Here is a 57172-nt window from a genome sequence, read left to right as displayed (position 1 = left end):
TGCTCTATGCGGTCATTCCGGCAGGTGGCAGTGGCACGAGGTTGTGGCCGTTGTCCCGCGCTGGCCATCCCAAGTTCCTCCACCCGCTGACCGGCACCAGCGCCTCGCTGCTTCAGGCGACAGTCGAACGGCTCGCGCCGCTGACCACACCGGATCGGACCCTTGTGGTCACCGGTGCCGCGCACGTCGCGGCGGTGGCACGGCAGCTGACAGTGCTGCCGGAGGAGAACATCCTGGTCGAGCCCTCCCCCCGGGATTCCTGCGCAGCGATCGCGTTGGCCGCCGCGGTGATCTCGGCGCGGGACCCGGACGCGGTGATGGGCAGCTTCGCGGCCGACCACCTGATCCGCGACACGGACAGCTGGGTCTGCACGGTTCAGGAGGCGGTCCGCGGGGCCGAGCAGGGCATGCTGATGACCGTCGGGATCACTCCGACCCGCGCCGAGACCGGCTACGGCTACCTGGAGACCGGCGATCCGACCGAGGGTGTGCCGTGGCGGCCGGTGGCCGAATTCAAGGAGAAGCCGGCCGCCGAGGTCGCCGAGGCGTACGTCCGTTCGGGCCGGCACCTGTGGAACGCGAGCATGTTCGTGTGGCGGGTGGACGTCTTCCTCGCCGAACTGGCCCGCCAGCAGCCGGCGCTGCACGCCGGCGTCGCCGCGATCGCCGCCGCCTGGGGCACCCCGGAGCAGGACGACGTCCTGGGCGCGATCTGGCCGACCCTGCCGAAGATCTCCGTCGACTACGCGGTGATGGAGGGTGCGGCCACTGCGGGTCGGGTAGCGACGGTGCCGGGCGACTTCGGCTGGAACGACGTCGGTGACTTCCACACCCTGGGCGACGTGCTGGCAACCGACGACGCGGGCAACGTGGTGCTCGGCACCGAGGCCAAGCCGGGCGTGCTGCTGCGGGACAGCAGCAACCTCGTTGTCGTCCCGCAGTCGGGTCGGTTGGTGGCCGTGCTCGGCCTGCGCGACCTGATCGTTGTGGACACCCCGGACGCGGTGCTGGTCTGCCCGCGCGACCGGGCGCAGGACGTCAAGGCCCTGGTCGACGAGCTCAAGGAGCGAGGCGAAGAGGGCTACGTCTGAGGGCGGCGAGGCCCGGTGCGATCAGGTGGGCGGTCCCGCCGGCCAGCGGCTCGGGCAGCTGGTCCGGTGGGAACCAGCCCAGCTCCTCGGCCTCGTCGCTGACCTGCTCCACAGCCGAGGGCGGGGCGATAACCGCGAACCGGACGTCGTGGTGCGCCGAGCCGCCCTGACACTGCACCTGGTGCACGTCCACGTCGATCGGCACCGGGTCGATGCGCAGGCCGGCGATCCCGGACTCCTCGGTGGCCTCGCGGAGCGCCGCGGCGACGAGGGTCTGGTCGATCGGCTCGCAGTGCCCGCCGAGCTGCACCCAACGCCCGAACTTGACGTGCAGGCAGAGCAGCACCCGGGAGCCGGTGGAGTCCAGCACCAACGCGCTGGCGGTGACATGCCCGGGGCGGTGCTGCCGGCTCATCGCGACCGGGCCGACGGCGAGCAGCGCGAGGGTTCGGTCCCGCGCGCCGGCCGCGTCCGGGCTGGTCGGCTGCCAACCCTCCAGCAACGCGGTGGCGTCGGCGTGCAGCGCCTTGTACGCCTCGGGGTCGGTCGTCTGGGCGGTCGGGCCGGTAATCACTGTGTCGGGCACCCCGTCACTGTACGAGCGTGTGCTCCGTACGCTGGCCCGGTGACAGTGCGACTCGTCGAATTCGTGGTGGCCGGTAACGAGGCCAGCGATCTGTTGCCGGTGCGGTCGGCGGCGCTGCTGCGGGCGTACGGTGCCCGGCGGGGCTTCTGGACCGTGCTGGACGAGGGGCCGGTGGAGCGCTGCCTCGCGCTGCTGCTGGAGGGCGACGACGGGGAGTGGACGGCCCTGCACGTGCGGGCGGATGCCGGTGTGGAGAACGGGCGGACCGAGGACGGTGAGGCGCTCGCCCACCACGACGGCTGGGTGTACGTCTTCGGCTCCCACTTCGGCTCGAAGGCTGGCCCGCTGCGACCTCGGCGCGCCTTCGTGGCCCGGTTCCGTGAGGACGACGCGGCGGCCGGGCCGGTGCCGGTGCACGTGGTACGCAACTCGTTTCGGCTGCACCGGGCGGTGAACGATGCTCTCGCCGCGTCGCCGCTGACCCTCCTGCCGGCGGGGGAGCGGGTGCGGGAACGGTTCATCGTGGAGACGCTGGCCCGGGGAACCGTCCGGGAGAAGAGCTGGGTGAGCCGGTTGGCCAGGGACGACCTGCCGTTGAACGTGGAGGCTGCGGCGTTCACCCCGGCCGGGACGGTGCTGCTCGGGCTGCGTTTTCCGGTCACCGACGCCGGTGAGCCTATCCTGGTCGAGGTGGCCGGTGTGCCGGGCATGTTCACTGCCGAGCGGGAGTGGCCGCGGGCGTTGGGCGCGTACGCGTTGACTGGCGTCACTCCGCCGGGGGAGCTGACCGGCTTCCGCGCGATCACCCCGACGTCGGACGGCGGGTACGCGGCCGTGATCGGCTCGATCGACGCGCTGGGCAAGGGGTCGGTACTGCTCGACGACCATCCGGGTGGGGGTGAGGTCACCTCCCGACACGTCCGCTTCCGGCTGACCGGTGGCGAGGCGGGCGACGGGCGGCGGCTCGTCGGGGAGCAGGTGGCGGACCTGGCCCCGTTTCACCACGTCGAGGGCGTGGCGGAGCTGGACGGACTGTCGTTCTACGTCACGGACGAGGACCATCGGGTCGCGCTCTGGGTCGGCTGAGCCGGCGCGGGGGGCGGGATGACCGGACGGCACCTCTGCGGAACAAGGGCCGCAGACCCTCGTGGTGCCGTCCGATCACCGGGGCCTCCCCGGTCCCGGTGCCCCCGGCAGCACGGGCGTCAAGGACGCGCGGCGCCGTGTTCGGGCATGGGAAGCATGCCGAACCCGCCCCGGAGGCGTCGAGGTTTTTCAGTCCAGGCTTAAAGATGGAGATTAGTGCCGGCCAGGTAGAGTCGAACGGTCATCCGGCACCCCCCTGCCGGCGACACAGGAGCGCTCCATGCTGAAGATCCACTTTTCTGGGGAGGACATCCTCCGAACCCGGGTGGCACCGGCGGCGGACCCGGTCTGGGAGCTGGTCCTCAGCCTGCACGTGCTGCGCGGCCGCACCCGCGATCCGCTGACCGCCAACTGGCGGCGCAGCGTGGCCCGGGATCTGCGCCAGGACTCCGCCTCCGAGCAGCTCCGCCTGCTCTTCGCGTTGAACCCGCCGCGTGGCTACTTCCCCGACTTCCTCACCCCGTACGCCAGCGTCGAGGGCTTCGAGGCCGGGCTGGACGCGCTCCGCCGTACCCCCGCCCAGTTGTTGCAGCGGGACCTGAGCGTGCTGGCCGCCGAGAACCAACTGCCCTCCTCGGCGGCCGCGCTCGCCCGGGGTGAGGTGTCGGCGCTGCACCACCTGGCCGAGTCGATGGAGCAGTACCGGTCGCTGGCGATCAGCCCGTACTGGAGCCGGATCCAGGCCGCGGTCGCGGCGGACCGCACCCGGCGGGCGCGGGCGCTGCTCGACGGCGGCGTCGAGGGCCTGCTCACCAGCCTCCGGCCAACGATGCGCTGGGAGAGCGGGGTGCTGGAGGTCCGCAGCTACCCGCACAGCCGGGAACTGCACCTGGACGGCCGTGGGCTGCTGCTGGTTCCGTCGTTCTTCTGCGCGGCCACCCCTGTCGCACTGCTCGACCCGGCGCTGCCACCGGTGCTGGTCTACCCGGTGGACCGGCTGGGCGCGCTGGTCTCCGCCGACCCCAGCGCCGCCTCCGGTGCTGCCCGCGAATCACTCGCCGCGCTGCTGGGCCGCACCAGGGCGGCGGTGTTGCAGGCCAGCGACGAGGGCTGCACCACCGGGGAGGTCGCCCGCCAGCTCAACATCTCACCGGCGGCGGCGAGCCAGCACGCCACCGTGCTGCGCAACGCTGGTCTGCTGGTCAGCCACCGCGAACGCAACAGCGTGCTGCACACGTTGACCCCGCTGGGCCGGGCCATGCTGGACGCGTGACCCGGGCCTTCCGCGCCGGCCGAGGGTGGTCCTACAGGGCGAGCGCAGCACTCGCCGGGCTGCCGGGCGGTGGCGGCAACAGTGTCGACCCGACGCCCTGGGCGGCCAGGGCGACGCGCAGCCGGTGCAGGTCGGCGCCGAAGCGGACCAGACCCATCGGCTCGACGGGCGTCGGGGCCGAGCCGAGCACCAGGTCGGCGCCGTCCGGCCACCCGGGCATCTCGGCGACCAGACCGGCGCGTACCTCGGCCTCGTCGACCAGCGTGAAGACCGTGCCGGGGGCGACCACCCCGGCGACCGCGTCGATCGCCCGTCGCACAGCGCTCAGGTCGGCCGGTGTCGGGCCGGGACCGTCGGCCAGGGTGGCGGCGTCGGAGAGCCCCGCGGCGTGGGCCTCAGCGGTACCCAGCGAGAACAGGTCCTGTGCCGCGTCGCGGATCAGCGCCCGCGCGCCACCGGCGTCGTCCGGGATGGCGGCCGGCAGGTAGCCCCGCACCACCGCCACGGGGACCTGATCGCACTTGCCCTTGATCAGTTCGCCGGCACCCGCCAGCTCGTCCACCACCGCCATCTGGGTCAACTGCAACTCGTTCCCGTACGGGTCGACCTCGCCCCGGTGGTCGCGGATGGCCGGCATTCCGGCCACCCCGAGCGCCACGTCGGTGAGCCCGTTGCGCCAGGGCCGGCCCATCGTGTCGCTGATGATCACGGCGAGTTCCAGGTCGTAGCGCTCCCGCAGCGCGTCCCGCAGAGCCCGCGCCGAGGCGTCCGGGTCGACCGGCAGCAGCACCAGTTGGGTCTTGTCCACGTTCGACGCGTCGATCCCCGCCGACGCCATGACGAAGCCGTGGTGGGTCTGCACGATCCGGGTCGCCCCCCGACTGGCGACCACCCGGGCGGTCTCACCGGCCAGGACGTCGTCCCGTGCGGCAAGCCGCTCCGGCCCGTCCGCCGGCACGTCGACGAGCCGCCCCTCCGCCTTGGAAACGATCTTGCTGGTCACCACCAGCACATCGCCGTTGCGCAACCACGGCGCAGCGGTCGCGATCACCGCAGCCAGATCGTCACCCTCGGTCACGTGACCGATGCCGAGCACCGGCAGAATTTCCAGCCTCACGTCAACTCCACCGCGGCGCGGACCATTGCCGCCGTCGCCGCCTCGTCCGTCATCCGCAGCGGCACCGCGCGGACCGTCACCTCGGGCACCACAGTGCCCGCGTCCTCCTCGGCCACCAGCCAACCGTCGAGCAGGCCGCCGCTCGCCCGGCCGCCGTAGAGCCGACCCACCCCCGCCGCGCTGCACTCCGTACCGAGCACCGCCAGGCAACGGTCGGCCATCCCCCGCACCGGCGCGCCGCCGATGATCGGGGAGACACCCACCACCGGCGCCGGGCCGTCCGCCACCGCCGCACGCAGCCCCGGCACAGCCAGCACCGGCGCGACGCTCACCACCGGATTGCTCGGCGCGACCAGCACCAGATCGGCCGACGCGATCGCGTCCAGCACCCCTGGGGCCGGCTTCGCCGTCTCCGCGCCCACGAACACGAAACGGTGCGTGCGGATGTCGGCCCGGTACCGCACCCACCACTCCTGGAAATGGATCGCCCGCTGACCCTGGTCGTCCTTCACCACGGCATGGGTCTCCAGGCGGTCGTCCGTCGCCGGCAACAGGCGTACGCCCGGCTCCCAGCGGCTGGCCAGCGCCTCGGTGACCGCGCTCAACGGGTAACCGCCGTTGAGCATGGTGCTGCGGACCAGATGGGTGGCGATGTCCTTGTCGCCGAGGCCGAACCAGGTCGGCTCCGCCCCGTACGCGGCCAACTCCTGTTTGACAGTCCAGCTCTCGCCGACCCGACCCCAGCCCCGCTCCGGGTCGGCACCCCCACCGAGCGTGTACATGACGCTGTCCAGGTCGGGGCAGATCTTCAACCCGTGTAACCACAGGTCGTCGCCGACGTTGACAACGGCGGTCACCTCCGCGCCGACGTCACGGGCGTACGCCCGGACGCCGAGCAGGAACCGGGCGCCGCCGATGCCGCCAGCCAGAACCACGATGCGCATGTCGACCATCCTCGCGCACGTGACGCCTCCGATCCGTGGGTGGCCCGGGAGACTAGGCTCACGTGCGCCCTGTCCGTTGATGCCCCGAGGGGGAGCTCGTGACCAGCCCCGCCGAGCCCGCGTCCGCCGACGCGACGCAGGCCCGCCAGCTGACCAAGCCACTGCGGGAGCTCGCCGCGCTCGTGCTGCTTGGCGCCAACGCCGTGTTCCTCTTCGTGGGCCTGCTCCGGCTCATCGCCCCGAACGACTACAGCTCCTTCACCGACCGCGCGGGCAGCGCCTTCTACGCGTTCGTCGGAGTGGAGGCGGTGGGCCTCCCGCTGCTGGTGGTGCTGTTGGCCACGCACATCTCGCCGGTGTTGGCGAAGGCGAAGCTGATCACACAGGCAGCTGTCGTCGAGTACGCGGTCAGCGCCCTGTTCGGCACGCTGACAATGCTGATCTGGACGGTGGGCCGGCTGGCCGAGGCAGAGGTGCTCGACGCGCTGCTCGGTGTGCTCACCCGGTTCGCCTGGATGGTGATCTTCGCGATCGCCGCCTGGGTCGTCTACACCATCTGGCGTGCCCACTACTACGTGCCGCGAGCCAAGCCGCAGCCGGGCGTCTACGGTCAGCCCCAGCCCGGCTGGCCGCAGCAGCAGGGCGGTTGGCCGGCCCCGGGGCAGCCCGGCGGCCAGCCGCAGGGCGGATGGCCCGCTCCCGGTCAGCCCGGCGGTTACCCGCAGGCCGGTCAGCCCGGCGGTTACCCGCAGGCCGGTCAGCCTGGTGGTTACCCGCAGGCCGGTCAGCCCGGCGGTTACCCGCAGGCCGGCCAGTACGGCCAGCAGTCGCCCCCGTTCCAGGCCCCGCAGTCGGCCCCGCCGTTCCCGCAGTCCGCGCCGCCGCACCCGCAGTCCGCGCCGCCGTTCCAGGCTCCGCAGTCCGCGCCGCCGGCGAACCCCGCCCCCCAGTCGGCGCCGCCGTCCCCGGCCGCGCCGCCGCCGTTCGGGCAGCCGCCGTCGGCCGACCCCACTCAGGCGATCCCGCGCCAGTCCGCCGACCCGACCGAGGTCATCTCCCATCCGGCCGACCCGGACACGGACCGCACCCAACACATCAAGCCCAACGACCACCCCGACCAGCCCCGCTGACCCGAAGAGCGCGCCGATCTTGCACTTTCGGTAGTCGAAACGAGCGAGATGTCCCCTAAGTCGGGACACAAACTGCAAGATCGCGAGCCGCAGGCGCCCCACGTCGCGTCGATCATGGAGTTGTGGCGCCAGATTTGCGCCCTACAACACGCTTTGTCACCCACCACAACTCCTTGATCGACGCGGGGTGGGGTGGGGACCCTGCGCCCAGGGCGGGTTGACGGCGCGGGGGCGTGGCACGGGGCAGGGCGCGTCGCGGCAGGGGGCGCGGCACGGTGCGGGCACGGCACGGCATGGCGCGGGCGCGGGCGCGCGGCACGGGGCGCGCGGCACGGGGCGCGCGGTGCGGGCTCGGTGCGGGCGTGGTGGCGGGGCGGGGCGGGGCACACTCGGGGCGGGCGTGGTGGGGACTGGTTGGGTGGCGTGGGGCTGCGCATAGGGTGAGTGGATGGTTGATCGCACCCACTCCGGCCCGAGCGATGCGAGCGTGCGGCGGGCCCTGGGCCGGGCTACGAACGGGCGGGCGCTGGATGTCGATGAGGCGACCGCGCTGCTGTCCGCTCGTGGCGACGCGCTCGACGAGCTGCTCCGGCTCGCCGGGGGGATCCGCGACGCCGGGCTGCGGGACGCCGGGCGGCCGGGTGTGGTCACGTACTCGAAGAAGGTTTTCATTCCGCTGACCCGGCTCTGCCGGGACCGCTGCCACTACTGCACCTTCGCGACGGTGCCGCACCGGCTGCCGGCGCCGTTCCTGGACCGCGACGAGGTCCTCGCGATCGCCCGGGCCGGGGCCGCGCAGGGCTGCAAGGAGGCGCTGTTCACCCTGGGTGACCGGCCGGAGGAACGCTGGCCGGCGGCTCGGACCTGGTTGGACGAACGCGGTTACGACTCGACACTGGACTACCTGCGCGCCTGTGCGGTGGCGGTGCTGGAGGAGACCGGCCTGTTGCCGCACCTCAACCCTGGGGTGCTGTCCTGGTCGGAGCTGCAACGGCTGAAGCCGGTCGCGCCGAGCATGGGCATGATGCTGGAGACGACAGCGACCCGACTCTGGTCGGAGCCGGGTGGTCCGCACTTCGGCTCACCGGACAAGGAGCCGGCGGTCCGGTTGCGGGTGCTTGAGGACGCGGGCCGGGTCGGGGTGCCGTTCACCACCGGCATCCTGATCGGCATCGGGGAGACTCCGGCGGAGCGGGTGGAGGCGCTGTTCGCGATCCGCCGCGTCCACCGGGAGTACGGCCACCTCCAGGAGGTGATCGTGCAGAACTTCCGCGCGAAGCCGGACACGGCGATGCGCGGCATGCCGGACGCGGAGCTGCACGATCTGGCCGCCACTGTGGCGGTGGCCCGGTTGCTGCTGGGCCCGAAGGCCCGGATCCAGGCCCCGCCGAATCTCATCGCCGGCGAGTACGACCTGTTGCTGCGCGCCGGCATCGACGACTGGGGCGGCGTTTCTCCGCTCACCCCCGACCACGTCAACCCGGAGCGCCCCTGGCCGCAGATCGACGAGCTGGCCCGGCACAGCGAGTTGGCCGGGTTCACGTTGCGGGAGCGGTTGACGATCTACCCCGAGTACGTGCGCGCGGGTGACCCGTGGCTCGACCCACGGTTGCTGCCGCACGTCGGTGCCCTGGCCGACCCGGCGACGGGCATGGCTGTCGAGTCGGCGATGCCGCAGGGACGGCCGTGGCAGGAGCCGGAGGAGGTGTTCGGCGGGCGGGTCGACCTGCACGCCACGATCGACACCACCGGCCGCACCGACGACCGGCGCGGCGACTTCGACAGCGTGTACGGCGACTGGTCCGAGGTCGCTGGCAAGGTCACGCCGGAGGCGACAGCCCGCCGGGCGGGCGTACCAGTGGCACCGGCCGGGAGCGGCGCGGACCGTGACCTGGCGGCCGGGCTGCGGCTCGCCGCCGACGACCCGGCGGCGCTGCTCGACCCCGGGCACACCGATGCCGCGCTGGCGCTGTTCGGTGCGGACGGGCCGGCGCTGGACGAGTTGTGCCGCCTCGCCGACGACGTGCGCCGTGCGGCGGTCGGCGACGACGTCACCTACGTGGTCAACCGCAACATCAACTTCAGCAACGTCTGTTACGTGGGCTGCCGGTTCTGTGCGTTCGCGCAGCGTGAGCGGGACGCCGACGCGTACCGGCTCTCCGTCGAGCAGGTCGCCGACCGGGCCGAGCAGGCGTGGGCCCTCGGCGCCAGCGAGGTGTGCCTCCAGGGGGGCATCGACCCGAAGATGCCGGTCACCGGCTACGCCGACATCGTGCGCGCGATCAAGGCCCGGGTGCCCGAGATGCACGTGCACGCGTTCTCTCCCATGGAGATCGTCACCGCCGCCGCGAAGGCCGGGGTGCCGGTCCGTGAGTGGCTGCTCCAGCTACGCGAGGCCGGGCTGGACACCATCCCGGGCACCGCCGCCGAGATCCTCGACGACGACGTGCGCTGGGTGCTGACCAAGGGCAAACTCCCGGCCGCCGCCTGGGTCGAGGTGGTCAGCACCGCCCACGAGCTGGGCATCCGGTCCAGCTCCACCATGATGTACGGCCACGTCGACCACCCCGGGCAGTGGCTGGCGCACTTCCGGGTGCTGGCCGGGGTGCAGGACCGCACCGGCGGGTTCACCGAGTTCGTGGCGCTGCCGTTCGTGCACACGAATGCTCCGATCTATCTGGCGGGTATCGCCCGACCCGGGCCGACCTGGCGGGAGAACCGGGTGGTGCACGCCATGTCCCGGCTGCTGCTGCACGGTCGGATCGACAACATCCAGTGCTCCTGGGTGAAGCTCGGCGACGAGGGCACCGTCGCGATGCTCCAGGGCGGCTGCAACGACCTCGGCGGCACGCTGATGGAGGAGACCATCTCCCGGATGGCCGGTTCCGACAACGGTTCGGCGCGTACCGAGGAGCAGTTGCGGGCCATCGCGAAGGCCGCCGGACGTCCGGCGCGCAAGCGGTCGACTGCGTACGGTCACGCCCGGCCCTGACGTCGAACCTTTCCCCGCCACCGGCCGTACCACGCGATGCCGGTGGCGGTCGCGGCGAGGACCGCCGCCGGTGTCCCCTCAGGGGCCCGGCGGCGTCGCGTGACGGCACCGGACCCGTCCGTCTCCGCGGGCGCGCTCGCGCCACCGCCGGAAAGGTTGCCCATGACCAGTGATCAGCGGAAGCGGCAGTGGCCGCGACTGACCCGCCGGCAGACGTTGACCGCCGCGGCCAGCGCCACCCTCGGCGCCGCCGCGCTCACAGTGCCGGGCCTGTCGGCCGCGCAGAACGCCCCGGGGGCGGCCGGTCGAGCCGACGAGCCGATCGTCGTTCATCTGCGGGACGCCGACTCGGGAACGATGGACGTCTTCGTCGGTGAGACGCGCATCGAGGTACGCGACCGCGGCCTGGCGGACCGGCTGCGGCGCGCCGCCCGGCGCTGACCCGGCCCCTCCGCCCCGCCATCCTGTCCCCGCCCAGTGAGGTTGGTCCGTCATGTCTTCCCACCGCGAGGCCCCGGAGATAGCCAAGGATCCGGTCGCCGACAGCTCCGACCTGTACGCGTTCGTCAGCCCCGACAAACGCGACACGGTCACGTTGATCGCCAACTACGTGCCGTTGCAACTCCCCTCCGGGGGGCCGAACTTCTTCGAGTTCGGCGACGACGTGCGCTACGAGATCCATATCGACAACGACGGTGACGGTCGTCCGGACGTCACCTACCGGTTCGAATTCACCACCGAGATCACGAACCCGAACAGTTTTCTCTACAACACCGGCCCGATCGATTCGCTCGACAGCAGGACCTGGAACCGGCGGCAGTTCTACAGCCTGACCCGGGTGGCCGACGGCCGCGAGCACCGGCTGGCGCACAAGCTGCAGTGTCCGCCGTGCAACGTCGGCCCGTTGTCCACGCCGAAGTACGCCGACCTGGTGCGGCAGGCCACCTACTCGCTCTCCACGGGGGAGCGGGTCTTCGCCGGGCAGCGCGCCGACGGGTTCTTCGTCGACCTCGGGGCGATCTTCGACCTCGGCACGCTGCGGCCGTTCCAGCAACTGCACGTCGCCGGGAAGAAGATCTTCAAGGCCGAGGGCGAGCCGGTGAACGCCACCGACCGGATGAACGTGCACAGCATCGCGGTGCAGGTGCCGCTGGAGCGGGTGCGTCGGCGCGCCAACCGGTACGGTGCCGCGGATCGGGCGTCGGTGATCGGGGTGTGGACGTCGGCGTCGCGTCGGCAGGTGCGGGTGCTCGGCGACCGGGGCGGGGCGGACACCAGCACCGGCCCGTTCACCCAGGTATCGCGGTTGGGCAATCCACTGTTCAACGAGGTCATCGTGCCGATGTCCAAGAAGGACCTGTGGAATTCGCTGCCACCGTCGGAGGACAAACGGTTCGCCCAGTTTGTCGAGCAGCCGGAGCTGGCCGCGTTGCTGCCGGCGCTCTACCCGGACGTCTTTCCCAACCTGGACAAGCTCACCAAGGCGAAGAAGGCGCGGGCCGACCTGGTGGCGATCCTGCTCACCGGCGTGCCGGCCGGGCTGATCGACGGCTTCACCAACAGCACCGGTGAAGTGCAGGCCGACATGCTGCGACTGAACACGGCGATCCCGCCCACCAGGCGTCCGGACCGGTTCGGGGTGCTCGGTGGCGACCTGGCCGGGTTCCCGAACGGGCGTCGGGTCGGCGACGACGTGGTCAGCATCGCGTTGCGGGCCATCGCCGGGGTCACCGTCCCGCTGGTGGACAAGACGTTCCAACCGGACGCGGCGGCCGCCGCCGTCACCCCGGGGCTGAGCGCCGCCGACGTGACAGCGCCGTTCCTCGGAAACTTCCCCTACCTGGGTACGCCGTACGACGGGTTCAACAACCCGTCGGCGGCGTCCTGATCGGGCGAAGGGCGAACTGGATGCACGAGCACGCGTACGGGCCGTCGGAGACCGGGACCGTCATCCTCGATCTGGGCGGCGACACCGGCGCCCTGATCGTCTACACGGGTCGGGATCTGCACGGCCGGGAGATCGAGATCAGTCGCGACGACGACCGTCGGGTCCACTCGGCGGTGCGTGAGCGTCGGGTGCGGGACGGTTCGTTCCACAGTGCGGTCTATCCCGATCTGCCGAGCGGAATTTATACCGTCTGGTGGGACGATCGTACGCCCGCCGGCACAATCTCTGTCCATGGTGGAGAGATAGCCGAGTTTGCCTGGCCCAGCAGCGGTTTCGGGGCCGCCGGCTGACCCCGGAACCTCGGTTTCACCACCGCGCCCCGTCCACATTGTGGACGGGGCGCGAGTGCTGTTCGCAGCTCGACGGGCGGTCTGCGCCGCACCGCGTTAACCTGTCCCCCACCAAGATCAGCTTAGGGGTGGAGGTCCCTGGTGCCGTCCGGTCGGCGACTCGTCGGAGAAGCGCCACGGCAGAAAAGTCGGGCAACTCGCCGGAGAGGGCGTTACTCGGCCGGGGTCTGAATCGATAGGGCAGGTTGCGAGGCTGGACGGCCCGAGTGGCCGGCCGGGGGTGTCGGGAGGGCGACTCCATTATCAAGTTTGGCTTGACGGCGCACGCATTACACGCGTGTAATTTGAATGGGGTTGTTCGCACGGAACGCAACAAAACGGGACCGGACGGACAAGCACGCCTTTCGCGTGGGGGGTTGCAGCGGCGATGACGCCGGTGCGCGACAAGGAGGCATTTGATGGACGGCCAGCTTGAGGTGGCCGACCTGCTCGGAAACGCGCCGGAGTGGCAGGAGCGGGCGTTGTGCTCGCAGACCGACCCCGAGGCGTTCTTTCCCGAGAAGGGCGGCTCGACCCGCGAGGCGAAGCGGATCTGCTCGCGTTGCGAGGTCAAGACCGAGTGCCTCGAATACGCACTGGGTCACGACGAGCGGTTCGGCATCTGGGGTGGGCTCTCCGAGCGGGAGCGGCGCAAGTTGAAGCGGCGGGCTGCCTGAGCGGTTCAGGTCTGGGCGGTGCAGGTCTGCGCGGGGGGCGGCCTGAACGGTTCGAGGTCTGTGCGGTGCAGGTCCGCGCGGGGGGCGGCCTGAGTGGTGTGAGGTCGAGGCGGTGGGGGCCGCCCGACTCTCCGCCCGGAGGTTGGCTCAGGCGAGCTCGTCCGGGTCCACCCCGAGAAGGTTCGCCACCTGTTCGATGATCACGTCATGGACGAGATCGGCGAGGTCCTCACGGTCCATCGCCCGGAACTCCAGGGGCCGCCGGTACAGCACGATCCGCGGCGGCACCTCCTGCCGGCCCGGGCGGCCGGGCAGCAGCCGGGCCAGCGGGACCTCGCCATCCTCCAGTACGTCCGAGTCGTAGACGTTCAGGTCCGGCGGGACATCCTCAACCGCGAACTCGACCCCGGCCAGCTCCTTGGCGAACCGACGCTCCAGCGTCTCGACGGTGTCCAGGACCAGGTCATCGAAGACCTCGGCCTTGGTCCGCGCCAGCGGCACGGTGGCCGGAACCAGCCGTCCGCGCAGGCCGCGCCCGTGCCGGTCACGATGCGCACGCCGGCCGGGGCCGGTGCGGCGGTGTTCCGGGCTCGTCATGAGGCAAAGGGTAGCGCCCGTCCCGGGCTGGTCAGCGGCAGCGCCGCTCCAGTGGCGCGGCGCGCCCAGGACGGTCGACTGTGATCACCATGACGGGCGTGTCGCAACGCGAAGCGATGCGCCGGACCCGGTAATGGAGATACCCTGCCGCACGTGAGGTCACCACGGCGCTGCTCCCGTAACGGCTGCCCCCGGCAAGCGGTCGCCACATTGACCTATGTCTACAACGAGTCGACAGCGGTGGTGGGGCCGCTGGCGGCGTTCGCCGAGCCGCACACGTACGACCTCTGCGAGCCGCACGCCCGCAGCCTGACCGCGCCGCGGGGCTGGGACGTCGTCCGACACGAGGGCGAGTTCGAGCCGCCGCCGCCCACCACGGACGACCTGGTCGCGCTGGCCGAAGCGGTCCGCGAAGCCGCCCGCCCGGCCCCCCGCCCCCCGGAGCCGGACCAGAACCGTCCCGAGAACCCCCACCAGACCGGCCGCCGAGGCCACCTCCGAGTGATCCCCCCCAACCACTGACCCGCCAGGGTGCCCCACACGGCACCCCCTGGCCCCAAGATCGCACTCGATCCTGGTTGTAGTGGCCTCACGCCGTTCGGACCCCACTCTTTCCATGTTCGAGCGCGATCTTGCGGGTCGTTCGCAGTGCGGTGGGGCATTCCCGCGTTGATCAAGAGGTTTCGGTCACCATTCGGCGCGTTCCTGACGCAAACCTCTTGATCAACAGGAGGTGCGGCCGGGTTAGAGGCGGGTCCAGGCTTGGGTGAGGACGGTGCGGAGGATCTGCTCGATCTCGTCGAAGTGCTGCTGCTCGGCGATCAGGGGTGGGGCCAGCTGGATGACCGGGTCGCCCCGGTCGTCGGCCCGGCAGTAGAGGCCCGCCTGGAACAGGGCTGTCGAGAGGAAGCCGCGCAGCAGGCGCTCCGACTCGGCCTCGGTGAAGGTCTCCCGGGTGGTCTTGTCCTTGACCAGTTCAATGCCGTAGAAGTAGCCGTCGCCGCGGACGTCGCCGACGATCGGCAGGTCGTGCAGCTTCTCCAGGGTGGCCCGGAAGGCGTCCTCGTTGGCGCGTACGTGCCCGACCAGGTCCTCTCGGGCGAACACCTCCAGGTTGGCCAGGGCCACCGCGCAGGAGACCGGGTGCCCACCGAAGGTCACGCCGTGGGCGAACATGCCGGTCTCGGTGAGGAAGGGTTCCATCAGCCGGTCGCTGGCGATCATCGCGCCGAGCGGGGCGTAGCCGGAAGTGATGCCCTTGGCGGTGGTGATGATGTCCGGCTGGTATCCGTAGCGCACCGCGCCGAAGTACTCGCCCAACCGCCCCCACGAGCAGATCACCTCGTCCGAGACGAGCAGCACGTCGTACGCGTCGCAGATCTCCCGTACCCGCTGGAAGTAGCCGGGTGGCGGTGGGAAGCACCCGCCGGAGTTCTGCACCGGCTCAAGGAAGACCGCGGCGACCGTGTCCGGCCCTTCCCGCTCGATGGCCCGACCGATCTCGTCGGCGGCCCACCGGCCGAACGCCTCGGGGTCGTCGCCGTGCTCGGGCGCCCGGTAGAAGTTCGTGTTCGGCACCTTGATCGCGCCCGGCACCAGTGGCTCGAAGTCGCTCTTGATACCGGGCAGGCCGGTGATCGACAGGGCACCCATGGAGGTGCCGTGGTAGGCGATGTAGCGGCTGATCACCTTGTACTTGTTGGGCTGCCCGGTGCGCTTGAAGTACGCGCGGGCCAGCTTCCACGCCGCCTCGACGGCCTCCGAGCCGCCCGTGGTAAAGAAGATCCGGTTGAGGTCGCCGGGGGTGAGCGCGGCGATCCTCTCGGCAAGCTCGATGGCCTTCGGGTGCGCGTATGACCAGAGCGGGAAGTACGCCAGCTCGCCGGCCTGCTTGGCGGCGGCCTCGGCCAGCTCGGTGCGGCCGTGGCCGGCGTTGACCACGAAGAGCCCGGCGAGCCCGTCCAGGTAGCGGCGACCCTGCGCGTCCCACACGTACGCTCCCTCGCCGCGCACGATGGTCGGCACCTCACCGGCGGAGTAGCTCGCCATCCGGGTGAAGTGCATCCAGAGGTGGTCGGTGGCGTTGGCCATGTCAGCCCCATCGGTCGTCGGGCCGGTCAAAGGGGTGAAGCCGGCCGCTCTGCCAACGGTTATCGCACAGCCCCGACCTCCGAGGCAAGTGTTATCGGCGGTATCACGGCCGGTTGGCGACGGATTTAGCGCACAGGCGTAGTGTATGCAACGGAATCCGCACCGCTGTTGCTGGGTTGATCGGCGGTCGGCAGGAGCCCGATGTGCGCTGGTCGCTGCCTTTGGAGCTGAATCGTTTGCGACATCAGGGCTGCCCTGGCGCGGCTGCCTTGTCACGGCTGCCTTGTCACGGCTGCCTTGTCACGGCTGCCTTGTCACGGCTGCCTTGTCACGGCTGCCTTGTCACGGCTGCCTTGTCACGGCCGCTCCACGAGCCCTTCCGGGCTTCGCGGCGTCGACCAGGCTGGCCGGTCGTCGCGCGGGGGTCTGCCGGTCTGTGCGTGGACGTCGGCGGGTTGGTCGCGTCGGGGGGTCTGCCGGTCTGTGCGCGGGGGCCGGTCGGTTGGTCGCGCCGGGGTGTGCCGGTCTGTGCGTGGACGTCGGCGGGTTGGTCGCGTCGGGGGGTCTGCCGGTCTGTGCGCGGGGGCCGGTCGGTTGGTCGCGCCGGGGTCTGCCGGTCTGTGCGCGGGGGCCGGCCGGTTCGTCGCGCGGAGATCGGCCGGGTCGTCGCGCGGGGGTCTGCCGGTCTGCGCGTGGACGTCGGCCGGTCCGCCGATTCGTTTGCGACATCAGCTCCAAAGGGCCCGGCTGGTGGTAGCGCCTCCCTCCGGCCGCCGGCTCGATTCACTCCGGATCGCCGAGATCGCGGTGTTCGGGCGTGGTTGACACCGCGATATTGGTGAACTCGAGTGGATCAAGCGCGAGGGCAGGGCTGGGAGGCGGGGGTCGGCCGCCGGGGTGACGCGGTCGGGGTGACGTGAGTCGGGGTCGGGGTCGGGGCGGCGCGGTCAGCGTTACGGGTCTGGTGAGGCGGTCGGGGGCGCGGGGTCGGGGTGGCGTGGGTCAGGTGGCGCGGGTGACGCGGTGGGCGCGGTGGGCGCGGTCGCCGCGACCGACCACTGATCCACTCGGGTTCATGGAAACCGGGGCGTCAGGGCGGCCCCGACACCCCGACTTCCTGAAGACCGAGTGGATCAAGCGCGGCGTGAATCGAGCGCGGCGTGGATCAAGCGCGGCGTGGATCGAGCGCGGCGTGGATCGAGGGCCGCGTGGAGCACAGCGGTGGCGGCGTCAGGCCGTACCCCAGGTGTAGGTCTGTTTGCGGAGTTTGAGATAGACGAACGCCTCGGTGGAGAGCACCCCGGGCACCGCGCGCAGCCGTTGCAGGATCTCCAGCAGGTGGTCGTCGTTGCGGCAGACCACCTCGGTGAGCAGGTCGAACGACCCGGCGGTGATCACCACGTAGTCGACCTCGTCCAGCTCGGCCAGCCGGTCCGCGACCGCTTCCAGGTCGCCGTCGGTACGTAGGCCGATCATCGCCTGCCTGTTGAAGCCCAGCTGGAGCGGGTCGGTCACCGCCACGATCTGCATCACGCCGGAGTCGAGCAGCCGCTGCACCCGCTGGCGGACCGCCGCCTCGGACAGCCCCACAGCCTTGCCGATCGTCGCGTACGGGCGGCGGCCGTCCTCCTGAAGCTGCTCGATGATCTGCTTGGCCACGTCATCCAGCAGAGCGTGATTGGCACCGTCACGGACAGCGACGCGTCGACCGCCGTTGCTGTTCTCGTGCTGCCGGTTTGTCATTGCCCGCTCCCCATGTCCCGAATCGTGATGTCGCGCGTGTATCCCCGCGTAGTCTGGCGTATTTCGTCGTGTATCGCTATTCCCGCAACGGAATCCCTTGTAAGGGAGGTCACCTCATGTCAGGATCAGTCGTCCATGGCACTTGACCCTCCCGACATTCCCGCCGGCGTGCCTCCCCGTCCCGCCCGCCGACGATGACCCCCTAGGAGTCGTCATGCGTACTCCCCTCCGGCCCCTCTCCCGGCGTGGACTGCTCACCGGCACTCTCGGTTCGGCCGCCCTGCTCACCCTGGGCGGCAGCCTCGCGGGCTGCGGCACCAAGGGCGCGCAACAGACCGAAGCTGGCTGCGTCAGCGAGGACCTCTCCGGCACCGAGAAGAAACTCGCCTTCGCCAACTGGCCGCAGTACATGGACGTGGACGACACTGACGAGTCCAAGCGACCGAGCCTCGACGAGTTCATCACGAAGACCGGCATTCAGGTGACCTACACCGAGGACATCAACGACAACAACGAATTCTTCGGCAAGGTGCAGAACCAGCTCGCCGCCTGCCAGAGCACCGACCGGGACATCATCGTGCTGACCGACTGGATGGCGGCCCGGATGATCCGGCTCGGCTGGATCCAGAAGTTGGACCCGGCGAAGATCCCGAACGTGCAGGCCAATCTCCTTCCGTCGCTGCTCAACCGCCCCTTCGACGCCGAGAACCGGATCTCCATTCCGTGGCAGTCCGGCCTCGCTGGCCTTGCCTACAACGGCAACGTCACGAAGGAACTGCGGACTGTCGACGAACTGCTCACCCGCCCCGACCTCAAGGGCAAGGTGACAGCGCTCAGCGAGATGCGCGACACCATGGGCCTGCTGCTCGGGTCGAACGGGCACGACCCGGCGAACTTCACCGCCGCCCAGTTCGACGACGCCCTCAACAAGCTCAAGAAGGCAGTCGACTCCGGGCAGATCCGCAAGTTCACCGGTAACGACTACGCGCCGGACCTGGCCAAGGGCGACATCGCCGCGTGCATCGGCTGGTCCGGCGACGTCATCCAACTGTCCGGCGAGGACGAGAAGGTGCGGTTCGTCGCGCCGGATTCAGGCGTGATGCTCTACAGCGACAACATGATGGTCCCCAACAAGGCCACCCACAAAGGCAACGCCGAAGCGCTGATCAACTACTACTACGAGCCGGCGGTCGCGGCGAAGCTGGCCGCGTACGTCAACTACATCTGCCCGGTCACTGGCGCTCAGGCCGAGATGGAGAAGATCGACCACGAGCTGGCCGCCAACCCGCTGATCTTCCCGGACGAGGCGCTGCTGTCGAAGTCCAAGGTGTTCATGGCCCTGGACGAGAAGCAGGAGAAGGAGTACGAGGGCAAGTTCCAACAGGTCATCGGGGCGTGACGAGGATGGCGCGCGAGACACCCGCCGGCGACCTGCGCCTGGCCGACCTCACCAAACGGTTCGGCGTCTTCACAGCTGTCGACGACCTGAGCCTCACCATCGAGCAGGGTTCGTTCTTCGCGCTGCTCGGCGCGTCCGGCTGCGGCAAGACCACCACGCTGCGGATGATCGCCGGCCTGGAGGAGCCGACCAGCGGCCAGGTGCTGCTCGGTGACCGGGACATCGCCCGGCTGCGGCCCTACAAGCGGCCGGTCAACACCGTCTTCCAGAGCTACGCGCTCTTCCCGCACCTCGACATCTTCGAGAACGTGGCCTTCGGACTGCGCCGACGCGGCATCCGCTCGGTCGACGACGAGGTCACCCGGATGCTGTCGCTGGTGCAACTCGACGGCTACGGCAACCGGCGCCCCGCGCAGCTCTCCGGGGGGCAGCAGCAGCGGGTCGCGCTGGCCCGCGCCCTGATCAACCGGCCGCAGGTGCTGCTGCTCGACGAGCCGCTGGGCGCACTCGACCTCAAGCTGCGCCGACAGATGCAGATCGAGCTGAAGCGCATCCAGACCGAGGTCGGCATCACCTTCGTGCACGTCACCCACGACCAGGAGGAGGCCATGACGATGGCCGACACCGTCGCGGTGATGAACGCCGGCCGGATCGAGCAGTTGGGTGCCCCGGCCGACATCTACGAGTTTCCCGCCACTGCCTTCGTGGCCAACTTCCTCGGCCAGTCCAACCTGCTCGCCGGCGAGGCCACCAGCGCCAGCGGCGGCGACGTAGCGGTGACGGCGCACGGCACGCGCTTTTCGGTGCCCGCCGGCCGGTCGCGGGCCGAGCACGGCCCGGTTCACCTGGGGGTACGCCCAGAGAAGCTGATTCTGGTCGGCTCCGCCGACCAGGTGCCCGCCGGGCATCAGCAGGTCACCGGAGTGGTCACCGACGCCTCCTACGTGGGAGTCAGCACGCAGTACCTGCTGCGGACCGGCTGGGGCACCGAGTTGTCGGTCTTCGCCGCCAACAGCGGGACGTCGACGCCGGTGGCGGTCGGCAGCGAGGCGGTGGCGTACTGGGATCCGCAGCACGCGTTCCTGCTGCCCCGCGACGCAGCAGACACCGACCGGACGTCGCCGGTGCTGGACGAGCCGGTAGGTGCGTCGTCGTGACCCTGCTGGCCCCCACCAGAGCGGGTCACCCGCCGCCCGCGCCACCGGCAGCCCGGTCCGGGCGACGCCGACTCCTGCCGTACCTCCTGTTGCTGCCCGGTGCGGCCTGGCTGCTCATCTTCTTCGGTGTGCCGCTGGTGCAGTTGGCGGCGGCCAGCCTGTACGACCCCAGCGGCTCGCTCTCCACCGGGTACGCGATGACCTGGGCGGTCGGCAACTACCCGGACGTGCTGCAGGCGTACTGGCCGCAGTTCCTGCGCTCGTTCGGTTACGCCGGGCTGGCCCTGGTGTTGGCGTTGCTGCTGGGCTACCCACTGGCGTACGCCATCGCGCAGAAGGCCGGCCGCTGGAAGAACCTGCTGCTGGTGTGCGTCGTCGCGCCGATGTTCACCAGCTTCCTGGTCCGCACGCTGGCCTGGAAGACGATCCTGTCGGACAACGGCGCGCTCGTCGGTCTGCTGCGGGACGTGCACCTGCTCGCCCCGGACGGTCGGCTGCTGGCCACGCCGTTCGCTGTGGTGCTCGGCCTGACGTACAACTTTCTGCCGTTCCTGGTGCTGCCGCTGTACGCGAGCCTGGAGCGGCTGGACCCCCGGTTGCTGGAGGCGGCCACCGACCTGTACGCGAGCCCGGTGCAGGCGTTCCGTCGGGTGACGCTGCCGCTGTCCATGCCCGGTCTGGTCGCCGGCACGCTGCTGTTCTTCATCCCGGCGAGCGGCGACTACATCAACGCCGAACTGCTCGGCACCCCGAACGAATACATGATCGGCAACGTCATCGATTCGGCGTTCCTGGTCCGACTGGACTACCCGCAGGGCGCCGCGCTGTCGTTCCTGCTGATGGCGGCGATCCTCGCGGTGGTCTTCGGCTATCTGCGCAGGGCCGGCACGGAGGAGGTCCTCTGATGAGCGCGAGGAGTGCAGCGCAGCGGAGCCCCGCAGTCGCGAATGAAAGGCGGCTCCGATGAGGCTCTCGCGCTGGTTGGCCGACCGGTGGGTGATGATCGTGGCGTTACTGGTGCTCGGCTACCTGGCGCTGCCGATCCTGGTGGTGGCCGCGTTGTCGTTCAACCGGCCGTCGAGCCGGCTGTCGTACGACTTCAACGAGTTCACTCTGGACAACTGGCGGCAGCCGTGCGCCACCTCGGACATGTGCGACGCGGTGGTCCGCAGCGTGCAGATCGGCTTTCTCGCCACAGTCGTCGCCACAGTGCTCGGCACCCTGATGGCGTTCGCGCTGGTCCGGCACCGCTTCCGGGGCCGGTCCGGGATCAACGTGCTGATCTTCCTGCCGATGGCCACCCCGGAGCTGGTGATGGGCACGTCGTTGCTGGCCCTGTTCGTGTCGGCGGGCGTACCGCAGGGCTTCTGGACCATCGTGATCGCACACGTGATGTTCTGCGTGTCGTTCGTGGTGGTCACCGTGAAGGCGCGGCTCGCCGGGATGGACCGGCGGCTGGAGGAGGCCGCCATGGACCTCTACGCCAACGAGTGGCAGACGTTCCGCCGGATCACCCTGCCGCTGGTGCTGCCCGGCATCGTGGCCGCCGCGTTGCTGGCCTTCTCGCTGAGCTTCGACGACTTCATCATCACGAACTTCAACGCCGGCACCACTGTCACGTTCCCGATGTACGTCTGGGGCGCTGCCCAGCGTGGCATCCCCCCACAGGTCAACGTCATCGGCACGGCGATGTTCGCGGTCGCGCTGCTGCTGGTGGGGCTCAGCTCGCTGCGCGGTCGACGGGCCCGCCGCGCCAACCTGCTGGTCGGGCCGGCACATCCCGCGCGCCGGTCGTCATGACGCTCCCGCATACCGACCGGGCTTTGGCCGACGCGGCACCCGTGCCGTACTGGCTCGATCGCCCGGACCGCCCCGACCCGCTACCGCCACTGGGCGGTCGGCACACCGCCGACCTGCTGGTGATCGGCGGCGGTTACAGCGGACTGTGGGCCGCGTTGTTGGCGAAACAGGCGGACCCGGACCGGGACGTGCTGCTCGTCGACGCCGGGACCTGCGGTTGGGCAGCGTCTGGGCGCAACGGCGGTTTCTGCGCCGCCTCGCTGACCCACGGCCTCGCCAACGGCGTCGACCGGTTCCCCGACGAGGTCGGCGAGTTGGAGCGCCTCGGCCGGGACAACCTGGACGCCATCGCCGCCACCGTCGCGACGTTCGACATCGACTGCGACTTCGAGCGCACCGGTGAACTGGCCGTCGCCGTCGAGCCGTACCAACTCGACGGGCTGGCCGCCGACGCGGACCTGGCCCGCCGGTACGGCCACCGGGTGCGGTTGCTCGACCGGGACGAGGTACGCGCCGAGGTGCACTCACCGACGTACCTGGGTGGGATGTTCGACGCCGACCGGGTGGCGATGGTGGACCCGGCGAAGCTTGCCTGGGGGCTGCGCCGCGCCTGCCTCGACCTCGGCGTACGCGTGCACGAGCACACCCGGGTCACCGGCCTGCGCGCCGACAGCGCGGCGGTGCACGCCAGCACCCTGGGCACCGGCCCCGCCGCCCACCCGGTCGACAGTGGCCGGGCCGACACCACCGCCGCCGGCCTGCCCGGCTCGATACGGGCGCGCCGGGTCGTGCTGGCCACCAACGCGTTCCCGCCGCTGCTGCGCCGGCTGCGGGCCTACCTGGTGCCGGTCTACGACCACGTGCTGATGACCGAGCCGCTCACCGCGGCCCAGCGTGACGCCATCGGGTGGCGCAACCGGCAGGGGCTCGCCGACACCGCCAATCAGTTCCACTACTACCGGATCACCACCGACGGGCGGATCCTCTTCGGCGGTTACGACGCGGTCTACCACTACGGCAACCGGGTCGCGCCCAAGCTGGAGCAACGCCCAGCCACCTTCACCACCCTCGCCCGCCACTTCTTCACCACGTTCCCACAGCTCGCCGACGTGCGGTTCAGCCACCGCTGGGGCGGTGTCATCGACACCTGCACCCGGTTCTGCCCGTTCTTCGGCACCGCCTACGGCGGTCGGCTGGCGTACGCGGCCGGCTACACCGGCCTCGGCGTCGGGGCCAGCCGCTTCGGGGCCCGGGTGCTGCTCGACCTGCTCGACGGCGGGAACACCCCGCTGACCGGGCTCGACCTGGTTCGCCGCAAGCCACTGCCGTTCCCGCCGGAACCCGTCCGCGCGGTTGGCATCAATCTCACCCGCTGGTCACTGGCCCGCGCCGACGCGCGCGAGGGTCGGCGCGACCTCTGGCTCCGTACTCTCGATCGTTTCGGTTTGGGGTTTGATTCCTGATGCGTGTCCTCCTCGTCGGCGCCGGTGGCGTCGGCTCCGCCGCCGTAGCCATCGCCGCCCGACGGACCTTCTTCGAGACCATTGTGGTCGCCGACCACGACCCCGTGCGGGCCCAGCGGGCGGTCGCCGGGCACAGTGACCGTTTCGTCGTCGCCCAGGTGGACGCCTCCTCGGCCGACGCGATCACCGCGCTGTGCCGGGAGCACCGGATCACGCACGTGCTGAACGCCGTCGACCCGCGGTTCGTCATGCCGATCTTCAACGGCGCGTTCGCGGCCGGCGCCGACTACCTGGACATGGCGATGTCGCTGTCGCACGTCGAGACCGGAGTGAAGCTCGGCGACGAACAGTTCGCGCTCGCCGACACCTGGTCGACGGCCGGTCGGCTGGCACTGTGCGGCATCGGGGTCGAGCCCGGCCTCTCCGACGTGTTCGCCCGCTACGCGGCCGACGAACTGTTCAGTGAGATCGACGAGATCGGTGTCCGGGACGGGGCGAACCTCACCGTCGACGGGTACGACTTCGCGCCCTCGTTCTCCATCTGGACCACCATCGAGGAGTGCCTCAACCCGCCGGTCATCTGGGAGCGGGACCGGGGCTGGTTCACCACCGAACCGTTCTCCGAGCCGGAGGTGTTCCACTTTCCGGAGGGGATCGGACCGGTCGAGTGCGTCAACGTCGAGCACGAGGAGGTGCTGCTCATCCCGCGCTGGGTCAAGGCCCGGCGGGTCACCTTCAAGTACGGCCTCGGCGACGAGTTCATCGAGGTGCTCAAGACGCTGCACAAGCTCGGCCTGGACGCGGTCTCCCCGGTGCGGGTACGCGGCGTCGACGTCTCCCCGCGTGACGTGGTGGCCGCGAGTCTGCCCGACCCGGCCACGCTCGGTGCCCGGATGCGCGGCAAGACCTGCGCCGGCACCTGGGTACGCGGCCTCGGCCCGGACGGGCAACCCCGCGAGGTCTACCTGTACCACGTGGTCGACAACGAGTGGTCGATGCGGGAGTACGGGCACCAGGCCGTGGTCTGGCAGACCGCCGTCAACCCGGTCGTCGCGTTGGAGTTGCTCGCCAGCGGCGCGTGGGCCGGTGTCGGAGTGCTCGGACCGGAAGCGCTGCCCCCGATGCCCTTCCTCGACCTGCTGAACGGTTACGGGTCACCATGGGCGGTGGAGGAGCGGTGAGCATGCGGCGCTGACGGCATCGCGACAGTTCCGTCGCCGCCGTTGGGCCTCCGATCCCTTGTCGACGCGGTGCATGGTGATCTGCGGCTTTTGGCGGTGTTGACACCCGCACGATCGGCCCTGCCCGGCCAGCCTGGAGGGTTGGCACGTCTGTCGACTCGTCGCCCACGAACGCGCCCACTGATCTTTCCTTGAGGCGAAAGGCGCAGGTGACGAGCGCGACGGTGGATATTGCAGGCTGTGTTTGCGACGACACTCATCGCCGTGACGATGCAACCACCACAGAACCCGGGGCCGCCGTACCCGCCGTCGTTCGGCCAGACGCCCCGACCGAACTGGTTCCGGCGGGCCACTCCCGCCGGCCGGGTCGCCGTGATCCTCGGCTCGGTGACGCTGTCGATCCTGCTGCTCTGCTGCACTGGCACCGCCATCGTCGGCGCGTTGACCGGCGAGCCGGAACCGACCAAGACCGGCACCGCCGCCGAGCAGGCGCAGCAGCCGATCCTGGCTGCGCCCGGCGAACCGGCCCAGGACACCCCGGCCATCGCCGCGCCCTCCACCACGCCCCCGTCGGAGCCCGCCACTGCGCCCTCGTCGGTGGCACCCTCGTCGGCGGCAGCCGCGCCGGTGGTGCAGGTGACGACAGTGACGGAACAGGCCACCATCCGGTACGGCCAGCGGACCGTCAAGGACTCGTCACTGGCCGAGGGCAGGCGGGTCGTCCGGACCAAGGGCGTGAACGGGGTCCGGACCCTGACCTACGAGGTGACCACCACCGACGGTGTGCGGACCGCCAAGAAGCTGGTCAAGTCCGCCGTGACGAAGCAGCCGGTGACCCAGGTGGTGGCCGTCGGCACCAAGAAGCCGCAGTCGTCGAAGTGCGACCCGAACTACAGCGGCTGCGTCCCGATCGCCAGCGACGTCGACTGCGCGGGTGGTAGTGGCAACGGCCCCGCCTACGTCAGCGGACCGATCAGGGTCATCGGCAACGACATCTACGACCTGGACCGAGACGGCGACGGCATAGCCTGCGACTAACCCCACCCCCACCCGTGCACCCACCCCCTGCCCCGGCGATCTTGCACTTTCTGTGCTCACTTTTCATTTCCTATCGGGCATATCGACGACAGGAAGTGCAAGATCGCGGGGGTGAGGGTTCTGGGTGGGACTCCTGCAGTGTGAGGCGCTAGCACGACAGGGGGTGGGGTTGGGGGTTGTCCACAAGGGGGATCGTTTTCCACAGGTGGTCATCGCGGGACCTCTATGGGGTCCTGGATTGGTCAGCCTGCTTCCATGGCTACTCAGTTGTGGCGTACTGACGCACTCATGCGGCAGCTCACCGTCGGTCGGATCCGTAGTCGGCTCGACCGCGAGGAGTTGCACCGCGTACGCAGAGGGGTCTACGCCGACCAACCCTGCAGCGACGATGACACGCTGCGTGCACTGATGCTCCGGCTACCCGATGGGGCGATGTTGGCGGGGCAGAGTGCCGCTCGCCGATACGGCTTCGGGGTGCTGCGCGACGATCTGATTCACATCCAGTTGCCCGCCGAGGTGCAAAAGCCGCGTCTGCCCGGGGTGATAGTCCACCGGACGGTCCTACCCGCTCGGCCCGTCTTCGTTGGAGATCTGCCCTGCGTGCCAGCGGCTCGCTGTGCAGTCGACCTGGCTCGCGCCGTTCGGCGGCTCGACGCACTCCCGGTGCTCGACGCCGCGCTCCGGTCGGGCTTGGTCACCCAGGACGACCTGCTGGCCGAGGTTGCGGCACACAACGCATTGCGTGGTGTGCGCCAGGCCCGGCAACTCATACCGCTGGCGGACGGTCGGGCGGAGTGCCGACAGGAAAGCCAGTTGCGACTGATCCTGATCGACGGAGGGCTGCCCCCGCCGGAGCCGCAACTATGGGTGGCCGACCGCCATGGCATCCCCCTGTACCGGCTCGACCTGGGTTACCGCGAACACCGAATCGGCATCGAGTACGACGGACTGTCGCACCTGGACCGCGACCGGCTCAGGCACGACCGGGAACGGGTCAACTGGCTGGATGCGGCCGGTTGGCGGATGCGCTATTTCACCGATCGTGACCTCTACCGCCGCCCCCAACACATCAAAGCCACCATCCGAGCCGCCCTCTCCTAACCCCGCCCCGCCCCCGTCGATCTTGCACTTTCTGCCTCGACGAATAACGCCATCGGGACATTTGGGCAACACAAAGTGCAAGATCGGCGGGGCGGGGCGGGGCGGGGCGGGGCGGGGCGGGGTGGACTTCAGGGCGAGGGCACGGGGTGGGGTCTCTTGTGAGGCAGCTCATCTTTGGATGGCAATCTCCGTGGTCGGTGGGGACGGACGACCCAGATGAACTGACACGGGCACGAAGTCGACCGAGACTGGCTTGCGGTGGTTTGCCCGCTGGACACCCGCGTGGAGGATGGCTGCGACGGGTGCTTACAGAACCCTTAACCCGGGCCTGCGACGGTATGCCGGGCAAGCCGAACTCGGGGGAGCGGAAAACGTGCGGGTGCTGGTGGCGGACGACGAGCGGTTGTTGGCGGACACGGTGGCCGAAGGGCTGCGACGTCTCTCGATGGCCGTCGACGTCTGCTACGACGGTGACGGTGCGCTGGAGCGGGTCGGGGTGAACCGGTACGACGTTGCGGTGCTGGACCGGGACATGCCCGGACACACCGGCGACGAGGTGTGCCGCAGCATCGCCGACTCACAGGTCGGCACCCGGGTGCTGCTGCTCACAGCGGCGGCCGGCATCCGGGACCGGGTGGAGGGTCTCGGCCTCGGCGCGGACGACTACCTGACCAAGCCGTTCGCCTTCGCCGAGCTGGTGGCCCGGGTGCAGGCCCTCGGGCGACGGTCCACGCCGGCGCTGCCACCGGTGCTCGCCCGGGACGGCCTGGCGTTGGACGTGGGCCGGCACCTGGCCACCCGGGACGGCCGTCCCCTCGCGCTGAGCCCGAAGGAGTTCGCTGTGCTGCACGTGCTGCTCCGCGCGGACGGCCAGGTGGTCAGCGCCGAGGAGTTGTTGGAGCAGGCCTGGGACGAGTTCGCGGACCCGTTCACCAACGCCGTACGGGTCACCGTGATGACCCTGCGTAAAAAGCTCGGCGATCCCGCGATCATCCACACCGTTCCGAAGGCCGGCTACCGCATCGGCGGCGCGGCGTGAGCTGGACGCCCCGACGTCGGGTGCTGCTGGTGGGGCTGCTGGCGCTGCTGGCCGGTCCGGTACTGCCGGCGATGGGGAAGTGGCTGTCGGGGTTCACCTGGACCTGGGGGCAGCAGCTCTGTGATCTGCCCGTGCCCGGGTTGGCGACGGTGTGCGGCAACGTGCGGCCGGGTGCGTTCATGCTTCCCCTGGTGGCTGTGCTGCTCGTGACGGTGGCCGTCCTGGGGGGCCTCTGGTTCGCCGCTGTGTGGTGCCTGCGTCCGGTCGCTGACCTGGCCGGGCCGATCGGGCATCTCGGCCCGCAGAACCTCGGTCACCGGATTCGGCCCCGGGGCAGCGATGAGCTGGCCCGGCTGTCCCGGGCGATCGACGAGATGATGGAACGCGTCTCCGCCGGGTACGAGGGGCAGCGGCGGTTCGCCGCTAACGCCTCGCACGAGCTGCGGACGCCCCTCGCCGTGCAGCGGACGCTCATCGAGGTCGGTATGGCCAGGGCGCTCACCGGTGAGCAGTTGGAGCTGCTGACCAGTCAGCTGTTGGAGACCAATGAGCGCAACGAACGACTGATCGAGGGCCTGCTCGCGCTCAGCGAGAGCGACCAGGGCCTCCGATCGCGGATACCGCAGCGGTTGGACACGATCGTCGAGGCGGTGCTGGCTGGATACCTGGACCGGGCCCGGGAAGCCGGGATCACAGTGGAGACCCATCTCGTACCCCGGGTCGTCGTCGGTGAGCGGGTGCTGCTGGAACGCCTGGTCACCAACCTGGTGGAGAACGGGATCAAGTACAACCGGCCGGGCGGCTCACTGACCGTCGTGGTGAGCGGCGTGCCCGCGCTGTCGGTGGTGAACACCGGTCAGCCCGTACCGGCCGAGGCGGTGGCCGGTCTGTTCGAGCCGTTCCGCCGACTCGCCCGGGACCGGACCTCGCAGGGCGGTGGGGCCGGCCTGGGCCTGGCCATCGCCCGTTCGATCACCCAGGCCCACGACGGCATCATCGCGGCCCGGCCCGCCGAGTACGGCGGCCTACGGGTCGACGTTCAGCTACCCACCTTGACCTGACACTTCCACCCTCAGTCACCGGGGTCCACGTACCGCTGGATCCCGCCTGTGGTGTGCCCGAAAAAGGAGAGACGATGACACGCACCGTTGGCCAGGTCCGGGCCGATGTCGAGGAGGCCAGCCGCTGGCTTTCCGGCCGCGTGGTCCGTACCCCCGTGCTGCGCTCCCCGGTGATCGACGAGCTTGCCCGGGCGCGGGTCCTGCTCAAGGCGGAGAACCTTCAGAACGGCGGCTCGTACAAGATGCGGGGCGCCCTGCGGGCGGTCGGCCGCCTCGCGGTGGCCGGCCACACCGGGGTGATCGCGCAGAGCACCGGCAACCACGCGGTGGCGGTGGCGTTGGCGGCGCGGCAGCACGGGCTCGCGGCGACAGTGGTGCTGCCTGTCGACGCGGCATCGACGAAGGTCGACCGGGCGCGTGCTGCGGGAGCGCGGGTGGTGTTCGCCGGCACCAGCGTCGAGGAGCGGGTGGCGGTGGCCAACGGGCTCAGCGACGAGAGCGGCCACCCGGTCGTCGACGCGTACGACCACCCGGACGTGATCGCCGGGCAGGGCACCGCGAGCCTGGAGCTGATCGAGGACGCCGAGCGCGCGGGGACGCCGTTGGACGCGCTTGTCGTACCGGTGGGTGGTGGTGGCGGGGTGGCCGGCGCGTGCCTGGCCGCCGCCGGGTCCGGCATCGATGTGTACGGCGTGGAGCCGGTGGGTTGCGACTCGCTCGCCCGCAGCCTCGCCGCAGGTGTACGCGTGCCGGTGTCGCCGGCGCCCACCATCGCGGACGGGCTGCGGCCGTCCTGCGTGGGGGAGCTGCCGTTCGCCATCGTGCGGAACACGCTGCGCGCTGTCGTCCGGGTCGACGACGACGAGATCGCGGCGGCGTTCCGGCTGATCCTGACGGAGCTCAAGGTGCTCGCCGAGCCGTCCGGGGCGGCGGGACTGGCCGGCGCTCTCCGGCTTCCGCCGGACGCCGACCGGCAGCGGACGGTGGGCGTGGTGCTGACCGGCGGGAACGTGGAGGAGGCGCTGGTGGCCCGCTTGATGGCCCCGCGATCCGCCGACCTGGCTGAGGAAGGGGCGGTGGCGTGAGCGCGCCGGTTCGGATCGGAATCCTGTTCGGTGGACCGTCGGCGGAGCACGAGGTCTCCTGTGCCTCCGCGCTCGGGGTGGCCCGGGCGCTCGCCGGTGGCGGCTACCGCACTGTCGCCATCGGCGTCACCCGCGGCGGCGGCTTCCGGCTGATGCCCGACGCGCTGCTGGCCGAGTTGCGCGACCGACCGGCCGGCGAGCGGGCCATCGACGACCAGTTGGTGGTGACCGGTCCGGCTGTCGAGTTGCGGGCCGGTCCTCGTCCGGGTGTCGTGCAGGTGTCCGCCGGTAATGCCCCCGGCGCTGTGCACGCCGAGCTGGACGTCGTCTTCCCGGTGCTGCACGGCCCGTACGGCGAGGACGGGGTGGTGCAGGGGCTGCTGGAGTCACTGAACGTGCCGTACGTCGGGTGCGGCATCCTCGCCTCGGCGGTCGGCATGAACAAGGTGGCGATGAAGCGGGCGCTGCGCGCCGAGGGCATCCCCGTCACCCCGTACGTGTCGTTCGACGCGCACACCTACCGGGCTGTCGACGACCCGGAGAAGCTGGTGACCGGGCTGAGCCGGCCACTGTTCGTCAAGCCGGCCAGCATGGGCTCGTCGATCGGCATCTCCCGCGTCGGCGAGGGTGACGACCTGGCCGCCGCCGTGGAGGAGGCGCTTCGCCACGACCAACTCGTCATGGTCGAGCAGGGCGTCGCCGGCCGGGAGTTGGAGTGCGCGGTGCTCGGTGGCTGGCGTCCCGAGGCGTCGGCGGTGGGCGAGGTGCAGGTCAGCGGCGGCTGGTTCGACTACCAGCAGAAGTACTTCGGCGACGCCGACCCGATGATCGTCCCCGCCGTGCTGCCGGACGAGGTGAGCGCTCGGGTCCGCGAGCTGTCGCTGCGCGCGTTCGCCGCGATCGGCGGTTGGGGTCTGGCCCGGGTCGACTTCTTCTACGACGAGACGACCGGTGAGCTGTACGTCAACGAGCTGAACACGATGCCCGGCTTCACCGCGCACTCGATGTACCCGAAGGTGTGGGCTGCCGTCGGGGTCAGCTATCGGGAGGTGGTGGACCGACTCGTCGAGTTGGCCCGGCTCCGGCATGCGGAACGGTCGGCGAGCACGGCGGGGAGCATCCGATGATCCTGCTCTCCGACCCCCGGGTGGCGGCGGTGCCCAGCGCCGACGACGGCGACGAGTTCGTGGACCTGCGTGAGCTGCCGGAGTTGCGGCTCGACGGCCGGGCGGCCGACCCGGCCGGGGCGTACGCAAGGTTGCGGGCCGGTGTCGTGGAGCGGCTGCTCGCCGCGCAGCGTGCCCTGCCCGGTGGGCTGCGCCTGCTGGTGGTCGAGGGCTACCGGCCGTACCAGGCGCAACTGGCCATCTTCACCGGCTACCGGGACGAGCTGCGCCGGCGGCACCCGGACTGGTCGCCGCAGCGGCTGCACCGGGAGACCACGAAGTTCGTCTCACCGGTCGAGGTGGCCCCGCACAGCACGGGCGGCGCGGTGGACCTGACGATCTGCACGGACGACGGTGTGGAACTGGACCTGGGCACTGCCATCGACGCCACCCCGGAGGACAGTGCCGACGCCTGCTTCACCGACGCGCCGGCGATCGGCGGCACCGCCCGCCGGCACCGGCAGATCATGGTGGACGCCCTCGGCGGCGCGGGGATGGTCAACTACCCGACCGAGTGGTGGCACTGGTCGTACGGCGACCGTTACTGGGCGCTGATCACCGGGGCCCCGCGCACCCGGTACGGGCCGGTGGACCTGGCCGCCGCACGATCGATACCCGTGCCGGCTGAACGGTAGGACGCTCCGGTCCGTACCGGTGAGTGAAGGACACCACCGAGGACGGGAGTGACGGCGATGAGGGTGCAGCGCAGGCACGTGCTGGCAGCGAGCGTGGCGGTGCTCGCCGCGGTGGGCGTGTCGGTGGGGACCAGCTTCGGTTTCGCCGACACGGCCCCGGCGCGGTCGTCGGTCTGCTCCGGCTCGGTCACCTTCTCCGCTGAGGGTGGGGCACCGGCGGCGACCAGCGACCGGTTCCCGGTGGGTACCCGGCTGCGGGTGACCAACCTGGACAACAACCGGGCTGCCACTGTGACGGTGACCGGCCCGTCGGGCAGTTGCGTGCTGCTCAACGCGGCGGCCATGGAGCTGGTCCGCGAGCCGGGGAAGAACGTGATCCGCCGCAACGTGGTGGAACGCGTCGACGGCGCTGCCCCGCCCGCCGGCGCTCCGGCCCCCGGCACCGTCCGTCCGGGCGCCGCGTCTCCCGGCGCGCCCGGCCCGGCGCCCCGGTCGGCGTGCTCCGGGGCGATCACCTTCTTCGAGGAGGCGGCCGGACCGGCGGCGACCAGCGGACAGTTCCCGGTCGGCACCCGGCTGCGGGTGACCAACCTTGACAACAACCGGGCGACCACTGTGACGGTGACCGGCCCGTCGGGTAGCTGCGTGCTGCTCAACTCCGCAGCGATGGAACAGATTCGCGAGCCGGGCAAGAACCTGGTGCGCCGCAACACTGTCGAAGTGCTTCGCTGACCTCGGCGGAGGGGCCCGTGCACCGGGCCCCTCAGCCACTCAGCCACTCAGCCGAAGGCGGCGTCGAGCAGGTCCGCGCCCCGGCTGAGCTGTTCGTCGGAGATCACCAGCGGGGGCAGGAAGCGCAGCACGTTGCCGTACGTGCCGCAGGTCAGGGTGAGCAGGCCGGCGGCGTGACAGGCCGCCGAGATCGCCGCCGTGGCGACCGGGTCGGGGGTGAGGGTGCCCGGCAGCACCAGTTCCACGGCGAGCATCGCGCCCCGGCCGCGTACCTCGGCGACCCGGGGATCCCGCTCGGCGACGGCCCGCAGCCGGGGGACCAGCACCGACTCGATCCGTCGGGCCGCACCGGCCAGGTCCAGCTCGTGCATTGTCTCGATGGTGGCCAGGGCGGCGGCGCAGGCGATCGGGTTGCCGCCGTACGTGCCACCGAGCCCACCGACGTGCACGGCGTCCATCAGCTCGGCCCGACCCGTCACCGCAGCGAGGGGCAGGCCACCGGCGATGCCCTTGGCCACTGCCACCAGGTCGGGTTCGACGCCCTCGTGCTGACAGGCGAACCAGTCCCCGGTGCGGCAGAAACCGGTCTGGATCTCGTCGGCGACGAAGGCCACCCCGGCCGCCGTCGCCCACTCCCGCAGCGCGGGCAGGAAACCCGGCGCGGGTACGACGAAGCCACCCTCGCCCTGGATCGGCTCGATGAGCAGCGCGGCGACGCTCTCCGCGCCGACCTGCTTCTCGATCATCTCGATCGCCCGGGCCGCCGCCTCCGCGCCGGAGAGCCCGCCATCGCGCAGCGGGTACGACATCGGCACCCGGTAGATCTCCCCGGCGAACGGCCCGAACCGGTGCTTGTACGGCATGTTCTTCGCTGTCAACGCCATGGTCAGGTTGGTCCGACCGTGGTACGCGTGGTCGAACACCACTACCGCCGGCCGCCCGGTGGCGTGCCGGGCGACCTTGACGGCGTTCTCCACCGCCTCCGCGCCGGAGTTGAACAACGCCGAGCGCTTCGCGAACCCGCCGGGCGTCAACGCGTTGAGCTGCTCGCACACCGCCACGTACGACTCGTACGGCGCGACCATGAAGCAGGTGTGGGTGAATCGTTCCACCTGCGCCCGGACCGCCTCGACCACCCTCGGTGCCGAGTTGCCCACGCTGGTGACGGCGATGCCGGCGGCGAAGTCGATCCACTCCCGGCCGTCCACGTCGGTGATCGTCGCGCCGGACGCGTGGTCCACGTAGGACGGGATCACACTGCCGACACCCCGGGCCACGGCGTCGCCGCGCCGCTTGTGCAGCTCCTCGGACGTCGGCGCGGCGCCGCTTGTCGTTCGCGACCGCGGGGCTCGCAGACCCGGCTCACTCCTCGCGCTCACGGTTCAGCCCTCGATGTTGTGCATGACGTGCTTGATCCGGGTGTAGTCCTCCAGGCTGTAGACCGAGAGGTCCTTGCCGTGCCCGGAGTGCTTGAAGCCGCCGTGCGGCATCTCGGAGACGAACGGGATGTGCGTGTTGACCCAGACGCAGCCGAAGTCGAGTCGGCGGGTCATCCGCATGGCCCGGCCGTGGTCGCGCGTCCAGACCGACGCGGACAGGCCGTAGTCGACGCCGTTGGCCCAGCGCACCGCCTCGTCCTCGTCGGAGAAGCGCTGCACGGTGATGACCGGCCCGAACACCTCGTCCTGGATGATCTCGTCGGCCTGACGCAGCCCGGAGACCACCGTCGGCGCGTAGAAGTAGCCGCGTTCGCCGTGGCGGGACCCGCCGGTCTGGATCGCCGCGTGGTCCGGCAGACGGTCCACGAAGCCGCTGACCCGGGTGAGCTGGTTGGCGTTGTTCAGCGGGCCGTAGAGCACGTCGGCGTCGTCCGGGGCGCCGGTCTTCGTGTTGCGGGCCTGCTCGGCGAGCGCCGCCACGAAGTCGTCGTGGACGCCGGGGCCGGCCAGCACCCGGGTGGCCGCCGTGCAGTCCTGCCCGGCGTTGAAGTAACCACCCAGCGCGATCGCCTCGGCCGCCGCCTCGACGTCCGCGTCGTCGAAGATCACCACCGGGGCCTTGCCGCCCAACTCCAGGTGGGTCCGCTTCAGGTCGGGGGCCGCCGCGGCGGCGACCTCCATGCCCGCGCGGGTCGAGCCGGTGATCGACACCAGCTGCGGGGTCGGGTGCGACACGAGGGTACGACCGGTGTCCCGGTCGCCGCAGACCACGTTGAACACCCCCGGCGGGAAGAACTCGGCGGCGATCTCGGCGAGCAGCAGCGTCGACACCGGCGTGGTGTCTGACGGCTTGAGCACCACGGTGTTGCCGGCGGCGAGCGCGGGGGCGATCTTCCAGACCGCCATCATCAGCGGATAGTTCCAGGGGGTGACCTGCGCGCAGACGCCGATCGGCTCACGCCGCACGTAGGAGGTGTGCCCGGCCAGGTACTCCCCGGCGGACCGCCCCTCCAACATCCGGGCGGCACCGGCGAAGAACCGGAACTGGTCCACCGCCGGGGGAAGTTCCTCCTCGGCGGTGAGCTGGCGGGGCTTGCCGGTGTTGCGGACCTCGGCGTCGACCAGCTCGGCGGCGCGTGCCTCCACGGCGTCGGCGAGCTTGAGCAGTGCCCGCTGCCGCTCGGCGGGGGTGACGTCCCGCCAGCTCTCGAACGCGGTGGCGGCGGCGTTCATCGCCGCGTCCACGTCGGCGGCGCCGGAGACCGGGGCCTGGGCGAACACCTCACCCGTGCAGGGGTCGACAAGGTCGGCGTAACCGCCATCGGACGGGTCGACGTAGGAGCCGTTGACGAAGTTGCGCAGCTGCTGCTGGTCACTCATGAGGGATCACTCCGAGGGGGCCGGGGGCGCGATTCTGCGGCGGTTATCGCAATCTCTCTGCCATCTTCGCTACTGAATTCGCGGCAGACAAGGGTTATCGCGACTGTTTCCGTCGGCTGATCGCTCGGCTACTCTGCTCGGCGTGGAGCCCGCAGCCTTCTTCGTCGCCTCCCGCCCCGCCACCGGCGAGGGTGAGTTGACAGTCCACCACCCGTACGACGGCCGCCCGGTCGGGCGTACCACATTCGCCACCCCCGACCAGGTCGACGCCGCCGTCGCCGCGGCGGCCGGGGTGGCCGCGCAGGCCGCGGCCCTGCCCGCGCACGCCCGCGCGGCGGCCCTCGACCACGTGTCCCGGCGGCTCGCCGAGCGCGCGGGCGAGATCGCGACCCTGATCACCGCGGAGAGCGGCAAGCCGCTCAAGTGGGCCCGCGCCGAGGTCGGGCGGGCCGTGTCGACCTTCCGCTGGGCCGCCGAGGAGGCCCGCCGCTTCTCCGGCGAGTTGCAACGGCTCGACACCGACCCGGCTGCCGGCGGGCGGATCGCCCTGGTCCGCAGGGCGCCGCGCGGGCCGGTGCTGGGCATCACACCGTTCAACTTTCCGCTCAACCTCGTCGCCCACAAGGTGGCGCCGGCCATCGCCGTCGGCGCCCCGATCATCGTCAAGCCCGCGCCCGCGACGCCCCTGACCGCGCTGCTGCTCGGCGAACTGCTGGCCGAGACCGACCTCCCGGCCGGGATGTTCTCGGTGCTGCCGCTGCCCAACGACCGCGCCGCCGAACTGGTCACCGAACCCCGGCTACCGGTGGTGTCGTTCACCGGCTCCGGGCCGGTCGGCGCGGCCATCCGTCGCGCCGCGCCGAACAAGCACGTGACGCTGGAGTTGGGCGGCAACGCCGCTGCGGTGCTCTGTGCGGACTGGACCGCCGACGAGGACCTGGACTTCGCCGCGCAGCGCATCGCGACGTTCGCCAACTACCAGGCCGGCCAGTCGTGCATCGCCGTCCAGCGGGTGTACGTGCACCACGCCCGGTACGCCGACTTCCTGCCCCGGCTGGTGGCGGCGGTGCGGGGGCTGCGCACCGGAGACCCCGCGTCCGAGCTGACCGACGTCGGGCCGATGGTGACCGAGGACGCGGCCCGCCGGGTCGAGACGTGGGTGGCCGAGGCCGTCGCCGCCGGCGGCACCGTCGAGGTGGGCGGCCTCCGCGACGGCGCGACCTACCCCCCGACCGTCCTCACCGGCGTGCCGGCGAACGCAAAGGTAGTGGCCGAGGAGGTGTTCGGGCCGGTGCTGGTGGTCACCCCGGTCGCCGACGACCAGGCCGCGTTCACAGCGGTGAACGACTCGGCGTACGGCTTGCAGGCCGGCGTCTTCACCCGGCGCCTGGACGTCGCCTTCGCCGCTGCCCGCGCGCTGGAGGTGGGCGGGGTGATCATCGGTGACGTGCCGTCGTACCGCGCCGACCAGATGCCCTACGGCGGGGTGAAGGGCAGCGGCGTCGGCCGGGAAGGGCTGCGCAGCGCGATGGACGACTACACCGAGCCCCGGGTCATGGTGCTCACCGGCCTCGCGCTCTAGGCCGGCAACACTGCCGGGCTAGTCGGCCTGCCAGGTGCCGTCGTCGCGAACCCGGGCGGGGGCGCGGCCGAGCAGCAGGGTGGTCAGCGCGGCGTCGATGGTGTCGCCGAGGAACCACTCGCCGGCCTGGTCGAGCGCGAAGACCCGGCCGCGCTCGTCCACCGCCAGGATGCTGTCCTGCTGCTCGGTGCCGATCGGAAAGAGGCGTACGCCGAGCACCGCGCCGAAGTCCGCGAGGGTGTCTGCGGTGTGCGCGATGGTGTGCGGGCGGATGTCGAAACGGGAGATCCACACCTGCTCGCCCCGGCCCCGCCGCGCGCCCACCAGGCTGGGGAACGCGGTGAGCGCCTCCACGGCGGCCGGAAAGACCTCGTGCCGATTGTTGCGCCCCGGCACCGAGGTGACGTCCCGTACGGCGGCGGCGGCCATGATCTGATCCCCGATGTGTGGCCGCCAACCGGCCGCTACCAGCGCGTTCGCGACCTCTGCGGGGAACCGCCCAGGATCGGGGTCCGGCACCTTCGGCGCGGTCCAGGTCTCGGTGTAGGCGCGGGCGGACTCCGGCAGGACGTTCGCCCGCACCAGGAAGGCGATGCACGAGTCGCAGGGCCGCTCGGCGGGCCCACCAGCGGGATCGCCCGGCTCGCGGATCCGGAAGATCTCGAAGCGCGCGCCCTCCAGCAGCGCCGCCGCCTCGGCCCGCCCCATCGGCGCGATGCCCTCGGCGGCGCGCCGGTGGTCGTACTCGTGCAGGACGTCGGAGACCACTATCAGCTCGGCGTGAGCCGCCCCGCCACGAACCAGCTCGCCGGGGGGCAGCTGGTCGAGATAGTCGCGGACCAGCGGGTGATGGTTGAGTGGCACGTCGGCCTTCGTGCCCTGGGCCGTCCAGATCCGTCCGTCGATGGTCAGGTGCGCGGCGGTGTTCGGGGTGGCACCCCGATGGATCTCCCGGACCAGCAGGCTCGACGGGTCGAGAGTGCGGGGAGCTGTCGGCCCGGTGGGTTGGCTACGCCGGTACAGCTCCGCCACCACGGTGCTCGGCACCCGGGGCCAGGTGGTGACCGTGCCGGTCTGCTTGTCGATGACTGTCGTCGGCAGGTCACCCGGCACCGTGCGCACCTCGGTGGGCACGACGGACGTGATGACCCACCCCAGGTCGAACTCGTCGACCATCGCTGTGCACTCGTGGCCGAGGCGCTGCGAGTCACGGCGGGCCCAGGTGGCCGCGAGCTGCTCGGCCTGTTGACGGTCGATCACGCATCGAAACTACCGGACTACATGGATCGATGGCGGCCGGTATTGTTTCGCTCTACCGACGGTGACGGGAGGGCGGCGGTGGACGAACAGGCAGATCGGGGCGTCAATCGCGAGCTACGGGCCCGATTCGACGACGTTTATGGGCAATACCAGCAGCTCAGATCCGGTTTGGACACCCTCCAGACGCGACTCGCCGCGCTGCGCGTGACCCGCCGGTCGGCCGACGGGCAGGTGACGGCGACAGTGGGCGCGCAGGGCCAGTTGATCGAGGTCGCGCTGACGCCGGCCGTCTACCGGGACCGCGACGCTGACGCGCTCGGCCGAAAGGTCACCGAAACGATCCGGACCGCCGCGACGGCCGCCGCAGACGCCACCCGCGACCTCGTCGCGGAGAGCATGCCGGCCGGCTCCGGGGCGACGGACTTCCTCAAGACCGGCGATTACGCCACTCTGCTCGGTCGGGCCGACGCCGTACTCGGCAAAGGTGAGGCGAAGCCATGACCGACGGGCAGCTCTGGCTTGATCCGTCCCGGGCCCGCCGGGGCGGTGCCGACCTGGCGCTCGCCGGCGAGGCGGTGACGGCCCGTCGGGCGGCGGAGGGCAGCGCGATCGAGGCCGCCAGCGGTGCCCGGCCCTGGGGTCGCGACGACATCGGCGCCGCCTTCGAGCGCAACTACAGCGGGTTCGAGCAGACAGTGCTGCGAGCCTGGGCCGGCGTCGGGCACCGGCTCACCGAGCTGGGCAGCGACGTGGTCGAGGCGGTCGACGCGAGCGTGCAGACCGACGGGGCCAACGCCGTCCGGGTCGGCCGGGCCGCCGACCGGCGCTGACAGCCGACGATCCCGATGAGCGTGCTGCCGAGCCCCATCCCGCACCCCCTGGACTACGCGCCGTGGGACGTGCCCGGCTGGATCTACGAGGCCCTCGACTGGGTGGTCGGCGTGCAGTGGCCGGAGGGCAACGAGCGGGCCGTCTGGGACGTCGCCGACCAGTGGTACGCGGTCGCCTCCGTGCTCGCCGGGCCGCACGCCGACGCCGCCGCGGCCGCCGTCGAGGTGCACAACGGGTACGGCGGCGTCGGGGCTGTCGACGCGGCGTTCGAGGCGGCCTGGCGGGGGATCGCCGAAGGCGCCGACGCCCCGCTGCCCGTGCTGCTCGCGGTCACGGCCGACCTGGGCCGACTGGTCGAGGAGTGCGGTTGCGACATCGAGGGCGCCAAGCTGGAAGTCTGGATCGAGCTGGGCATCCTGGTCATCGAGCTTCTCACGGTGGCGGTGGCGGCGGTGTTGACCGCCGGTGCGGCAACCCCGGCCGCCGGCGCGGCGATCACCGCGACGCGACTGCTGGTTCAACAGATCTTCAAGCGGCTGATGGGCCAACTGGCCAGCAAGTCACTCAGGCACGGGTTCAAGGAGGCCGGCGAGCGGGCCGCCAAGGAGGTCGCCCGAGGTGGCGCACGCGGGCTCGCCAAGCGGGTCGCCCGTGAAGGGCTGGAGGAGGCCACCGAGGAGGCCGGGGTCACCCTGGCCACCCAGGCGTACCAGAACTCCACCGGGCGGGCACACGGCCTGGACCTGACCGATCTCGGCGCCTCGGCGGTGGGCGGGCTGGCCGGCGGGGCGGTGGCGCCGCTGGCCGGCCTGGGCCGGCACGCGACCGGGCGAGCGGCGAAGGTCGGCGAGCACCTGGGTCGGGAGATGACCGGCGAGGTGCTCGCCGACAGCGCGGCGAGCCTGGCCACCGGTCAGGGCCTGACCTCGATGGAGGACGTGGCGCGCGCCGCCGCGTCCGGGGCCACCGGCTCGGCGACCGGGCAGACCGACCACGCGCTACGCGCCCGGCTCGACGCGCAGGCCAACGCCCTCGCCGGAGCATCGTTCACGGGCCCCTCCCTTCCGCCAGTGCTGCCTGTCGTGGCGGATGTGGCCTCGACGGGAGCACCTCCCTCGCTCGGGGTCTCGTCGACTGCTACCTCGGCGGGGGGCGGTTCTGCGGGGGCTGTCGATGGTGAGGCTTCGGGTGGTCCGGTCACGGCAGCCGGCAATCCGGTGGAGGCGACGGAAGGCGTCGCCACCACGCCGCCGAACCAGTTGGCTGCGGCGACGTCCCCGGTTGTCGAGCAGTCACGAGGAGTCGGGCCGACATCTCCGGTCGCGCCCGACGTGCACACCTCGTCACCGATACCGCTCGCTGCGGTGTCCGACGTGGACGTGGTGAACCGTTCGGTGGGCGCCTCCGAGGCGACACAGTCGACGGGTGGGTCGTTCGGCGACAGAGCTGGCGTTCCCCACCCGGTCACGGCCGACCCCGTGCACTCGGCGATGACCACCAACCCGGTCGCGTCGTCGTCGGCTGTCGATCCGGTCGCGTCGGCTTCGGCTACCGATCAGGCCACCTCGGCCGTGGCTGATCCGAGTCGGCCTGCGGTGGGTGCTGATCCGAGGCTTTCGTCGGCGTCCGCGCCCGTGACCGGTCCCCTCGAATCAACCGGCGGGCCGGCCACCGGTGCATCGAGTGGCGGGCCGGCCGCCACCGGTGCGCCGCCGGCCCACCCCGGCAGCTCGCCGCACCCCACCACCAACGGACCGACCGCCTGGTCTCCGGCGACCGGCCCCTCCACACCAACGATCAACACCGGCCCGGCGGCACCGATCACCTTCGGCGTCCCGACCACCACCAACGGGCCGCTGCCGGTCGCCTCCACCCCACCGGTCGTGGGTCGGTTCACAGTGCCGTCGCATGTCCCGCCCCGGGAGACGCCCGCACCGGTGCGAGCGCCCGACCATCCCGCCCGGGGAAGGGCGTCGATCCCCGTCGACGTGGCGGCGTTCGGTGCCCCGTCGGTGCGCGAGCCCGAAACCAACGACGCGTACGCGGCGCAGTGGGCCGCGGCGGCGGAAGCCGCCGAGCGGCGGCGCTACCAGGACCACTACGAATCGCTGCGGATCGCGTTCGAGAACAACCGCCGGCAGGCCGAGGCCGCCCGACTGCGCACCCGAGCCGTGGAACTCGATCGTCGAGCCGTCGAGTACGCCACCTACGCCCGACAACTGCACCAGGCCGGCAACCGGCAGTGGGCAGACGGCTGGCAGCGCGCCGCGAACGAGGAAGCTCGCGCGTACTCCGAATGGCGTGACCTGGCAGACGCGGTGCTGGCCGGCACCACGGCCCCGCCGGTCGTGGACATCAGCGCCACCTTCGAACACGCCAACCGGGACGTGGGCGCACTCGCGCTCGGCGCGGTGGAGACTGCCGGTCCGTCCAGGCTCACCGGCGACGACGATCCGCCACCGATCGACGACTCCCGGCCGTACGGGCAGCCCGGAGGACTCCGGCCACCGCTCGCCCTGCACCAGGTCGACGTCGAACGACAAATGCCCCGCGATCCAGACGGCACCGTCGTCCGCACCGCCGACCCCCGGCAGGGCGGCTGGTTCGGGCTGCTCAACGACGGCGGTCCTGCGGCCGACGCCACCCGGGGCATCAACTGCCTGGACTGCACACTGTCGCTGTTCGAGACGTGGGTGCACGGGCGCCCCCGCGTGTCGGCGCCACGAACCTTCGACGGCTACCTCGACGGTGACATCCGGCGCCCCATCCGTGGCGAGGCAGGCGGCCCCGGCCGGGTGGAAGACGTGACCGGCGGGCGCTTCCAACAACTTCTCGCCCCGACGTCCGGTCACCGTACCGACCCGGGGCAGGCGCGGCAGGCCGCCGACCGGGGCTACCGCAACCTGCACGACCAACTGCTGCTGGGCGGCCACGGCAGTTACTCGTTCCTGGTCACCGAGTGGGCGCACGGCGGTTCGCACGCCTGGGTGGCGCTCAACCAGAACGGCACGGTTCTCTACGTGGACCCGCAGAACGGCGTGGTCCGGGACCGGCCTCTCTACCCTGACGTGGTCGGCATCGACGCGCTGGTGCTGAGCGGAGACGGCCGACCGATGCCGCTCGGCGGGCTCCCCCGGGGCCGGTTCAGCGAACGACCCGACCTGCCGGACCACCCGCCGACGCACGACGACGGCGGCCACGGCGACCCGTACATCAACCGGATGTACCTGCTCCTTGACGGCCCGGGCTCGGCTCCGTGGTCACCCGACGCCAACGTTCCAGCGAGCGGCAATCTCGACCAGCCCACGCCGGGTGGCGGGCCTGCCCGCGCCGTTCTGTCGGCCAACAGCGTGGACGACGTCTTCGCGGCGGGGGTGACTCCCACTGAGTTCGCGACGGCGATCGACCCGCCGACCCTTCGCCGGCTGGTGCCGGACCTCGACGAAGCGTCGGCACGGGATCTCGTGCGACTGTTCGCCGACGACCGGGTCCGGGACATGCTCGACAGCGCCCGGCGAGAGCCGCCCCCGAACGAACCGGACCTGGCCGAGCACCTGGTGCGGCAGTTGGTGCAGCATCCGGACCTGGCGCGTCTGATCCAGTCCACGCCCGAACTCGCGAAGTCGCTGACGGCCCGTCCGCTGACCCTGTATCACCTGGCCAGCCAACAACAGGCCATCGACGTCCTCGCCGAGGTGCTGGACGACGTCGCCCAGCAGGAGGCAGCGGGGCTCGGGGTGTTGGGACAGACAACCGGAAACGGTAACGATGTGGATCAACCACAGCCAACGCCACTCACTGACGACCAGCGGCGGATCAGCGCGAGTGTTCGGATTCCGGATGATCTACCGACCCAACCGGGATTCGAGAAGCGTCGCCAGTCTGACCCCTCCTATCGGCAGCATTACCTCGACGATCTCTACGCAGCGGCAGCTGTTGCCCAGGCGGAGCTGAATCAGTTGGCGACGTCCCTGGCCCTTGTCGGTGATCGTCGGGTTGGTGAGCCCGGCTGGCGTGAGCAGCCTAAGGACCGCCGTCGAGCCGAGGACAAGGTGACCAAACACCAGGGCGATGCGTCCAAGCTGCTCGACCTGGCCGCCGCGAAGGTCGAGTTCCGCAACCTCGACAATCTCTACGCGGCACTCGGGCGGATACGCGACCACCCTGACGTCGTGATCGTGGGATGTGACGATCGCTTCCTCTCGCCTAGGGACAGCGGCTACCGAGACGTGCAACTCGTGCTGCAGATGAGGAATGGTCATCTGGCAGAGTTCCGGCTGCACCTGGCCGCCTTGGATGCGGTCGCGGTTTGGGAGCATGTGCTCTATGAGGTGCGCCGTGACGTGGAGGCCCTCGCCGAGGCGGATGGTCGAGCCTTGACAGCGAGCGAACGAGCGATCACGGCGGGCATCCGCCGGCGCGAGCAGCAGCTCTTCTGGCAGGCTTTGCAGTCAACTTTCGAGGGGAATGCCTGATGGCCGAGGGTCTATTGCTTCCCTCCTATTACCTCTATTACCAGTCCCCGGTCAAGATCGTGGAAACCCTGGATGGAGGTGCCAGGGTCTGGCGTGTGTCCATCGATACAGGCGGCTGGCACGAGAAGAACGATATTTTCATGGAGATCACCCTCGGTGTTGGGGGCGAGATCTTCCGACGTTCTCCTGAGGACTTCGTGCAGGAGGTGGAGCGCTTTCGGGCTCACTATCTCGAGGGCGAAGGCCCGATCTTCGCTCTCTACGAGACGGTGCAGGCGGTCAGGGACGTGGCGAAGGCCGAAGATCGCCACCTGACGCCGAAGGAGCAGGCGCTCATTCGTGGGATTCGACAGCGGACGTTCGTCATGTTCGAGGAGCAGCTTCGCGCGGCCGGTGATCCTGGCGCGGACCCCGATATAGCGAGAGTGCAGTAGGCATCCTTCGTGGATGGACGGACGGAGGGACGAGTCGGTGGCGGGGCCGAATAAGATCGACGCATGGCGAGATTCGGTACGCAGAGCGTCAGGTCCGCCGTCTGGGCCTGGCCGGTCGGCATCCTGATCGGTCTGGCGATCGGCATTCCCGTCTTCGGTGCGAAGGGTGGCGTCGCCTTCAGTGTCGCCTTCGGTACTGCCTTCGCGCTCGGCCTGGGTGCGATCAGGGGTCGGGCCGACGGTGACCCCGCCCGGGGCGGCCCGGACGGTAGGGCCGCCGGGGGTGGCGTCGGCGCGTCGGGCCGAGAGTGATCGACTCCGGTTCATTGAAGTCGGGGCATTCAGAGCCCTGGGATAGCCCGACTTCCGTGAAGCCGAGTGGATCATCGCGCGCGGCGGGCAGGGGCGGCGCGGCGGGCAGGGGCGGCGCGGCGGGCATGAGCGGCGCGGCGGGCACTGGGACAGCAGGGCCGGGCAGTGTTGCCGAGGCGGTGGCCGTACAGGAGGAGTTGCGGCCGTTGGTGGACCTGGTCGGGCCGGGGCCGAGCGCGCCCGCGACGGTGGCCGGCCTGGACGTCGCGTACGCCGAGGGTGGTGATTTGCTGGCGGCGGCAGTGACGGTGGTGGACGCCCGGACCCTGGCGGTGGTGGACTCCGCTGTCGGTGTGGGGCGACCCGCGTTCGACTATGTGCCGGGGTTGTTCGCCTTCCGTGAGTTGCCCGCGTTGCTCGCTGCGCTCGACCGGCTGACCACCATCCCTGACCTGCTGGTCTGCGACGGGCACGGGCTGGCCCATCCGCGCCGCTTCGGGCTCGCCTGCCATCTGGGGGTGGTCACCGGGTTGCCCGCGATCGGGGTGGCGAAGACGCCACTGGTGGGGGTGTGGGATCCGCCGTCCGCCGAGCGGGGTTCCTGGTCGTCGTTGCGCGACGGTGGCGAGGTGGTCGGTCGGGTGCTGCGGACCCGCGACGGGGTGAAGCCGGTCTTCGTGAGCGTCGGCCATCGGATGAGCCTGGAGAACGCGACGGCGCAGGTGCTCGCGTTGACTCCGCGCTACCGGCTGCCGGAGACCACCCGCACCGCCGACCGGCTGTGCCGTGACGCACTCGCCGAGGCGGAGCAGGCCCGCTGATTGGCTGGTCAGCCCGGCTGCCAGCAGGTCGGCGGGAGGAGCCGTAAACCGTAACGCCGCACACATGCGGGGCGCTCACTGTCCGGTGGGACAGGTGGGCCGGTAGTAGCCTGACCGCGGACCCCATCCGGGGAGAACGGCGAGGTAATCATGACAGTGCGTCGACGCGTGGCACGGCTCGCGGCGGTCTGCGGTCTTGCGGGCGGCCTGGTGATGCTCGGTGCGTCACCGGCGCTGGCCGATCAGGACTCGGTCCGGGTGGGCGCGGCCAGCAGCTTCGCCGCCGGTGGTTCCGCGCAGGGGGTGAACGTCGCGGTGCGCAAGCGCACCGACGGGTGCGTCCTGCTGCGTACCGCGCTGGGTTTCCGCCTGGAGGGTCTCCAGCCGAACCAGGTGGCGGTCGAGGTCAACGCGGGCGGACGCTGGTTCCCGGTGGCCGTCAGCGGCGGCGCCGGCACCGTGTCGACAGCGCAGACGTCACCCTCGAAGCCGACGCTGTGCAAGGGCAAGGGAATCACGGTGCGCTACCGGGTGGCGTTCGCGGCGGGTGCGCCGGGCGGCCGTCTCGTGGTCACCGGCGCCGGTATCAGCGCCGCCGGCCAGACGCTGGGTCACGCCACCGACGCGGCGCGGCTGACCGGAGCGCGGGTCACTCCGTCGCCGACTCCGTCGCGGTCGAAGACGCCGTCGCCAACTCCGAGCCCGACCGAGGTCGTGACCGTCGACGAGGCGGCGAACCCGCTGGCGCAGGGCGGCGTCTCTGCGGCGCCGAGCACCACGGCGACCGCCGCCGAGTCGTCCGGAGCGTCACCGGTGATGTACTTCGGCATCGTGCTGGTGGCGGTCGGTCTGCTGCTCATCGTGCTGCTGTTCCGTCGCTCGCGGCAGGACCGGAAGCCGTCCGACGATGCGCCCGGCCCCCTGCCGGGCAACCCCGGCGGCACCACCTACCGCGCCGGGGGTGGGTTGCCGCCCGCGCCCGGTCGCCCCGGTCAGGTGTACGGCCAGCAGCCGCCAGCCGCCGCGTGGGGTGGTGCGGTGCCGTCACCGCGTCCCGCCGTCGGCGGGGTTTACGGTGCCCGGCCGGACACCCCCGCCCCGGAGGCCACCCAGCCGATGCCGGATCGGCCCGAGGTTCAACCGAAGCCCGGTGACCCGCCCACCGACGGTGACGGCCACACCGTGTTCATTCCCCGCCTCCCCGGCTGAGCGGAGTACGGCCCGGCCCTCCGTTAGGCTCAGGATCGGTGTCTAACCTGCGGCCAAGGAGTGGAACACGTGTCTGATCTGTCCCAGATTGTGAAGGCGTACGACGTCCGTGGGACGGTGCCGGACCAGTGGGACGAACGGGCCGCCGAGGCACTGGGCGCCGCCTTCACCCAACTGCTCAACTCCACCGAAGAGCCGGGTGACGCCGTCGTCGTCGGGTACGACATGCGGGCCACCTCGCCCGGCCTGGCCGCCGCGTTCGCCGCCGGTGTACGCGCCGAGGGCCGGTCGGTGATCGAGATCGGCCTCGCCTCCACCGACCTGCTCTACTACGCGTCCGGCTCACTCGACCTGCCCGGCGCGATGTTCACCGCCAGCCACAACCCCGCGCAGTACAACGGCATCAAGATGTGCCGCTCCGGCGCGCGCCCGATCGGCCAGGAGAGCGGCCTGGCCGAGATCCGGGAGCGGGCCCAGGCCCTCCTGGACTCGGGCGACGCTCGTCCCGCCGGAGCGCCGACCCGGCCCGCCGAGCGGCGCGACCTGCTCCCCGACTACGCCGGCTACCTGCGCAAGCTGGTCGACCTCTCGGGCATCCGGCCGTTGAAGGTGGTCGTCGACGCCGGCAACGGCATGGGTGGCTTCACCGTTCCGACAGTGCTGGGCGACGCGGCCCTGTCGCCGCTGCCGCTGGAGATCGTGCCGCTCTACTTCGAGTTGGACGGCAGCTTCCCCAACCACGAGGCCAACCCACTCGACCCGGCGAACCTGGTCGACCTCCAGCGCGCTGTGGTCGAGCACGGGGCCGACATCGGGTTGGCCTTCGACGGTGACGCCGACAGGTGCTTCGTGGTGGACGAGCGCGGCGAACCGGTCTCACCGTCGGCGATCACCGCGCTCGTCGCCGCCCGTGAGTTGGCCAAGCACCCGGGTTCCACGGTGATCCACGGCCTGATCACCTCCAGCGCCGTCCCGGAGATCATCCGGGAGCACGGTGGGCAGCCGGTCGTCGCCCGGGTGGGGCACTCCTTCATCAAGGCGGAGATGGCCCGCACCAACGCCGTCTTCGGCGGCGAGCACTCCGCGCACTACTACTTCCGGGACTTCTGGTTCGCCGACACCGGGATGCTCGCGGCGATGCACACGTTGGCCGCGCTGGGCGAGCAGTCGCTGCCGCTGTCCGTGTTCGCCGGTGAGTACGAGCGCTATGTCGCCTCCGGCGAGATCAACTCGACGGTGGCCGACCAGGCGGCGGCGGTGGCCGAGGTGCGTGCCGCGTACCCCGACGCGGTGGCCGACGAGATGGACGGGCTCACCCTGCGTTTCCTTGACGGCGCCTGGTTCAACCTGCGCGCCTCCAACACCGAGCCGCTGCTGCGACTCAACGTCGAGGCGCCCACCCGGGATCGGATGGTCTCGCTCCGGGACGACGTGCTCGACCGCGTTCGCCGATAAGATCGCCTGCGCCGGTCGGCACCGCCGCCGGTCAAGCCGTACACGTGGAAGGAGCCGCGCCATGGCCCTGGATCCGCAGTTGCTCGAGATCCTTGCCTGTCCGGACACGCACCACGCCCCGCTCACCTATGACGCCGAGGCGCAGACGTTGACCTGTACGGAGTGCGGCCGGATCTTCGAGGTCCGCGACGACGTGCCGGTGCTGCTGCTCGACGAGGCGCGCGGCGGCCCCGGGCAGTCCTCATGATCGACGGTACGGCCGGGGTCAGCGGGCGCCGTGACGCCGACGAGGCCCTGCTCGACAACCCGCAGGCGTTGGCCGAGGCCGACCCGGGCGGCATGCTCCGGCACACGGCGTCGGCCGGTGCGCAGGTTCGCGAGAGCGCGGCGCTGGCAGCCGAGGCGAACCTCGCGGTGCTCGCCGACGACGGGCGGCCCCGAGCCGTCGTGATCGCCGGCATCGGCACCGCCGGGCGTACCGGGGACGTGCTGGCCACTGTCGCCGGGCCACGCTGCCCGGTACCGATCATCGGGCACCGCTCCGCTGGCGTACCCGGTTGGGTGGGCGCAGCCGACGTGGTGATCGCGGTGAGCGCGTCCGGACGTAGCCCGGAGGCGCTCGGCGCCGCCGAGGCGGCCCACCGCCGTGGTGCCCGACTCGTCGCAGTGGGTGCCCCGGACTCGCAGTTGCAGTCGATCGCCGAGCAGGCCCGGGCGCCGTTCATCCCGGTGCCCCGGCGTGCGCCGGCCCGGGCCAGCCTCTGGGCGCTCACAGTGCCGGTCCTGCTCGCCGCCCGTTCCCTCGGGCTGGTGAAGGTCAACGAGGCGGACCTGGCGGAGACCGCGGCCCGGCTCGACGCGGACGCCGACCGCTGCCGGTCCGCCGCCGAGTCCTTCGTCAACCCGGCGAAGTCACTGGCGCTGGGCCTGGCCGGCTCGATCCCCATCGTCTGGGGTTCGTCCCCGCTGGCCACAGTGGCGGCACGCCGGTTCGGTGACACCCTGTCGGCCAACGCCCGCTACCCGGTGGTCACCGGAGCGCTGGGTGAGGCCGGGCGGGGTCGGGTCGGGCTGCTCGACGGCGTCTTCGGCGGCCTGGCCGAGGGGGAGCGGGACATCTTCGCCGACCCGGCCGAGGACGACGGCGAGGGCACCCGGCTGCGGCTGGTGCTGCTGCGCGACGGCGGGCTCAACGCCGAGGACGACACCGATGAGCCGCTCGCCGTCGAGGAGCGCCGTGCGGACGCGGTGCAGACCCTCGCGGAGCGCCGTGGCGTGCGGTGCGACGTGGTGACCGCCGAGGGCGGCTCCGCCCTGGAGCGGCTGGCGTCACTGATCGCCGTTCCGGATTTCGCCTCGATCTACCTTGCTCTGGCACACGGGTTGGACCCGATGGCCGTCCCGGCCATCACCGAGATGAAGGAGCTGTCGAACCAGTGAACGAACGTAGGGGGCGGCGCGCCATGCGCGGACCGGTCGGCTTCGTGCGGCGAAGCGGAGCGGTGGCATGAGCGCCAACGGTGGGACGAAGGCGATTGTCGCCGCCCTGCTGGCCAACATCGGCATCGCCGTCACCAAGTTCATCGCGTTCCTTCTCTCCGGCTCGTCGTCGATGCTGGCCGAGGCGGTTCACTCGGTCGCCGACTCCGGTAACCAGGGCCTCCTGCTGCTCGGTGGCAAGCGGGCGAAGCGCGCGGCCACCCCGGAACACCCGTTCGGGTACGGCCGGGAGCGCTACATCTACGCGTTCATCGTGTCCATCGTGCTGTTCAGCATCGGTGGTCTGTTCGCGCTCTACGAGGCGTACCACAAGTGGCATCACAAGGGCGGCATCGAGTCCTGGCACTGGTTGCCGGTGGTCGTGCTGGTGTCGGCGATCATCATGGAGTCGTTCTCCTTCCGGACCGCCATCAAGGAGTCCAACCACATCCGGGGCAACCAGTCCTGGGTGCGTTTCATCCGCCGGGCCAAGGCCCCGGAGCTGCCGGTGGTGCTCCTGGAGGACTTCGGCGCGCTGGTTGGTCTGGTGTTCGCCCTGTTCGGCGTCACCATGACGCTGATCACCGGCAACGGCGAGTGGGACGCCGCCGGCACCGCGATGATCGGCATCCTGCTGGTCGTCATCGCCGTCGTGCTGGCCATCGAGACGAAGAGCCTGCTGCTCGGTGAGGGCGCCGAGGCGTCCGAGCTGGCGGCCATCGAGCGGGCCGTCACCGACGGCCCCGAGGTGGAGCGGATCATCCACATGAAGACGCTCTACCTGGGCCCGGAAGAGCTGATGGTGGCCGCCAAGATCGCCGTTCCGGAGTGGGAGAGCGCCCACGACCTGGCCCGTGGCATCAACGCCGTCGAGGCGCGGATCCGCGCCGCGGTGCCGATCGCCCGGGTGATCTATCTGGAGCCGGACGTCTACAGCGCCGCTGCCGCCGCGGCCGGCACCGGTGCCGCGGCGGACACCGCCGCGCCGCAGGACACGTCGGGCGAGCCGGCCGGGCGGCCCGGGGGCTGACGGGTGGAGCCACTGTACGGGCCGATCCGGGACTACGCCTGGGGCTCGCGTTCGGCCATCGCCCTCCTGCAGGGGCGATCGGTGCCGAGCGCGGGCCCGGAGGCGGAGCTGTGGCTGGGGGCCCACCCGGGCGCTCCGGCCCACGTGGATCGTGCCGGTCTGCAGGTGAGCCTGTGTGACCTGGTGCGGGACGAACCAGGGCAGTGGCTCGGGCAGCGGGTGTCCGAGCGGTTCGGCAGTCGGCTGCCGTTCCTGCTCAAGGTGCTTGCCGCCGACGCTCCGCTGAGCTTGCAGGCCCACCCGGACGCCGAACAGGCGCAGGCCGGCTACGCGGCGGAGGCGGGGCGCCCCGAGGGGCAGCGAAACTACTCCGACCCGCACCACAAGCCGGAATTGCTGGTCGCGCTCACCCCGTTCGAGGCGCTCTGCGGTTTCCGGGATCCGGCGGAGTCGGCCGAGGCGCTCGCCGCGTTCGGCGTACCGGCGTTGGCGCCGGTGGTGGCCGCGTTGCGGGCCGGGCCGGCGGGGTTGCGGACGGCGGTGCGGACGCTGCTCGGCTGGCCGGTCGCTACGCGTCACGACCTGCTGGCCGCTGTGGTGGCAGCGCCGGCCGACGGCCCGGACGCGGAGCTGACCCGCCGGTTGGCCAGGGCGTACCCGGGGGATCCGGGTGCGCTGGTCGCGCTGCTGTTGCACCACCTGCGGCTGGAGGCGGGGGAGGCGATCTGGATGCCCGCCGGCAACCTGCACGCCTACCTGAGCGGCTGCGGCGTGGAGATCATGGCGGCCAGCGACAACGTGCTACGCGGCGGCCTGACCCCGAAGCGGGTGGACGTCGACGAGTTGCTGCGGGTGCTGCGCTTCGAGGTGCTCGACGATCCGGTGCGCGTCGCGCAGCCGGTCGGTCCGGGCGTGGACTGGTGGCCTGTGCCGGTGGACGATTTCGCGCTGCACCGGGTGCGGGTCGACGCGGCGGTGCCCTCGGTGACGCTGCCGCTGCCCGGACCCAGGGTGGTGCTCTGCGCCGGCGGTTCGATCACCGTGGACGACGGTGCCGGCGCGCTGACGCTGGCCTCCGGCGAGGCGGCGATCGGTACGGCGTTGGAAGCGCCGCTGCGGATCGACGGCGCCGGTGTGGCGTACGTGGCGACGTCCGGGCTGCGCTGACGCCAGCTCGGCCGAAAGACACAAGTCCGACTTTCCCGGAATAGCTTGACGTCGCCTTGCCTGAGTGTGACTCTATGAGTACGCAGCGTTATCGCGACGACGGTCCGAGAACGTGCGGGGGAACCAAACCGGGGGGATGCGCGGGGCGGGCGGGACGTGGGCGGGAAGGTCCGTTCACCACCGACCGCCCCGTGCGCTGTCCGCGGACCGTGCCTGACGCCAGTCGCCGACGCGCGTAAGGTGGAGGGTCGGCGCAGACATCGTTCGACAGGAGCTTTCATGACCAGCACCCTCCCGGCGTCCGCTAGCGGCACGCCGTCCGAGGCCCGGCCGAGCACGCTCGCCGACGGCGACTTCAAGGTGGCGGATCTGTCGCTCGCCGAGTTCGGGCGTAAGGAAATCCAGCTCGCCGAGCACGAGATGCCCGGCCTGATGGCGATCCGCCGCGAGTTCGCCGAGGCGCAGCCGCTCGCCGGCGCGCGGATCACCGGCTCCCTGCACATGACCATCCAGACCGCCGTCCTGATCGAGACGTTGGTCGCGCTCGGCGCGCAGGTGCGCTGGGCGTCCTGCAACATCTTCTCCACCCAGGACCACGCCGCCGCGGCGATCGTCGTCGGCCCGGACGGCACCCCCGAGGCTCCGGCCGGGGTTCCGGTGTACGCCTGGAAGGGCGAGACCCTGCCGGAGTACTGGTGGTGCACCGAGCAGGTGCTCGCCTGGCCGGACGGGCAGGGCCCCAACATGATCCTCGACGACGGCGGCGACGCCACCCTGCTCGTACACAAGGGTGCCGAGTTCGAGCGGGCCGGGGCGGTCCCGCCGGTCGAGTCCGCCGACTCCGAGGAGTACGCGGTCATCCTCGAGTTGCTTCACCGCTCGCTCGGCGAGGACGGCCAGCGCTGGACCCGGATCTCCGCCGGCATCAAGGGCGTGACCGAGGAGACCACCACCGGCGTGCACCGGCTCTATGAGATGCACCGGGCCGGCACCCTGCTCTTCCCGGCCATCAACGTCAACGACTCGGTCACCAAGAGCAAGTTCGACAACAAGTACGGCTGCCGGCACTCGCTCATCGACGGCATCAACCGCGCCACCGACGTGCTGATCGGCGGCAAGATGGCGGTCGTCATGGGCTACGGCGACGTGGGCAAGGGCTGCGCCGAGTCGCTGCGCGGCCAGGGCGCCCGGGTCGTGGTGACCGAGGTGGACCCGATCTGCGCGTTGCAGGCGGCGATGGACGGCTACCAGGTCGCCACCCTCGACGACGTGGTCGAGCAGGCCGACATCTTCATCACCGCCACCGGCTGCTTCGACGTCATCACCAACGAGCACATGGCCCGGATGAAGCACCAGGCCATCGTCGGCAACATCGGCCACTTCGACAACGAGATCGACATGGCCGGGCTGGCCAAGCGGTCCGACGTCGAGCGGATCAACATCAAGCCGCAGGTCGACCTGTGGCGCTTCGCCGACGGGCACGCCATCATCGTGCTCTCCGAGGGCCGCCTGCTGAACCTGGGCAACGCGACCGGGCACCCGAGCTTCGTCATGTCGAACTCGTTCGCCAACCAGACGATCGCCCAGATCGAGCTCTTCACCAAGACCGAGGAGTACCCGATCGGCGTCTACGTGCTGCCCAAGCACCTGGACGAGAAGGTGGCCCGGCTGCACCTCGGCGCGCTCGGCGCCAAGCTGAGCACGCTGACCAAGGAGCAGGCCGCCTACCTCGGCGTCTCCACTGAGGGGCCGTTCAAGCCGGATCACTACCGCTACTGATCGACGTCTCTGAACCGGGTCGGCTGTTCGCAGCCGGCCCGGTTCGTCGTCCCCACGGCCGTCCCCGCTGCGCCCCCGTCACTTCCGCGATCTTGCAGTTTCGGTTGGAGATTTGCGGCTTTGGCGCGATATGCCGCCGCAGAAAGTGCAAGATCGCGGGGGCGGTGGGGTGGCGCGCGGCGGGGCGGGTTAGGTGCGGCGGGTGGGGCGGAACCAGGTCCAGATGCACCAGGCCAGCCAGCCGAGCGAAACGAGGGTGGCCAGCGCCTTCAGGCGTAGTGCGCTGAGCAGCAGCACCACGGCCAGCACCGTCAACCACGGCAGGAATCCCCTCACGGCGCCGATCTTCGCACAGTGGGTTCGCCGCAGACAGGGTGAGCTTGTCGTGAACAACTTGACGAGGGCCCTGAGCAGGGAGGAAGGTATGCCTGCCCTAAGTCAGCCAAGGCGTGCCTAACCTACTCGGAGCTCGGATGTTCGCCACCTACCTGATCGGTCTGCGGGAAGGGCTGGAAGCCACCCTGGTGGTCAGCATCCTGGTCGCCTTCCTGGTGAAGTCGCAGCGCCGGGACCGGCTGCCGCAGGTCTGGGCGGGCGTCGGCCTGGCCGTGGCGCTCTCGGTGCTCTTCGGCTGGCTGATCGAGTACACGTCGACCTCGCTGCTGGCCCGATCCGAGGATCGTGAGTTGTTCGAGGCGATCACCTCGGTCGCCGCCGTGGTCTTCGTGACCTGGATGATCTTCTGGATGCGCCGGGCCGCCCGGACCATCGCCGGCGAACTGCGGGGCAAACTCACCGAGGCGCTGGCCGTCGGGTCCCTCGCCGTCGCCGGCATGGCCTTCCTCGCGGTGATCCGCGAGGGCCTGGAGACCGCGCTGATCTTCTACTCGGCCGCCCAGGGAGCTGCCGGCGACAGCGGCCCGCTGCTCGCGTTGATCGGCGGCATCGTCACCGCAGTGGTCCTCGGCGTGCTGCTCTACGCCAGCGCCCTGCGGATCAACCTCAGCAAGTTCTTCACCTGGACCGGCGCGCTGCTGATCCTGGTCGCCGCCGGCATCCTCAAGTACGGCGTGCACGACTTCCAGGAGGCCGGTGTCCTGCCCGGACTGAACGACCTGGCGTTCGACATCACCGGCACGCTCGACCCGAGCACCTGGTACGCGGCCCTGCTCGCCGGCATGTTCAACGTGACTCCCGCGCCCACGGTGCTGGAGACGATCGCCTGGGTCGCGTACGCCGTACCGGTGCTCCTGCTCTTCCTGCGACCGGCCCGGCGTAAGCCGGCACCCACCGCTACCACCACCACCGTCACCGAGCGCGGGGCCGACACCGGCGCCGAGGCCGAGCCGGCGTCCACGCCGCAGCGTGCCTGACCCACGAGGAGAGACAGCTCAGATGCGTACCACCCAGTTCTTTGCGCTGGCCGCCGCCGGTGTGCTGGCGACGGCCGGTGTGGCCGCCTGCTCCGACTCCGACAAGGGTGACTCGGCCGCGTCCGGCGGACCGATCGTGGTCAAGGCCAGCGACACCTCCTGTGAGGTCGGCTCGACCGACCTGGGCGCCGGCACCGCCACCTTCAAGATCACCAATTCGGGCGCGAAGGTGACCGAGTTCTACGTGTACGCCGACGGCGACCGGGTGATGGGCGAGGTGGAGAACATCGCCCCTGGGTTGAGCCGCGAGCTGCACGTGGAGTTGCCGGCCGGCACGTACCAGACGGCCTGCAAGCCGGGGATGAGTGGCAAGGGCATCCGGGGCGCGCTCAAGGTCAGCGGGTCGGCGCAGCCGCTCACCGCCGACGCCGCGCTGGGTGACGCCACCGACAACTACCAGCGCTACGTCAAGAGCCAGACCACCGCGCTGTTGGACAAGACCGAGGAGTTCGTCGCCGCGGTCAAGGCCGGCGATGTGGCGAAGTCCAAGGCGCTCTACCCGGTCGCCCGCACCTACTGGGAGCGGATCGAGCCGGTCGCCGAGATCTTCGGCGACCTCGACCCCAAGATCGACGGCCGCGAGGAGGTCATCGAGGAGGGGATGGAGTTCACCGGCTTCCACCGGATCGAGAAGGACCTCTGGCAGTCCGGTGACATCAGCAAGGACGGTCCCATCGCCGACCGGCTGCTGGTCGACGTCAAGGAGATCGTGGCCAAGGCGAACGCCGAGAAGCTCTCCCCGCTCCAGCTCGCCAACGGTGCCAAGGAACTGCTCGACGAGGTGGCCAGCGGCAAGATCACCGGCGAGGAGGACCGCTACTCGCACACCGACCTGTGGGACTTCGCCGCCAACCTCGAAGGTTCCAAGGCCGCCGTGTCCGCCCTGCGGCCCGCGTTGCAGCAGCGCTCGCCGGAGCTGGTCACCCAGCTGGACACCGAGTTCACCAACGTCGAGGGGTTGCTCGGCAAGCACCGCGTCGGCGACGGGTGGAAGCTGCACACCGCGCTGAGCAAGGCCGAGCTCAAGGAGCTCTCCGACGGGATCAACGCGCTCGCCGAGCCGATCAGCAAGGTCGCCGCGGCCGTCGCCAAGTGACCACCTGGCAGAAAGAGTCGAGTCGATGAGCGGGAGCAGGTTCACCCGGCGCCGGGCGATCACCCTGGCCGGCGCAGGGGTGGCGGGGGTCGCCGGAGTGGCGGCCGGTGCGGGGGCGCTGCTGAACGGCTCCCACGGCCCGGCCGCGGCGAGCGACCACCCGGCCGGGGCGGTGCCGTTCCACGGCGAGCACCAGGCCGGCATCGTCACCCCGGCGCAGGACCGGCTGCACTTCGTGGCCTTCGACGTGATCACCAAGGACCGGGCCCGACTCGTCGAACTGCTTGAGGAGTGGACGGCCGCCGCCGCCCGGATGACGGCGGGGCGCGACGCCGGGGTGCTGGGTGCGGTCGGCGGGATGCCGGAGGCCCCACCGGACGACACCGGTGAAGCACTCGGCCTGCCTCCCTCACAGCTCACCCTCACCATTGGTTTCGGGCCGACGCTGTTCCGCGACGCCGACGGGCGGGACCGCTTCGGCCTCGCCGACCGTCGGCCCGCAGCCCTCGCCGAGCTGCCGAAGTTCCCCGGCGACGCGTTGCAGCCGCAGCTCTCCGGCGGCGACCTCTGCGTCCAGGCCTGTGCCAACGACCCGCAGGTGGCGGTGCACGCGATCCGCAACCTGGCCCGGCTCGGCATGGGTGTGGTGAGCGTCCGTTGGTCGCAGTTGGGCTTCGGCCGCACCTCGTCGACCTCCCGTGAGCAGGCCACCGCGCGCAACCTCTTCGGGTTCAAGGACGGCACGGCCAACCTCAAGGCCGAGGACACCGACCTGCTGCGCGACCAGTTGTGGGTGCAGCCGGGCGACGGGCCGGACTGGATGGCCGGAGGCTCGTACCTGGTGACCCGCAAGATCCGGATGCTCGTGGAGACCTGGGACCGGACCTCCCTCGCTGAGCAGGAGGAGATCGTCGGCCGGACCAAGGGCAGCGGCGCGCCGCTGGGTCGCAGCGGCGAGTTCGACGAGCCCGACTTCGCCGCCCGGGGCGCGGACGGGAAGCCGGTGATCGCCGAACACGCCCATGTCACGTTGGCTCATCCGAGTCGGAACGGCGGCGCTCAGCTGCTGCGCCGGGGTTACAACTTCGTCGACGGCTCGGACGGCCTCGGCCGACTCGACGCGGGCCTCTTCTTCATCGCCTACCAGCGCGACCCGCGCCGTCAGTTCGTGCCGATCCAGACCCAGTTGGCTCGGCACGACGTGATGAACGAATACCTGCGACACGTCTCCAGCGGGGTGTTCGCCTGCCCTCCGGGGGTACGCGACGGCGGGGATCACTGGGGGCGTGGGCTGTTCGGCTGACCGTCGTCCGGATGGCGACAACCGGATCGGCCCAGCCTGCGGTAGCGCCAGGCGGCGCCAAAGGGGGATCATGGTCGCAGCCTGGCGATGGCCCGTTCGCGCGCCAGGCACCGTAGCCGTGGCGCCGCCGCCACGGACCGCGATCACCGGTTTCATGGCGGCGCGGAACGTTACCGGCGGACGCCGGTCCCACCGAACTGAATGAGGATGCAATATTAATCCCATG

The 57172-nt window shown here is 71.0% G+C and carries 52 protein-coding genes (2 of these 52 running past the window's edge); 42 read left to right on the top strand and 10 right to left on the bottom strand.

Going from position 1 to position 57172, the window contains the following annotated elements; translation table 11 throughout:
- On the top strand, positions 1 to 1091 hold the 3' portion of the coding sequence (locus tag MED01_RS01050) for a mannose-1-phosphate guanylyltransferase (RefSeq protein WP_238666635.1). Its footprint begins 1 nt before the window's first position; only the last 1091 of its 1092 coding nucleotides appear in the window; its start codon straddles the left edge of the window (only 2 of its three bases are visible, at positions 1 to 2); the stop codon is at positions 1089 to 1091.
- Here MED01_RS01050 and MED01_RS35560 read toward each other — a convergent pair.
- Positions 1060 to 1677, bottom strand: coding sequence for an NUDIX hydrolase (locus MED01_RS35560; protein ID WP_308193383.1), 618 nt, complete (start codon positions 1675 to 1677; stop codon positions 1060 to 1062). The genes MED01_RS01050 and MED01_RS35560 overlap by 32 nt on opposite strands.
- 39 nt (positions 1678 to 1716) lie before the next feature.
- Between MED01_RS35560 and MED01_RS01035 the strand changes: the two genes are divergently transcribed.
- Together MED01_RS01035 and MED01_RS01030 are read left to right on the top strand one after the other, a co-directional pair.
- Positions 1717 to 2763 (top strand): DUF4185 domain-containing protein, encoded by a 1047-nt coding sequence (locus tag MED01_RS01035; protein WP_238666634.1) that lies wholly within the window; start codon positions 1717 to 1719, stop codon positions 2761 to 2763.
- A 280-nt stretch (positions 2764 to 3043) separates the two neighbouring features.
- Complete coding sequence (locus MED01_RS01030) at positions 3044 to 4036, top strand: ArsR/SmtB family transcription factor (protein ID WP_238666633.1); 993 nt, start codon at positions 3044 to 3046, stop codon at positions 4034 to 4036.
- A gap of 31 nt (positions 4037 to 4067) precedes the next feature.
- On the opposite strand, the gene MED01_RS01025 is transcribed toward MED01_RS01030, so the two are convergent.
- Positions 4068 to 5153: a coenzyme F420-0:L-glutamate ligase gene (locus tag MED01_RS01025; RefSeq protein WP_238666632.1), complete on the bottom strand. Its 1086-nt coding sequence runs from the start codon at positions 5151 to 5153 to the stop codon at positions 4068 to 4070.
- Positions 5150 to 6097 carry a 2-phospho-L-lactate transferase gene (cofD, locus tag MED01_RS01020; RefSeq protein WP_238666631.1) on the bottom strand — a complete coding sequence of 316 codons (948 nt, stop codon included), beginning with the start codon at positions 6095 to 6097 and terminating at the stop codon, positions 5150 to 5152. Before cofD ends, MED01_RS01025 begins: the two co-directional genes overlap by 4 nt.
- Before the next feature lie 98 nt (positions 6098 to 6195).
- On the opposite strand from cofD, the gene MED01_RS01015 reads away from it, so the two are divergent.
- The 6 genes from MED01_RS01015 to MED01_RS00990 all read left to right on the top strand — a co-directional run bounded on the left by MED01_RS01015 (position 6196) and on the right by MED01_RS00990 (position 13173).
- Positions 6196 to 7227 (top strand): hypothetical protein, encoded by a 1032-nt coding sequence (locus MED01_RS01015; protein WP_238666630.1) that lies wholly within the window; start codon positions 6196 to 6198, stop codon positions 7225 to 7227.
- Between the two features lie 448 nt (positions 7228 to 7675).
- Positions 7676 to 10219: a bifunctional FO biosynthesis protein CofGH gene (locus tag MED01_RS01010; protein WP_238666629.1), complete on the top strand. Its 2544-nt coding sequence runs from the start codon at positions 7676 to 7678 to the stop codon at positions 10217 to 10219.
- A 162-nt stretch (positions 10220 to 10381) separates the two neighbouring features.
- Positions 10382 to 10660, top strand: a complete 279-nt coding sequence (locus MED01_RS01005; RefSeq protein WP_196921188.1) for a hypothetical protein — start codon at positions 10382 to 10384, stop codon at positions 10658 to 10660.
- A gap of 52 nt (positions 10661 to 10712) precedes the next feature.
- Positions 10713 to 12107 carry a DUF4331 domain-containing protein gene (locus MED01_RS01000; RefSeq protein ID WP_238666628.1) on the top strand — a complete coding sequence of 465 codons (1395 nt, stop codon included), beginning with the start codon at positions 10713 to 10715 and terminating at the stop codon, positions 12105 to 12107.
- A 20-nt stretch (positions 12108 to 12127) separates the two neighbouring features.
- Positions 12128 to 12457, top strand: coding sequence for a phospholipase (locus MED01_RS00995; protein ID WP_238666627.1), 330 nt, complete (start codon positions 12128 to 12130; stop codon positions 12455 to 12457).
- 458 nt (positions 12458 to 12915) lie between these two features.
- Positions 12916 to 13173, top strand: a complete 258-nt coding sequence (locus MED01_RS00990; RefSeq protein WP_007455784.1) for a WhiB family transcriptional regulator — start codon at positions 12916 to 12918, stop codon at positions 13171 to 13173.
- Between the two features lie 147 nt (positions 13174 to 13320).
- Here MED01_RS00990 and MED01_RS00985 read toward each other — a convergent pair whose 3' ends face one another.
- On the bottom strand, positions 13321 to 13770 hold the full coding sequence (locus MED01_RS00985; protein ID WP_238666626.1) for a metallopeptidase family protein: 450 nt from the start codon (positions 13768 to 13770) through the stop codon (positions 13321 to 13323).
- A gap of 153 nt (positions 13771 to 13923) precedes the next feature.
- On the opposite strand from MED01_RS00985, the gene MED01_RS00980 reads away from it, so the two are divergent.
- Positions 13924 to 14292, top strand: coding sequence for a DUF3499 domain-containing protein (locus tag MED01_RS00980; RefSeq protein WP_091394110.1), 369 nt, complete (start codon positions 13924 to 13926; stop codon positions 14290 to 14292).
- Between the two features lie 222 nt (positions 14293 to 14514).
- Here the strand turns inward: MED01_RS00980 and MED01_RS00975 are convergent, their stop codons facing one another.
- Together MED01_RS00975 and MED01_RS00970 are read right to left on the bottom strand one after the other, a co-directional pair.
- Positions 14515 to 15861 (bottom strand): aspartate aminotransferase family protein, encoded by a 1347-nt coding sequence (locus tag MED01_RS00975; protein ID WP_238666625.1) that lies wholly within the window; start codon positions 15859 to 15861, stop codon positions 14515 to 14517.
- Positions 15862 to 17091: 1230 nt separating this feature from the next.
- Entirely contained in the window at positions 17092 to 17604 is a 513-nt protein-coding gene (locus MED01_RS00970; RefSeq protein WP_091394101.1) for an Lrp/AsnC family transcriptional regulator, read from the bottom strand.
- Between the two features lie 214 nt (positions 17605 to 17818).
- Between MED01_RS00970 and MED01_RS00965 the strand changes: the two genes are divergently transcribed.
- The 14 genes from MED01_RS00965 (at position 17819) to MED01_RS00900 (ending at position 32461) form a co-directional block, all read left to right on the top strand.
- On the top strand, positions 17819 to 19003 hold the full coding sequence (locus MED01_RS00965; RefSeq protein WP_238666624.1) for a polyamine ABC transporter substrate-binding protein: 1185 nt from the start codon (positions 17819 to 17821) through the stop codon (positions 19001 to 19003).
- A gap of 5 nt (positions 19004 to 19008) precedes the next feature.
- Complete coding sequence (locus MED01_RS00960; protein ID WP_238666752.1) at positions 19009 to 20160, top strand: ABC transporter ATP-binding protein; 1152 nt, start codon at positions 19009 to 19011, stop codon at positions 20158 to 20160.
- The gene (locus MED01_RS00955) at positions 20157 to 21065 is read left to right on the top strand and encodes an ABC transporter permease (protein ID WP_238666623.1); all 909 of its coding nucleotides are present in this window, start codon (positions 20157 to 20159) and stop codon (positions 21063 to 21065) included. Before MED01_RS00960 ends, MED01_RS00955 begins: the two co-directional genes overlap by 4 nt.
- Positions 21066 to 21123: 58 nt before the next feature.
- Entirely contained in the window at positions 21124 to 21960 is an 837-nt protein-coding gene (locus tag MED01_RS00950) for an ABC transporter permease (RefSeq protein WP_238666622.1), read from the top strand.
- Complete coding sequence (locus MED01_RS00945; protein WP_238666621.1) at positions 21957 to 23423, top strand: NAD(P)/FAD-dependent oxidoreductase; 1467 nt, start codon at positions 21957 to 21959, stop codon at positions 23421 to 23423. The genes MED01_RS00950 and MED01_RS00945 overlap by 4 nt, the downstream gene beginning before the upstream one ends.
- Positions 23423 to 24604 carry a saccharopine dehydrogenase family protein gene (locus tag MED01_RS00940; protein ID WP_238666620.1) on the top strand — a complete coding sequence of 394 codons (1182 nt, stop codon included), beginning with the start codon at positions 23423 to 23425 and terminating at the stop codon, positions 24602 to 24604. Before MED01_RS00945 ends, MED01_RS00940 begins: the two co-directional genes overlap by 1 nt.
- 270 nt (positions 24605 to 24874) lie before the next feature.
- Entirely contained in the window at positions 24875 to 25642 is a 768-nt protein-coding gene (locus tag MED01_RS00935) for a G5 domain-containing protein (RefSeq protein WP_238666751.1), read from the top strand.
- A gap of 474 nt (positions 25643 to 26116) precedes the next feature.
- Positions 26117 to 26743, top strand: coding sequence for a DUF559 domain-containing protein (locus MED01_RS00930; RefSeq protein ID WP_238666619.1), 627 nt, complete (start codon positions 26117 to 26119; stop codon positions 26741 to 26743).
- Between the two features lie 373 nt (positions 26744 to 27116).
- The gene (locus MED01_RS00925) at positions 27117 to 27782 is read left to right on the top strand and encodes a response regulator transcription factor (protein WP_238666618.1); all 666 of its coding nucleotides are present in this window, start codon (positions 27117 to 27119) and stop codon (positions 27780 to 27782) included.
- Complete coding sequence (locus MED01_RS00920; RefSeq protein ID WP_238666617.1) at positions 27779 to 28843, top strand: sensor histidine kinase; 1065 nt, start codon at positions 27779 to 27781, stop codon at positions 28841 to 28843. Before MED01_RS00925 ends, MED01_RS00920 begins: the two co-directional genes overlap by 4 nt.
- A gap of 74 nt (positions 28844 to 28917) precedes the next feature.
- A complete protein-coding gene (locus MED01_RS00915) occupies positions 28918 to 29928 on the top strand; it encodes a threonine ammonia-lyase (protein ID WP_238666616.1) in 1011 nt (336 codons plus the stop codon).
- A complete protein-coding gene (locus tag MED01_RS00910; RefSeq protein ID WP_238666615.1) occupies positions 29925 to 31055 on the top strand; it encodes a D-alanine--D-alanine ligase family protein in 1131 nt (376 codons plus the stop codon). Before MED01_RS00915 ends, MED01_RS00910 begins: the two co-directional genes overlap by 4 nt.
- Positions 31052 to 31729, top strand: coding sequence for a M15 family metallopeptidase (locus tag MED01_RS00905; RefSeq protein ID WP_238666614.1), 678 nt, complete (start codon positions 31052 to 31054; stop codon positions 31727 to 31729). Before MED01_RS00910 ends, MED01_RS00905 begins: the two co-directional genes overlap by 4 nt.
- A 57-nt stretch (positions 31730 to 31786) precedes the next feature.
- A complete protein-coding gene (locus MED01_RS00900; protein ID WP_112622053.1) occupies positions 31787 to 32461 on the top strand; it encodes an RlpA-like double-psi beta-barrel domain-containing protein in 675 nt (224 codons plus the stop codon).
- A 47-nt stretch (positions 32462 to 32508) separates the two neighbouring features.
- On the opposite strand, the gene gabT is transcribed toward MED01_RS00900, so the two are convergent.
- The gene (gene gabT, locus MED01_RS00895) at positions 32509 to 33816 is read right to left on the bottom strand and encodes a 4-aminobutyrate--2-oxoglutarate transaminase (protein ID WP_238666750.1); all 1308 of its coding nucleotides are present in this window, start codon (positions 33814 to 33816) and stop codon (positions 32509 to 32511) included.
- Positions 33817 to 33843: 27 nt separating this feature from the next.
- Positions 33844 to 35280 carry a gamma-aminobutyraldehyde dehydrogenase gene (locus tag MED01_RS00890; RefSeq protein ID WP_238666613.1) on the bottom strand — a complete coding sequence of 479 codons (1437 nt, stop codon included), beginning with the start codon at positions 35278 to 35280 and terminating at the stop codon, positions 33844 to 33846.
- 142 nt (positions 35281 to 35422) lie between these two features.
- On the opposite strand from MED01_RS00890, the gene MED01_RS00885 reads away from it, so the two are divergent.
- Entirely contained in the window at positions 35423 to 36862 is a 1440-nt protein-coding gene (locus MED01_RS00885; protein WP_238666612.1) for an aldehyde dehydrogenase family protein, read from the top strand.
- Between the two features lie 18 nt (positions 36863 to 36880).
- On the opposite strand, the gene MED01_RS00880 is transcribed toward MED01_RS00885, so the two are convergent.
- Positions 36881 to 38122 (bottom strand): SUKH-3 domain-containing protein, encoded by a 1242-nt coding sequence (locus MED01_RS00880; protein ID WP_238666611.1) that lies wholly within the window; start codon positions 38120 to 38122, stop codon positions 36881 to 36883.
- Positions 38123 to 38200: 78 nt separating this feature from the next.
- On the opposite strand from MED01_RS00880, the gene MED01_RS00875 reads away from it, so the two are divergent.
- From MED01_RS00875 to ahcY, 13 genes are all read left to right on the top strand, one after another.
- Positions 38201 to 38623, top strand: coding sequence for a YbaB/EbfC family nucleoid-associated protein (locus MED01_RS00875; RefSeq protein WP_238666610.1), 423 nt, complete (start codon positions 38201 to 38203; stop codon positions 38621 to 38623).
- Positions 38620 to 38952, top strand: coding sequence for a hypothetical protein (locus MED01_RS00870; RefSeq protein ID WP_238666609.1), 333 nt, complete (start codon positions 38620 to 38622; stop codon positions 38950 to 38952). The genes MED01_RS00875 and MED01_RS00870 overlap by 4 nt, the downstream gene beginning before the upstream one ends.
- Before the next feature lie 15 nt (positions 38953 to 38967).
- Positions 38968 to 43428, top strand: coding sequence for a toxin glutamine deamidase domain-containing protein (locus MED01_RS00865; RefSeq protein ID WP_238666608.1), 4461 nt, complete (start codon positions 38968 to 38970; stop codon positions 43426 to 43428).
- Positions 43428 to 43862, top strand: coding sequence for a tRNA pseudouridine(13) synthase TruD (locus MED01_RS00860; RefSeq protein WP_238666607.1), 435 nt, complete (start codon positions 43428 to 43430; stop codon positions 43860 to 43862). Before MED01_RS00865 ends, MED01_RS00860 begins: the two co-directional genes overlap by 1 nt.
- 63 nt (positions 43863 to 43925) lie before the next feature.
- The gene (locus MED01_RS00855) at positions 43926 to 44174 is read left to right on the top strand and encodes a hypothetical protein (RefSeq protein ID WP_238666606.1); all 249 of its coding nucleotides are present in this window, start codon (positions 43926 to 43928) and stop codon (positions 44172 to 44174) included.
- 125 nt (positions 44175 to 44299) lie between these two features.
- Entirely contained in the window at positions 44300 to 44995 is a 696-nt protein-coding gene (nfi, locus tag MED01_RS00850; protein ID WP_238666605.1) for a deoxyribonuclease V, read from the top strand.
- A gap of 150 nt (positions 44996 to 45145) precedes the next feature.
- Positions 45146 to 46204 carry a hypothetical protein gene (locus tag MED01_RS00845; protein ID WP_238666604.1) on the top strand — a complete coding sequence of 353 codons (1059 nt, stop codon included), beginning with the start codon at positions 45146 to 45148 and terminating at the stop codon, positions 46202 to 46204.
- A gap of 69 nt (positions 46205 to 46273) precedes the next feature.
- Complete coding sequence (locus MED01_RS00840; RefSeq protein ID WP_238666603.1) at positions 46274 to 47659, top strand: phosphomannomutase/phosphoglucomutase; 1386 nt, start codon at positions 46274 to 46276, stop codon at positions 47657 to 47659.
- Between the two features lie 61 nt (positions 47660 to 47720).
- The gene (locus MED01_RS00835) at positions 47721 to 47906 is read left to right on the top strand and encodes a Trm112 family protein (protein WP_091394023.1); all 186 of its coding nucleotides are present in this window, start codon (positions 47721 to 47723) and stop codon (positions 47904 to 47906) included.
- On the top strand, positions 47903 to 49099 hold the full coding sequence (locus tag MED01_RS00830) for an SIS domain-containing protein (protein ID WP_091394020.1): 1197 nt from the start codon (positions 47903 to 47905) through the stop codon (positions 49097 to 49099). Before MED01_RS00835 ends, MED01_RS00830 begins: the two co-directional genes overlap by 4 nt.
- 67 nt (positions 49100 to 49166) lie before the next feature.
- Positions 49167 to 50168 (top strand): cation diffusion facilitator family transporter, encoded by a 1002-nt coding sequence (locus tag MED01_RS00825; RefSeq protein ID WP_238666602.1) that lies wholly within the window; start codon positions 49167 to 49169, stop codon positions 50166 to 50168.
- A 3-nt stretch (positions 50169 to 50171) separates the two neighbouring features.
- Positions 50172 to 51335 (top strand): mannose-6-phosphate isomerase, class I, encoded by a 1164-nt coding sequence (manA, locus tag MED01_RS00820; RefSeq protein WP_238666601.1) that lies wholly within the window; start codon positions 50172 to 50174, stop codon positions 51333 to 51335.
- Between the two features lie 279 nt (positions 51336 to 51614).
- Entirely contained in the window at positions 51615 to 53114 is a 1500-nt protein-coding gene (gene ahcY / locus MED01_RS00815) for an adenosylhomocysteinase (protein ID WP_091394012.1), read from the top strand.
- A gap of 189 nt (positions 53115 to 53303) precedes the next feature.
- Here the strand turns inward: ahcY and MED01_RS00810 are convergent, their stop codons facing one another.
- Positions 53304 to 53450, bottom strand: coding sequence for a hypothetical protein (locus MED01_RS00810; protein ID WP_238666600.1), 147 nt, complete (start codon positions 53448 to 53450; stop codon positions 53304 to 53306).
- Between the two features lie 137 nt (positions 53451 to 53587).
- On the opposite strand from MED01_RS00810, the gene efeU reads away from it, so the two are divergent.
- The 4 genes from efeU to mtrA all read left to right on the top strand — a co-directional run.
- Complete coding sequence (efeU, locus tag MED01_RS00805; RefSeq protein WP_238666599.1) at positions 53588 to 54487, top strand: iron uptake transporter permease EfeU; 900 nt, start codon at positions 53588 to 53590, stop codon at positions 54485 to 54487.
- A 22-nt stretch (positions 54488 to 54509) separates the two neighbouring features.
- Positions 54510 to 55643: an iron uptake system protein EfeO gene (efeO, locus tag MED01_RS00800; protein ID WP_238666598.1), complete on the top strand. Its 1134-nt coding sequence runs from the start codon at positions 54510 to 54512 to the stop codon at positions 55641 to 55643.
- A gap of 25 nt (positions 55644 to 55668) precedes the next feature.
- Positions 55669 to 56946, top strand: a complete 1278-nt coding sequence (gene efeB / locus MED01_RS00795; RefSeq protein WP_238666597.1) for an iron uptake transporter deferrochelatase/peroxidase subunit — start codon at positions 55669 to 55671, stop codon at positions 56944 to 56946.
- Positions 56947 to 57169: 223 nt separating this feature from the next.
- Positions 57170 to 57172, top strand: partial view of an MtrAB system response regulator MtrA gene (gene mtrA / locus MED01_RS00790; protein ID WP_030331519.1) — the 5' portion only. Its footprint extends 687 nt past the window's final position; only the first 3 of its 690 coding nucleotides appear in the window; the start codon lies at positions 57170 to 57172; the stop codon falls past the right edge of the window.

It is taken from the genome of Micromonospora alfalfae (assembly GCF_022230925.1).
Lineage (GTDB): Bacteria > Actinomycetota > Actinomycetes > Mycobacteriales > Micromonosporaceae > Micromonospora > Micromonospora alfalfae.
This window is presented reverse-complemented; position numbering and strand designations above follow the sequence as displayed.

Excerpts from the sequence above, each read along its gene's own strand:
- MED01_RS00900 (WP_112622053.1), top strand. The coding sequence starts at position 31,787 with ATGAGGGTGCAGCGCAGGCACGTGCTGGCAGCGAGCGTGGCGGTGCTC.
- MED01_RS00990 (WP_007455784.1), top strand. The coding sequence starts at position 12,916 with ATGGACGGCCAGCTTGAGGTGGCCGACCTGCTCGGAAACGCGCCGGAG.
- MED01_RS00945 (WP_238666621.1), top strand. The coding sequence starts at position 21,957 with ATGACGCTCCCGCATACCGACCGGGCTTTGGCCGACGCGGCACCCGTG.
- MED01_RS00855 (WP_238666606.1), top strand. The coding sequence starts at position 43,926 with ATGGCGAGATTCGGTACGCAGAGCGTCAGGTCCGCCGTCTGGGCCTGG.
- efeO (WP_238666598.1), top strand. The coding sequence starts at position 54,510 with ATGCGTACCACCCAGTTCTTTGCGCTGGCCGCCGCCGGTGTGCTGGCG.
- MED01_RS00905 (WP_238666614.1), top strand. The coding sequence starts at position 31,052 with ATGATCCTGCTCTCCGACCCCCGGGTGGCGGCGGTGCCCAGCGCCGAC.
- MED01_RS01000 (WP_238666628.1), top strand. The coding sequence starts at position 10,713 with ATGTCTTCCCACCGCGAGGCCCCGGAGATAGCCAAGGATCCGGTCGCC.
- MED01_RS00985 (WP_238666626.1), bottom strand. The coding sequence starts at position 13,770 with ATGACGAGCCCGGAACACCGCCGCACCGGCCCCGGCCGGCGTGCGCAT.
- MED01_RS00890 (WP_238666613.1), bottom strand. The coding sequence starts at position 35,280 with ATGAGTGACCAGCAGCAGCTGCGCAACTTCGTCAACGGCTCCTACGTC.
- MED01_RS00960 (WP_238666752.1), top strand. The coding sequence starts at position 19,009 with ATGGCGCGCGAGACACCCGCCGGCGACCTGCGCCTGGCCGACCTCACC.
- MED01_RS00830 (WP_091394020.1), top strand. The coding sequence starts at position 47,903 with ATGATCGACGGTACGGCCGGGGTCAGCGGGCGCCGTGACGCCGACGAG.
- cofD (WP_238666631.1), bottom strand. The coding sequence starts at position 6,097 with ATGCGCATCGTGGTTCTGGCTGGCGGCATCGGCGGCGCCCGGTTCCTG.
- ahcY (WP_091394012.1), top strand. The coding sequence starts at position 51,615 with ATGACCAGCACCCTCCCGGCGTCCGCTAGCGGCACGCCGTCCGAGGCC.
- MED01_RS00995 (WP_238666627.1), top strand. The coding sequence starts at position 12,128 with ATGCACGAGCACGCGTACGGGCCGTCGGAGACCGGGACCGTCATCCTC.
- MED01_RS00835 (WP_091394023.1), top strand. The coding sequence starts at position 47,721 with ATGGCCCTGGATCCGCAGTTGCTCGAGATCCTTGCCTGTCCGGACACG.
- MED01_RS00860 (WP_238666607.1), top strand. The coding sequence starts at position 43,428 with ATGGCCGAGGGTCTATTGCTTCCCTCCTATTACCTCTATTACCAGTCC.
- MED01_RS00865 (WP_238666608.1), top strand. The coding sequence starts at position 38,968 with ATGAGCGTGCTGCCGAGCCCCATCCCGCACCCCCTGGACTACGCGCCG.
- MED01_RS00915 (WP_238666616.1), top strand. The coding sequence starts at position 28,918 with ATGACACGCACCGTTGGCCAGGTCCGGGCCGATGTCGAGGAGGCCAGC.
- MED01_RS00940 (WP_238666620.1), top strand. The coding sequence starts at position 23,423 with ATGCGTGTCCTCCTCGTCGGCGCCGGTGGCGTCGGCTCCGCCGCCGTA.
- MED01_RS00965 (WP_238666624.1), top strand. The coding sequence starts at position 17,819 with ATGCGTACTCCCCTCCGGCCCCTCTCCCGGCGTGGACTGCTCACCGGC.
- MED01_RS00975 (WP_238666625.1), bottom strand. The coding sequence starts at position 15,861 with ATGGCCAACGCCACCGACCACCTCTGGATGCACTTCACCCGGATGGCG.
- MED01_RS00950 (WP_238666622.1), top strand. The coding sequence starts at position 21,124 with ATGAGGCTCTCGCGCTGGTTGGCCGACCGGTGGGTGATGATCGTGGCG.
- MED01_RS01030 (WP_238666633.1), top strand. The coding sequence starts at position 3,044 with ATGCTGAAGATCCACTTTTCTGGGGAGGACATCCTCCGAACCCGGGTG.
- MED01_RS01010 (WP_238666629.1), top strand. The coding sequence starts at position 7,676 with ATGGTTGATCGCACCCACTCCGGCCCGAGCGATGCGAGCGTGCGGCGG.
- MED01_RS00825 (WP_238666602.1), top strand. The coding sequence starts at position 49,167 with ATGAGCGCCAACGGTGGGACGAAGGCGATTGTCGCCGCCCTGCTGGCC.
- MED01_RS00845 (WP_238666604.1), top strand. The coding sequence starts at position 45,146 with ATGACAGTGCGTCGACGCGTGGCACGGCTCGCGGCGGTCTGCGGTCTT.
- MED01_RS00970 (WP_091394101.1), bottom strand. The coding sequence starts at position 17,604 with ATGACAAACCGGCAGCACGAGAACAGCAACGGCGGTCGACGCGTCGCT.
- nfi (WP_238666605.1), top strand. The coding sequence starts at position 44,300 with ATGAGCGGCGCGGCGGGCACTGGGACAGCAGGGCCGGGCAGTGTTGCC.
- efeU (WP_238666599.1), top strand. The coding sequence starts at position 53,588 with ATGTTCGCCACCTACCTGATCGGTCTGCGGGAAGGGCTGGAAGCCACC.
- MED01_RS00870 (WP_238666609.1), top strand. The coding sequence starts at position 38,620 with ATGACCGACGGGCAGCTCTGGCTTGATCCGTCCCGGGCCCGCCGGGGC.
- MED01_RS01005 (WP_196921188.1), top strand. The coding sequence starts at position 10,382 with ATGACCAGTGATCAGCGGAAGCGGCAGTGGCCGCGACTGACCCGCCGG.
- MED01_RS00935 (WP_238666751.1), top strand. The coding sequence starts at position 24,875 with ATGCAACCACCACAGAACCCGGGGCCGCCGTACCCGCCGTCGTTCGGC.
- efeB (WP_238666597.1), top strand. The coding sequence starts at position 55,669 with ATGAGCGGGAGCAGGTTCACCCGGCGCCGGGCGATCACCCTGGCCGGC.